This window comes from Nostoc spongiaeforme FACHB-130, assembly GCF_014698475.1.
Taxonomy (GTDB): domain Bacteria; phylum Cyanobacteriota; class Cyanobacteriia; order Cyanobacteriales; family Nostocaceae; genus Nostoc_B; species Nostoc_B spongiaeforme.
Map to the genome: position 1 here is coordinate 1 of NZ_JACJTB010000052.1, position 45223 is coordinate 45223.

36 protein-coding genes, 3 pseudogenes and 1 riboswitch are annotated in these 45223 nt (G+C 39.4%); of the genes and pseudogenes, 21 read left to right on the plus strand and 18 right to left on the minus strand.

Translation table 11 applies throughout. The features are described 5' to 3' along the window. The first annotated feature begins 66 nt into the window (after positions 1-66). On the plus strand, positions 67-594 hold the full coding sequence (locus H6G74_RS26395; protein ID WP_190970469.1) for a Uma2 family endonuclease: 528 nt from the start codon (positions 67-69) through the stop codon (positions 592-594). On the opposite strand, the gene H6G74_RS26400 is transcribed toward H6G74_RS26395, so the two are convergent. From H6G74_RS26400 to H6G74_RS26415, 4 genes are all read right to left on the minus strand, one after another. Further along, the gene (locus H6G74_RS26400; RefSeq protein ID WP_190970470.1) at positions 591-1541 is read right to left on the minus strand and encodes an aldo/keto reductase; all 951 of its coding nucleotides are present in this window, start codon (positions 1539-1541) and stop codon (positions 591-593) included. The genes H6G74_RS26395 and H6G74_RS26400 overlap by 4 nt on opposite strands. A 108-nt stretch (positions 1542-1649) precedes the next feature. Then, positions 1650-2078, minus strand: coding sequence for a type II toxin-antitoxin system VapC family toxin (locus tag H6G74_RS26405; protein WP_190970471.1), 429 nt, complete (start codon positions 2076-2078; stop codon positions 1650-1652). A 36-nt stretch (positions 2079-2114) separates the two neighbouring features. Then, on the minus strand, positions 2115-2456 hold the full coding sequence (locus tag H6G74_RS26410; RefSeq protein WP_190970472.1) for a hypothetical protein: 342 nt from the start codon (positions 2454-2456) through the stop codon (positions 2115-2117). A 273-nt stretch (positions 2457-2729) separates the two neighbouring features. After that, positions 2730-4529, minus strand: a complete 1800-nt coding sequence (locus H6G74_RS26415) for a GmrSD restriction endonuclease domain-containing protein (protein WP_190970473.1) — start codon at positions 4527-4529, stop codon at positions 2730-2732. 496 nt (positions 4530-5025) lie between these two features. Between H6G74_RS26415 and H6G74_RS26420 the strand changes: the two genes are divergently transcribed. From H6G74_RS26420 to H6G74_RS26435, 4 genes are all read left to right on the plus strand, one after another. Next, entirely contained in the window at positions 5026-6459 is a 1434-nt protein-coding gene (locus H6G74_RS26420) for a BCD family MFS transporter (protein WP_190970474.1), read from the plus strand. A 118-nt stretch (positions 6460-6577) separates the two neighbouring features. Further along, on the plus strand, positions 6578-7384 hold the full coding sequence (locus tag H6G74_RS26425) for an inositol monophosphatase family protein (protein WP_190970475.1): 807 nt from the start codon (positions 6578-6580) through the stop codon (positions 7382-7384). A 173-nt stretch (positions 7385-7557) separates the two neighbouring features. Then, complete coding sequence (locus H6G74_RS26430) at positions 7558-8157, plus strand: hypothetical protein (protein WP_190970476.1); 600 nt, start codon at positions 7558-7560, stop codon at positions 8155-8157. Positions 8158-8288: 131 nt separating this feature from the next. Beyond that, the gene (locus H6G74_RS26435) at positions 8289-9248 is read left to right on the plus strand and encodes an MDR/zinc-dependent alcohol dehydrogenase-like family protein (RefSeq protein WP_190970477.1); all 960 of its coding nucleotides are present in this window, start codon (positions 8289-8291) and stop codon (positions 9246-9248) included. A gap of 82 nt (positions 9249-9330) precedes the next feature. Here H6G74_RS26435 and H6G74_RS26440 read toward each other — a convergent pair whose 3' ends face one another. The 5 genes and pseudogenes from H6G74_RS26440 to H6G74_RS26460 form a co-directional block, all read right to left on the minus strand. After that, positions 9331-9618 carry a hypothetical protein gene (locus H6G74_RS26440; protein WP_190970478.1) on the minus strand — a complete coding sequence of 96 codons (288 nt, stop codon included), beginning with the start codon at positions 9616-9618 and terminating at the stop codon, positions 9331-9333. Positions 9619-9751: 133 nt separating this feature from the next. Further along, positions 9752-10166 (minus strand): annotated as a pseudogene (locus tag H6G74_RS26445) (SDR family oxidoreductase); the annotation flags it as partial. Between the two features lie 2 nt (positions 10167-10168). Next, positions 10169-12283, minus strand: coding sequence for an O-linked N-acetylglucosamine transferase, SPINDLY family protein (locus H6G74_RS26450; RefSeq protein ID WP_199341130.1), 2115 nt, complete (start codon positions 12281-12283; stop codon positions 10169-10171). Positions 12284-12375: 92 nt separating this feature from the next. After that, entirely contained in the window at positions 12376-16380 is a 4005-nt protein-coding gene (locus tag H6G74_RS26455; protein WP_190970479.1) for a methyltransferase domain-containing protein, read from the minus strand. Positions 16381-16432: 52 nt separating this feature from the next. Beyond that, positions 16433-16819, minus strand: a complete 387-nt coding sequence (locus H6G74_RS26460; RefSeq protein ID WP_190970480.1) for a tetratricopeptide repeat protein — start codon at positions 16817-16819, stop codon at positions 16433-16435. A 771-nt stretch (positions 16820-17590) separates the two neighbouring features. On the opposite strand from H6G74_RS26460, the gene H6G74_RS26465 reads away from it, so the two are divergent. Further along, positions 17591-17809 carry a DUF4327 family protein gene (locus H6G74_RS26465; protein ID WP_062291811.1) on the plus strand — a complete coding sequence of 73 codons (219 nt, stop codon included), beginning with the start codon at positions 17591-17593 and terminating at the stop codon, positions 17807-17809. 70 nt (positions 17810-17879) lie between these two features. On the opposite strand, the gene H6G74_RS26470 is transcribed toward H6G74_RS26465, so the two are convergent. The 4 genes from H6G74_RS26470 to H6G74_RS26485 all read right to left on the minus strand — a co-directional run bounded on the left by H6G74_RS26470 (position 17880) and on the right by H6G74_RS26485 (position 23561). Continuing rightward, positions 17880-19139 (minus strand): protein kinase domain-containing protein, encoded by a 1260-nt coding sequence (locus H6G74_RS26470; RefSeq protein ID WP_190970481.1) that lies wholly within the window; start codon positions 19137-19139, stop codon positions 17880-17882. A gap of 88 nt (positions 19140-19227) precedes the next feature. After that, positions 19228-21216, minus strand: a complete 1989-nt coding sequence (locus H6G74_RS26475) for a serine/threonine phosphatase (RefSeq protein ID WP_190970482.1) — start codon at positions 21214-21216, stop codon at positions 19228-19230. A gap of 243 nt (positions 21217-21459) precedes the next feature. Beyond that, a complete protein-coding gene (locus H6G74_RS26480) occupies positions 21460-22752 on the minus strand; it encodes a PAS domain-containing sensor histidine kinase (RefSeq protein ID WP_190970499.1) in 1293 nt (430 codons plus the stop codon). A 191-nt stretch (positions 22753-22943) separates the two neighbouring features. After that, positions 22944-23561 carry an rRNA large subunit pseudouridine synthase E gene (locus H6G74_RS26485; RefSeq protein WP_190970483.1) on the minus strand — a complete coding sequence of 206 codons (618 nt, stop codon included), beginning with the start codon at positions 23559-23561 and terminating at the stop codon, positions 22944-22946. A 120-nt stretch (positions 23562-23681) separates the two neighbouring features. Here H6G74_RS26485 and H6G74_RS26490 point away from each other — a divergent pair, with 120 nt between their 5' ends. The 4 genes from H6G74_RS26490 (at position 23682) to H6G74_RS26505 (ending at position 27958) form a co-directional block, all read left to right on the plus strand. Beyond that, positions 23682-24554 carry a phosphodiester glycosidase family protein gene (locus tag H6G74_RS26490; RefSeq protein ID WP_190970500.1) on the plus strand — a complete coding sequence of 291 codons (873 nt, stop codon included), beginning with the start codon at positions 23682-23684 and terminating at the stop codon, positions 24552-24554. A 122-nt stretch (positions 24555-24676) separates the two neighbouring features. After that, positions 24677-24773: riboswitch (TPP riboswitch) on the plus strand. A 7-nt stretch (positions 24774-24780) separates the two neighbouring features. Further along, a complete protein-coding gene (gene thiC / locus H6G74_RS26495; protein ID WP_190970484.1) occupies positions 24781-26154 on the plus strand; it encodes a phosphomethylpyrimidine synthase in 1374 nt (457 codons plus the stop codon). 145 nt (positions 26155-26299) lie between these two features. Continuing rightward, positions 26300-27193 carry a hypothetical protein gene (locus tag H6G74_RS26500; protein ID WP_190970485.1) on the plus strand — a complete coding sequence of 298 codons (894 nt, stop codon included), beginning with the start codon at positions 26300-26302 and terminating at the stop codon, positions 27191-27193. Positions 27194-27253: 60 nt separating this feature from the next. After that, positions 27254-27958, plus strand: coding sequence for a DUF4058 family protein (locus tag H6G74_RS26505; RefSeq protein WP_190970486.1), 705 nt, complete (start codon positions 27254-27256; stop codon positions 27956-27958). A 121-nt stretch (positions 27959-28079) separates the two neighbouring features. On the opposite strand, the gene H6G74_RS26510 is transcribed toward H6G74_RS26505, so the two are convergent. Beyond that, positions 28080-28358 carry a DUF5615 family PIN-like protein gene (locus tag H6G74_RS26510; RefSeq protein ID WP_190970487.1) on the minus strand — a complete coding sequence of 93 codons (279 nt, stop codon included), beginning with the start codon at positions 28356-28358 and terminating at the stop codon, positions 28080-28082. Then, complete coding sequence (locus H6G74_RS26515; RefSeq protein WP_190970488.1) at positions 28355-28579, minus strand: DUF433 domain-containing protein; 225 nt, start codon at positions 28577-28579, stop codon at positions 28355-28357. Before H6G74_RS26515 ends, H6G74_RS26510 begins: the two co-directional genes overlap by 4 nt. Before the next feature lie 538 nt (positions 28580-29117). On the opposite strand from H6G74_RS26515, the gene H6G74_RS26520 reads away from it, so the two are divergent. The 7 genes and pseudogenes from H6G74_RS26520 to H6G74_RS31400 all read left to right on the plus strand — a co-directional run bounded on the left by H6G74_RS26520 (position 29118) and on the right by H6G74_RS31400 (position 36597). Continuing rightward, positions 29118-29492: an NINE protein gene (locus tag H6G74_RS26520; RefSeq protein WP_062291837.1), complete on the plus strand. Its 375-nt coding sequence runs from the start codon at positions 29118-29120 to the stop codon at positions 29490-29492. Positions 29493-29651: 159 nt separating this feature from the next. After that, on the plus strand, positions 29652-30185 hold the full coding sequence (locus H6G74_RS26525) for a helix-hairpin-helix domain-containing protein (protein ID WP_190970501.1): 534 nt from the start codon (positions 29652-29654) through the stop codon (positions 30183-30185). 860 nt (positions 30186-31045) lie between these two features. Beyond that, positions 31046-31921 (plus strand): SDR family NAD(P)-dependent oxidoreductase, encoded by an 876-nt coding sequence (locus H6G74_RS26530; protein WP_190970489.1) that lies wholly within the window; start codon positions 31046-31048, stop codon positions 31919-31921. 77 nt (positions 31922-31998) lie between these two features. After that, entirely contained in the window at positions 31999-33492 is a 1494-nt protein-coding gene (locus H6G74_RS26535; RefSeq protein WP_190970490.1) for a glycosyl hydrolase family 57, read from the plus strand. A 200-nt stretch (positions 33493-33692) separates the two neighbouring features. Beyond that, positions 33693-34466, plus strand: a pseudogene (locus H6G74_RS31390) (caspase family protein); the annotation flags it as partial. Positions 34467-34610: 144 nt separating this feature from the next. Further along, positions 34611-35060, plus strand: a pseudogene (locus tag H6G74_RS31395) (DUF2808 domain-containing protein); the annotation flags it as partial. A gap of 163 nt (positions 35061-35223) precedes the next feature. After that, positions 35224-36597, plus strand: a complete 1374-nt coding sequence (locus tag H6G74_RS31400; RefSeq protein WP_242051354.1) for a DUF2808 domain-containing protein — start codon at positions 35224-35226, stop codon at positions 36595-36597. Positions 36598-36740: 143 nt separating this feature from the next. Here H6G74_RS31400 and H6G74_RS26555 read toward each other — a convergent pair whose 3' ends face one another. Then, the gene (locus H6G74_RS26555) at positions 36741-38099 is read right to left on the minus strand and encodes a sensor histidine kinase (RefSeq protein WP_190970491.1); all 1359 of its coding nucleotides are present in this window, start codon (positions 38097-38099) and stop codon (positions 36741-36743) included. Between the two features lie 835 nt (positions 38100-38934). Between H6G74_RS26555 and H6G74_RS26560 the strand changes: the two genes are divergently transcribed. From H6G74_RS26560 to H6G74_RS26570, 3 genes are all read left to right on the plus strand, one after another. Then, complete coding sequence (locus H6G74_RS26560) at positions 38935-39981, plus strand: permease (protein ID WP_190970492.1); 1047 nt, start codon at positions 38935-38937, stop codon at positions 39979-39981. Between the two features lie 133 nt (positions 39982-40114). Continuing rightward, positions 40115-40876 (plus strand): TIGR03943 family putative permease subunit, encoded by a 762-nt coding sequence (locus H6G74_RS26565; protein ID WP_190970493.1) that lies wholly within the window; start codon positions 40115-40117, stop codon positions 40874-40876. A 108-nt stretch (positions 40877-40984) separates the two neighbouring features. Beyond that, a complete protein-coding gene (locus tag H6G74_RS26570; RefSeq protein WP_190970494.1) occupies positions 40985-42478 on the plus strand; it encodes a hypothetical protein in 1494 nt (497 codons plus the stop codon). A 220-nt stretch (positions 42479-42698) separates the two neighbouring features. Here the strand turns inward: H6G74_RS26570 and H6G74_RS26575 are convergent, their stop codons facing one another. Then, the gene (locus H6G74_RS26575) at positions 42699-42977 is read right to left on the minus strand and encodes a hypothetical protein (RefSeq protein ID WP_190970495.1); all 279 of its coding nucleotides are present in this window, start codon (positions 42975-42977) and stop codon (positions 42699-42701) included. Positions 42978-43439: 462 nt separating this feature from the next. Beyond that, a complete protein-coding gene (locus H6G74_RS26580; RefSeq protein WP_190970496.1) occupies positions 43440-43829 on the minus strand; it encodes a hypothetical protein in 390 nt (129 codons plus the stop codon). A gap of 694 nt (positions 43830-44523) precedes the next feature. Here H6G74_RS26580 and H6G74_RS26585 point away from each other — a divergent pair. After that, entirely contained in the window at positions 44524-44922 is a 399-nt protein-coding gene (locus tag H6G74_RS26585; RefSeq protein WP_190970497.1) for a hypothetical protein, read from the plus strand. Positions 44923-45223 lie beyond the last annotated feature (301 nt).

A 45223-nucleotide genomic window follows, 5' to 3' on the forward strand; every position in this document is an offset into this window, starting at 1 on the left:
CAGCACTTTCTTGAACTTCTAGATTGAAAGGGCGTGCCATTGCTTCCTCATGAGTCTTTTTCTTCCATGTTCTTTATTCTACAGTTCTATGCACGCTCATTTAGACTTGGTATTACAGGCTTTTTATCTATACAGTTAGCTGTTCAGTGTTATCAATCACGCCTGCCTTATTTGATACCTAAAACAGCACTAGTTAAGCCAATTGATAGCGAATCTGCCTATTCACCAGATGTATTAATATTAAACCAAACTAATTTGATGAACGAGCCTTTATGGCAACAAGAATCAACTGTGAGCTATGCAGAATCTATTCCCCTAGTTATTGAGGTCGTAAGTAGTAATTGGCGCGATGATTACTACAAAAAATATGGTGAATATGAGGGAATTGGCATTCGTGAATATTGGATTGTAGATTATTTAGGATTAGCTGCTAAAAAGTTTGTTGGCGACCCGAAACAACCGACTATTTCTATTTACTCGTTGGTTGATGATGAGTACCAAGTTAGACAATTTAAAGGTGATGATTACATCCAGTCGCCAACATTCCCAGAGTTAAATTTAACTGCAAAACAAATTTTTCAAGCAGGTAGTTAATTCAACCAAGGACGAGTAATTTTTTCTATTTCTGCGATTTCATCATTATTTAATGTCCAACCTAAGGCACCAGCATTTTGTTTGACTTGTTCGGCTGTTTTTACGCCAGCGATGGGAATCACATTACCTTGGGCAATTAACCAGTTTAGTGCGACTTGCGCCGGGGTGCGATCGCGTTTTTCTCCAATCTCACGTAATAAAGATATCACTGGGGCAATTTTTTCCAAGCCTTCTTTACCAAATTTTGGGTCTATCTTTCTAGCACCGCTTAATTTTTCGAGATTTTCCGGCGTGTATTTACCTGTGAGTAATCCTTGGGCTAGAGGACTGTAAGCTAAAATTGTCACACCAAGCTCACGGGCAGTTGCAATAATACCGCTACTTTCTACTTGGCGCGTAAGTAGAGAATAACGTACTTGGTTGACTGCTAAAGGAACGCCCCTCACTGCTAATATTTGATGGGCTTCTCGCATTTGGGCGGCTGAGTAATTACTAACACCGACTGCGGCAATTCTGCCTCGCTGCACTTCATCGGCTAAGGTGTTCATCAGTGTTTCTTGACTCAAAAAGAAAGCAAACGGCCAATGCACTTGATACAGTTCAATTCTCTCTAGTTGCAGACGCTTGAGGCTTTCTGTTAAGGCATCACTCACAGATTGTCCGGTAAATCGCCAAGGCAGAGGGCCGAATTTTGTGGCAACTTGCACAGGTTGGGTCGTTTGTTTAATGAATTGCCCTAAAAATTTTTCTGACAGTCCCATTCCATAAACTTCGGCGGTATCAAAAAAAGTAACACCCGCTTCTAACGCTGCTGTAAAGGCTGCTTGTAATTGTTCGGGGCCGTAGTCACTGCCATAATTCCAAAACAGTTTATCGCCCCAAGCCCAAGTTCCTATACATAAGGGTGGAACAGTCGGGACATTTTTGCCTAATGTGATAGTTTCCACGATCGCAATATCTACACGTTTACATTTCTTTACTTTTTTAGTGTAGCGTTAAGGACAAAAAGGCGAATAGGGCATTAGATATAGTTAATTAGGCAAAATTTTTCTGTTTTACTGAGTCCAATCCTCTAATACCAAGTCGGGAATTTGAGAAAAATCCTTATGGTTACGACTCACCATCACTGCATTTGTCGAAAGAGCAATCGCAGCTATTCGTAAATCTTTTTGTAGTCTTTTCTTATTTAATTGTTGGTTTTCTCTGAGTAACTTTTCATAGCAACTGTAGGCAGAATTGTCAAAGTTAAGTATTCTCACTCCTTTGAAATACTCTTGAGTAGTCCAAAGTTTTGTATAAAGGTTTACTAAATTTTTAGATTCAGTCCGGTCATTAATTTTGACTACCCAACCGTTAAAAATTTCTTGGACTGTGACAATTGTGATAGCCAAATTAGGATAAACTTGAGCAACTTTAGATATGACAGCTTGGTTTCCTTGAAGTAACAGCGAAACATGGTCTGTATCGAGTATATAAAGACTCATCCTACATTTCTCTAGTTAAATGGCACCCTCAGCTATTTAATCTTCATCTACTGCGTTACGTTCTGCTCTAAGACTATCGGCAATTTCAGTAAAATCTGTATCATCTTTAAATACACCTGCAAATTTCATCCAGGAATTTTCTACTTCGCTTTGATTTAACGAAATTTCTACTGGAATAATTTCTGTCTTTTCCAGACGAGTTGACAAAAGTTTTTTTAATTCTTGTACAGCTTGTTCTTGAGTCGGTGCTTCAATCCGAGTGTTGGGAAATTCCAAGACAGAAGCTAAGAAATTTCCTGCATCACTACGTTCTAGTAAAATGTGTAAATTTAAATTTCCTGATTGAGATAAATATGCGGAAGATAAATTGATAAGCATATATTTGCATAGAGGAATATTGAAAAATAACTTATTCTTCTACAAAGACTAGTTTAACTGAAATTAAGCTGTGTCAGTCTTTTGATGAAGTCAGCTATATATAAAGCTTCACTGCACTGCTACATTGCTATTTTAAGCCGTTCAATTACCACATCAAGGTCAGGCGATCACTTGATTGCAACTACCGCAATTTACCACCAGTTGACTTTAGCTACCGCCGATAACAAAAAATTTACGTTTGATTGTTATAGCCGGAGTGCGATCGCTCTTTACCTATGTATACTTGGAAAAACGTTGGAAAAGGTCTGTATATTCTTCAATTTTAATTTCATCGATATTTGACCCTAGACGTTGATAAAATTTTCCATCATACGGTACAGGTTCTCCAGCCTTTAAGCAAAATATAACTACACATTTATCATAATAACGAACTATTCTAATTTCTCTACCTATAGCGTCTTTAATTGCTTGAGGAATAGGTTCTGATTTAATTTGTTGAATTATCCAGCGATAAAAGTTATCAAGATTTCCTTGTAATCTGTTTGCTTCATGTTCTATTCCTGTTATCTTAAAATTTTTATAATCAACTGGCTCAATATTATGTAATTCTTTTATCCTTTGTGCTGTCTGATCGTTATCTGCTACTCCAACACAAATATAACCAGTTGCATTAGGAGAATGATTCGCCATTGCAGTTAGAGTTTGAATTATTTTGCTAAAACTTCTTTGGTCAAATGCTCCTGTTCGATTAAGTTGTGTAAAACCTTGTTTAAAATCATATAAAGCTTGTTCAGTTTTTGATTGAGTTAGTAAAGTTTCAAACTCTGTCAACCATGAATCTTTAGCAGGATCGTTATTATCTCTTTTTTTAAAAAATTTTCTAATAATACCTTTAACTTTGTCAATATTACGCCTTTTATTTTGATAGCTCCATGTCGGCCCGCTTGTAGTATTTATATCATTATTGATATTTTTTAAAGATTTTACTAATCCATCATAATCAGTTATTTCCATTTTTTCTGTAACTACTAAATCATAAAAACTTAAAAATATTATTTGAAAAGGGCGAGGCATATAATTAAGATTATTCAAACTAATTAATTCACAAAAGTTTTTATTAGATTCTTTTAATACTTCTCGAATATGGTTATAAATAATCATAAACTGTTTTTTGATAAAATCAGGCTGTTTTAACACTAGTAAAGTTTCTATCTTTTCCTGATTTTCACCATTTTTAAAACCATAATATTCATCTAACACAGAAGCACTACTTTTGGGTATTTCAGGGTAAAATATAATATAGGCAACAATATTAGCAACAATTTGTTCATCTTCTGACTGCCTAAGCATTTGTTTAGTTAATATTTTATTTCTTACCCAAAAAATATTATCAATCTTAATCCCATATTCGAGTTGTTTATTTGTAATACTAATTTTTTTCATCTCGTTAAGAAGAACAATATCTGAAGCTGATGCGTCTGATCTTATTTCACTTGAAATTACTCTTACTAAATTAGCAAATTTAGAAGTCGCTCCTGCTGAACGCAACTCCTGTTTTGATAGATGTTTACCATTAGAGTTTATTCTTCTAAAGATTTCGTCAACTTTATCATTATCATCGAATGAATAAACTGAGATAGGAAGAATATAACTGCCTATTATTTCACAGTATTCTCTTTCAAGAACAGGATTTTTTTGTACCAGTTTTTCTTGATCTAATCTGGATTTTGATTCCACCATTGTTTGCAGGTCAAAATATTTACCATCAATATCAAATTCTCCTTCGATAAAGGCAGTAATAGCATTTAATCTTTGCATCCCATCAATGATTTCAAATACGGATTTTTTGTCTTTTTCTGTTTCTGCTAATAAGATAATAGGGACAGGAAACCCTTGCAAAATTGAATCTATAAAAGCTCTTTTTTCTTCTATAGTCCAAACCAACTTTCTTTGATATCTTCTGTTAGCGTAAAAAAGATTATTTACATAAAAATTGTAAATTCTTTGTATACTTTCGCTTCTAATTGAAAGCTCTCTTTGAACAGGAGATGATTGAATATTTGTTGTACTCATAACTATTATTTTTCTCTGGATAAAAATTATTTTTGCGAAAAATTCAAAAAAATTAAAATACCCATCCGTGATACAACCACCTGCTAAATATAATTTCTGAATCAACTAAGAGGTGCGAACAATCACAATTGTTTGTAGCTTGGATGGAATACAGTTTAACCCAACAAACAATATTGGGAAACATCAAGTTTCTCAACCACAATATCTCACAAGAGTGTTCTTGCTTTGCTTTTTTAGCTATTGCGTATTATGTAAATAATTTTACTTAAGCCCTTTAGATTTTTGCAAGTGGCTAACAAAGTAGGGCTGCCATAAATCCTTCAAAAAGTATCTGGAGTACCCTGCTACCTAGTCCTGACTCCATTCAAGCGATGAAAGCACCTCTACCACCAAACCCAGAAATTACTGCGCCGAAATAGCTGGGTTTTTGGAATATCGAACAGTTTATCTTTAATTAAAGAGAGACTATTTTGGTAAACCATCAGAAAAAACAGTTATGGCAAGCGGTGAAGTGTTTGATAGTGAAACAAAATACCCAGTTGCGCCAAGGGTCAATTTACCGACTATGTTTCGGCTTGGCTTGTTTCAAATGGGGCTGAGTATGATGTCGATTTTGACTCTGGGAGTACTCAACAGGGTCATGATTCAAGAAATAGCGATTCCGGCGACGTTGGTAGCGTTGGTGCTGGCTTTACCTGCGTTTGTGTCGCCTTCGCGGATTTGGTTTGGTCAGATATCGGATGCGAAGCCTTTGTGGGGTTATCACCGGACAGCTTATGTATGGGTAGGGGCGGCGATATTTGCGATCGCGGCTTTTTTAGCGGTACAAGTAATGTGGCAGTTAAATAATGCTGCAAGTATTTCTGGTGGCTGGACTTGGACAACTGACACTATCAGCTGGACTGCGCTGCTATCTTTAATTTTTGCAATTTACGGTTTGGCAATTTGCGCTAGTGGTACAGCTTTCGCGGCTTTATTGGTGGATGTGTCGGAAGAAGATAACCGTTCTAAAGTCGTGGGTGTAGTTTGGTCAATGCTGATGGTGGGAATCATTGTCGGCGCAATTATTAGTTCTAGCTTACTCAGGCAATTAACTCCAGAAGCAACTCCAGAAACATTACAGGCATCAATCAACCGATTATTTACAATTGTGCCAGCGATTGTCTTTGGATTGGCGATCGCAGCCACATTCGGTGTTGAAAAAAAATACTCCCAATACGCCAACCGTTCTACATTAGTCAACCGCGAAGACAGCATCACTCTAAATGCAGCGTGGAAAATCTTAACCGCCAGTCCCCAAACAGGTTTGTTTTTCACCTTTTTGGTGGTGATGACGCTGTGCTTGTTTATGCAAGACCCAATTTTAGAACCTTATGCGGGTCAGGTGTTTAAAATGCCTTTGGCGGAAAGCACCAAATTGAATATTTATTACGGTATGGGTTTGCTAGTTGCTTACGCTGTGGCTGGATTTTTGATTGTGCCACGTTTGGGTAAACGCCGCAGCGCCAGGTTAGGTTGTATGTTGGTGGCTTTATGTGCCGCATTGCTAGGAATTTCGGGATTTACAGCCAATGTAGCTTTCTTAAAATTTGGGTTGGTGTTGTTTGGTTTAGCGACTGGTTTCTTAACTACAGCAGCAATTAGCTTGATGTTGGATTTAACCGCCGCCGAAGCCGCCGGGACGTTTATTGGTGCGTGGGGACTGGCGCAGTCGATTTCTAGGGGTCTTGCCGTGGTAATTGGCGGTACACTTTTGGATATTGGTCGCAGAACTTTGCCCAGTTTGGAACTAGCTTATGGGCTGGTTTTTGCCTTAGAAGCAGTGGGAATGGTACTTTCAATTGGTTTCCTCAACCGCGTCAACATTACAGAATTTCAAACTAGTACCAAGCAAGCGATCGCATCTGTCTTAGAAAGCGATCTAGACTAATTAAAATTTGGTGTATTGGTATGAGGGTAAGGCAAAAGGAAAAAGGCAAAAGTAAAAAAAATCTTTTACCTTTTTACTTTTAACTTTTTCCTTAATTAATTCATTCCCGCGTATTCAAATGAATGATTTTTGGTTAACGGTGCTTGATTTTGCCCAGACTACAACTACCAGGGTGGGCAAACAACTAATGCAAGATTTTGGACAGGTGCAGGCTTTACAAAAAGCTGATGGTAGTTTGGTAACACGCGCTGATAAATGGGCAGATCAAGAAATTCGGGATGCGATCGCCGCTAATTTTTCTGGTTATGGTATTCTCAGCGAAGAAGCTGACAAGACCTTTCCGGGTACAGAATGGTGTTGGGTAATTGACCCCTTGGATGGGACAACGAATTTTACCCGTGGTATTCCGATTTGGTCGATTTCTTTGGCTTTGCTGTATCAAGGTACGCCTGTTTTTGGTTATATCCACGTACCGCCATTAGGGCAAACTTTCCACGGTTTTTGGCAAGGTACATCTGGTTTAGCCACACCCACTGGCGCATTTCTCAACAATCATCCCATACATACCAGTGCGGATGCTCCCAGCAGTAATCACTTTTTTAACCTTTGTTCCCGCAGTACAGCAGTTATCCAACCAAAATTTCCTTGCAAAATTCGGATGTTGGGAGTGGCGAGTTATAACTTTCTCACCGTTGCGACTGGCGCAGTGTTGGGTGGAATTGAAGCGACACCAAAAGTTTGGGACTTAGCCGGCGCTTGGGTAATTGTGCAAGCGGCTGGTGGGAGTTGGAAGTCTCTCAAGTCTGAGCCATTTCCGTTGATTGCAGGCGAAGATTATAGCGATCGCTCTTATCCTACTTTAGTTCTCAGCCGTTTAGAATTGGCTCCTGTGTTTGAACCATTTCTCAAAGAGTTGAAAATTTGACATTCATCAAAACACTGATAGAACAAGCCTAGACCCATCTTTTGGGTTTAGGCTTTTTTGCTTTAGTTCACGAAATTATGAATCTAACTCTAATAATCCTGATTGGGTTGAAGACCTAGTGAAACTTATAAGTTACATAATCTAACCCTGACTCAGTAATCAAACATAGGTGTATGTTATCCAATCTAGAGCTAATCCGTGAGTTCGTAGACAAAAGCATCCAAAAAAAAGACATTTTATTATCTAACTCTGCTTTAACAGCACAAACCGTCTATAAAACTAATCAACTAACAGCAAAATCTCAAGGTGTAATTGCTACCGCCAATTTAAATCATCCAGCTTCGGAGTTTTTAGTTCAGCCAAATTCATCTCATTGGGAATCGATAAATCAGACATTATTAGATTATAGTTATCTGATCAAAGGCGAGATAGACAATCGCGGTTTTTATCATTATCAATATTGCAAAGTGCCGAAGGGATACCAGATGCACTGTACTCAATCTGTATTGCTATGGCGTGCTTGGTGGAAATACCGTAAACAGGTTTTAAGAAGTACTATTCCTTTAGATTTGCTCATTCAAAATCGTGATTCTTGGTATCCCATCCGAGATTTGATTATTAGTGATGGTTTGCTTTATATCAAAACTTTAGGCAGTGAAATCGCCGTTCATTCCGAAGATTTGATAATTTGGTTAAGTAAATTTGAAATTAATTTCTCTCAAGAGAAGACTGAATTTGCTCAGGTTGAGAAAAATTTGGCAATGCAGAGTTAAACACAAAGTAATTAGAACAGTCTAAACACCTCCCTTCCCTTGTCTACCTTGTCTCCCTTGTCCTCCTTGTCCCCCTTCCCCAATCAGACTGCTATACTACCGGTGAGTACAGTATCTACCAGTGAAGTAGTATGAAAGGACTCTGGCTTGAAAACCAACAACTGCAACTACGCACAGATATTCCAGTTCCAGAACCGCAATTAGGGGAAGCGTTGGTACGGGTTGTGCGAGCGGGAATTTGTAATACTGACCTGGAATTGCAGCGTGGTTACTATCCATATACTGGGATTTTGGGACATGAATTTGTTGGTGTTGTGGAACAAGGCCCAGAGAACTTAATTAATCAACGGGTAGTAGGCGAAATTAACGCCGCCTGTGGTCATTGTCGCTTCTGTCTTCGAGGACAGCCGACGCACTGCGAAAATCGTACAGTACTGGGTATTGTGAACCGTCACGGGGCTTTTGCAGATTATCTGTGTTTACCCGTAAAAAACTTACATCCTGTACCGGATAATGTGCCTACAGATGTTGCAACTTTTACTGAGCCTCTAGCAGCCGCTTTGGAAATTCAACAGCAAGTGGTTGTTTGTCCCGATGACCGCGTGTTAGTGGTGGGAGATGGTAAACTTGGTCAACTGGTAGCGCAAACACTGGCGTTAACTAATTGTCAGTTGTTGGTGGTGGGTCGTCATCTTGAAAAACTGGCGAACTTAGCCGCGAGAGGAATTAAAACGGGTTTAGTTGATGCAGTTCAAGATAAAGCTTTTGATATTTCTGTAGATTGTACAGGGAATCCCGAAGGATTTGCGATCGCTCGTCGTGCTTTACGCCCCCGTGGTACTCTAGTCATGAAAAGTACCTACGCAGGCAACCTGAGTTTAGATGCTTCGTCTTTGGTGGTAGACGAAATCACCCTCATTGGTTCCCGTTGTGGCCCGTTCCCGGCAGCACTAGAATTATTAGCAGCAGAAAAAGTAGACGTAAAACCTTTAATTCATGCCCATTATTCCCTGACAGAAGGTCTTACAGCTTTTACAGAAGCTCAACGTCGGGGCGTGTTAAAAGTGTTGTTGGAGATTGGTAAAGTATGAAGTGTGAAGTGTGAAGTATGAAATTGAGAACACCCTCATACCCATAAACCCCTACACCCATACACCCGCACACCCCCACACCCTAATACAAATAAGGATTCGTCTTTGGCTGATAGTCCATACAGTTGATTGCGTCTTCAGTATTGGCGACAGAAGGGTGTACAGTACATTTGAGGCGATAGTCATCGGTAAAAAACTGGCACCCAGGACAGGGAATTTGGTGCATTTGTTTAGCTGTAGCGACACTATCTCGTGCTGTACTCCACAAACTCCACGCCACGAGAATCATTAAACCCCATGCTACAACAAAACAAATAGGTACTAAAAATTTTTGCATCCCGTGAATGAGAAATATTATTGCTTCCAACACGGCTAGTCCTGAATAAAAATCAACGCTTAGAAGTTATGTTATCGCAGTGCTGAGGGCTAAGTGCTAAGTCATAAGTAGGATTTAGCGTCATTTCAATCACTGTGAGTTAGCCCATTTTAGAATAAAATCCGACTTAAAAACCAAACGCCAGAAATCCACCATCAACAGCAATACATTGTCCTGTAATGTTAAGATGCGGTGGGCATACAGAGAAAAGCTGTAATGCTTGCGACTTCTTCCGGTTGACCTACCCGCTTCATTGGGGTACGAGAAAGGACTGTATTTAAAGTTTCAGGGTTTTCCAGTAGAGGTTCAGTGAGGGGAGTTTGAATAAACCAGGGTGCGATCGCATTAACACGAATGTGATCACTTGCCCATTCTACAGCCAGCGATCGCGTTAACTGCACAAGTGCGGCTTTGGTCATGCCATAAGGTGCGCCAGTGCGAACACAAATCAGTCCAGCCACAGAACTGATGTTGACAATACTGCTGTTTTCACTGGTTTTTAGTAAGGGATAAAACAGTCGAGAAAGTTCAATGAATTGAGTTTTTAATGAAAATGCGCTTCCACAATTTGTCGATAAAAATTTTCTAACCCCGTAACACAAGCCTGGTCATCAAATAGTAAATGATGACGCTGGCTAATTTTTTCAGCGATGTGGTTTCGCCAAGTTGAATCTAGCCCCAACTTAACGGCGATATCAATATATTCTGCTTCATTGGCGGCGATGGTTTCAGTTACTCCCAGCATTTTGAAAAAGCTATCTGAGTGACGACCACGCATAAATTCTCCTGGACAAGTAACAACAGGAAGATTACACGCGATCGCTTCTAAGGTAGTATTACCACCAGACCAAGTAAAAGTATCCAAATAAACATCTGATAATAAGTTAATCATCAGATAATCTAGGCGTTCGGGAATATTCAAAAATACGCAATAATCTTCACTAATTAAACCTATCGCTGCAAAAGCTCGTTCTAGGCGCGACCGAAGTAAAGTTCCTCTCAAAAATACAAATTTAGCTTGCGGCACACGACTGGCTATTTCTGCCAAAATAAAATCATATTGGGGTAAATATTTAAACGGTGCTTGGCAACATAAATAAATCACCGCATCATCTGGAAGGTGAAAATCTGAACGAGTTTTGATGATTGGTGGAATATAAGGTTTAGGATAAGATACACCAATATTAGGTAAACGAATTAGTTTTTCCGAATAATGTTCTTGGGCATTTTCCGGTTCCATTAACTCACTTGATAAGAAATAATCAATTGTTGGTAAACCAGTTGTTACCGGATGTCCCCAAGCTACACACTGCACAGGCGCAAGTCTGAGTGCAGCAATTTGCATCGTTTGTGGGTTCATGCCAATTTCTGGAAACACTAAAATATGTAAATTATCAGCAATTACTTGTTCACAAACTCCCGGCAAGTTATAAGGAATATGATGAAAAATATCACTATATTCTTGAAATTGTTCTGTAACTGGATCTGGGTCATTACCTGTATAGTAACAATAAATTTCAAAGTCTTGATGATTACAATAACGTAGCCAACCAGTTAACCATAATGTGCCACTATAAGAATGTAAATAATGTGAAAGATAGCCAATGCGAATTTTTTGCTGTGGCTGGAGTTTTGGCATAGATAAAGGCGCAACCCATTGGGGATAATTAGCCGCCATAATGTCATGCACTAACTGTCCATATTGACGTTGCAAATCTCGGTCATTTTGGGCTTGATAAGATAAATAAAAGTTAGTCAGGCGACCTATACCATTGAAAGCATTAGTTTTTTCTTCTAAAGTGTTTAAGCTTGTTTGTGCAATTAAGTCTTGCAAGCCTTGGGTATAACGCTGACGATAAAAGTCTATTTCATCCACATAATTATAAATGCTAGGTACTGTTAAATACTTTAGAAGTTTAAAAGTATAATCATCTGGTAAGCATATACAAGCATGTTCCGCACTAACAATTGCTTCCTGTGTTCGACCATCACGCCGCAAATCGATAATTAAAGAAAAATGCAAACTCCCTTCTGTGGGATAGAGTGCGATCGCCTGATGTAGTGTTGTATAATAAGCCTCAGTTTGCTGAGAACTTCTGTAACAATGAATTAAATTCCTGTAAATTTCTAAGTTATTGATTTGCAATTCTAGCAGTTTTTGATATTGTGCGATCACCCCTTGCCAATTTCTTATTTGAAATAATCTATTTGCTAAATCATAAATCAGTTGCACTATTGAGATATTACCAAATTCATCAATTGCATATTCGGGAATATTAGCGACTGATTCTTGATTAATATTATCTAAAATAATTCGTGCATTAACTTGATGAAATATCATCTCCCATTGCTGAAAATCCGAACTATCAACTAAGGAAATTTCACAGCCTGTACTAATATCAGCATCATCCATCATCAGCAGATTCATTAATACACCAGACAATACTAAATTAGCAACATCTTCCGCAACATCGCTAATATCAATCATTAAATTTATCTGACTACTAGCAGGATGATTATTGACTGCCTGAATTACGTTTTCTAAATCTTGACAAAGATTATCTTCTGCCTGTGACCAGTCAAGAAAAACAATTATATTAATATTATTAGTATTTAGGAAATTGAAATCATTACTCAATTCTTCTGTGGTGCTAATCAAGTTATCTTCTCCTTCTTTTTAAACTAGAGTGAGTGCCTTAATACTAAAGCACTCACTATTAACTAAAATTATTCAAACTGTTAGTTCACACTTTATAAAACACAAAGTTGATTAATAAAATTTTCTAGTTCACAAGCTAGTATTGTCTGTATTGGAAGTTCTGCCAAAACTGCCTTATCTTCATGTTCTAAAATAATTCGGCTGCTGAGGCGAGGTAATAAAGCTTGCCATTGAATATCTGCTAAACTGCCAACCAAAGCAATTTCTAATCCCTCGCTGATATCCAAATCTTCTTCCATCAGCAGATTCATAGTAATGCCAGAAAGTAACAGTTCTGCATCCCCAGTAGAACTATTACTTGTGTAAATTAATAAAGTAGTTTTTTGACTATCAGGATAAGTTGCGATCGCCTTAATTACAGATTCCAATTCTAAACCAAGCAACTCTTCCGATTGCGACCAATCAGGGAAAACAATAACATTAATTTCCTTCAACTTCAAAGACAACAGACTAGCATTAATCAAACTAGAACTGACAATATCAGCCATTTTAGTCCAAGAAAACTTTTGCGCTTGCGCCAAACCAGCCTCAATCAATGCTTGACGAATCCTCGGCTTTTGGACATCACATAAAGCATTTACCATTCCATCTACATCATTATCCTTCACATATATTGCCGCCTCTCCTGCTACTTCTGGAATTGAAGCATTAGGACAAGTAATGACAGGACAACCACAAGCCATTGCTTCAACAATTGGCATCCCAAAACCTTCATATTTAGAAGGATAAACCAACGCCACTGCACCAGAATAAGCCGTTGCTAACTCCTCATCACTAAGTTGCAACATATAAACAGAACTACCTGATGTACAAGCTCTAAATTCTGATGCTAATATCCCACCACTACCTGTACAAATAATATCGAATCCATAGCTATTAGCAAGCTGAGAAAACGCTTGGAAGAACAGCATCCCATTCTTATAACCATTACCAGCTCCAACTAAAATAAAGTAAGGTTTTGTAATGCCATACTTCGATTTAAAACTATTAACATCTTCAGATTGTGCTGGCGAAAAGGTGCTACTAACTCCACAATGAGCAACAGTAATAGACTCTACAGATATCTCAGGAAAGCAGTTTGATAAATCACGCGCTGTATATGCTGAAATGGCAATGTAAGCAGATGCGTGCTGAATAGCTTCATGTTTGACTTGCCACATAGGATTATCCATATTCCATCCCATAACTTCTGGAATCATGTCATAAGCCATAAATACAGAAGGTGTTATTAATGGTGTTGTATAGTAAGAAGAAATAAATAAATCTACCCCTTCTTCATCACATATATGCTGTAGTATTTCCCTGTCATTATCAGTCTTATCATAATCGTAACTTGTGATATTTAAATATCTAATACCGGGAAATTTAGGCGCAGTTCCAGCACGATCAAGAACAATCAAATGTTGAGCAAAGCTGTTCTTAGTCCATTCTTCTAGTAAAGATTTCCAGACACGAGCTATTCCAGTTTGATAGAGTTGAAAGAACACCCCATCTACTAATATTTTTGGATTTTTAGTACTATATTCATTGCTTTCATTAACCGAGATAAAATTGTTATGATGTCTACTGATGAGTGAAAAGACTGCTTTTGAGTAATCATTTTGAAGTAGAGACTGTTTATTGAATGGTTCTATAGGTGAATGGCACAGACTATTAAACAACTCTGGAGGTAAAGTTTGTTCAGTTAATAGATGTAAAGATGAGCCATCTGAGTACAAATTTAAATTATATTTCTCCGCAATTTTTGACAAACTTTTAACGGTATATATAGAGATATGCTGTCCGTCATGAGGTGAATAATACCACCACTCATTAGGCTTAGGATTATTTTGAGGTAGAATTTCTGTACTAAATAAAATATTTTTGGAAATTTTCAAAATATTTTCAATTTCTTCTATTGGGTTACTAAAATGCTCAAAAACTTCAAAAGCAGTTACTAATTCATAAGTGGTATGTTTATCTAAATCAAATTCAAAACCTTTAGCAAATAAGTTAGTGCAGAATTTATCATCCCAATAAAAATCAAATCCCAAATCTCTCATCATTCTGACGAATAGACCATAGCCACCTCCATAGTCTAAAAACTTTGCTTCATGATTAAAGAGATTTACTATAATATGAGCAGTTCTACGTGATAAATTGTTGTTGCGGAACACCAAACCAACATCGGTACGAGCTATAGCATCCGAGTAAGCTTCATCTAACCAATAAGGTTCTTCTGTTTGCACAAATCCACAATCAGAACATTGAAAATAATCAACATCATACTGACCGAGTATAATACTTTTAGCAAAGATATGTGTATCAGATTCGCACACTTTGCATTTCATAGGTATAGCTTGAATTAAGCTTTGTACTACAGGTAATATTTGATTAAAATTCCATACTTGTTTCTGCACATTTTTTAAGTTTGGTAAATAAAAATGTGGCATTCCATCTTGCGGTGTGATTTCAGAATATTTCAGAACTTTTTGTTTTCGCTTTGATTCACTATTCACCAATAAATCTAGATGATATATACTCAGACTATGTAAACCTTTAGCTGGAGAATTAAATCCTTGAGGAAGTTCATGAATACGACCTTTATAGGTAACATGCTTAGAATGTTTAAATAGACGACCTTGCCAATCTGGATAGTGTGGAGAACTAGAAATATAATGTTTTAGGCTAAATGGAGTAATCCATTTTCTTGGAAGCCAAAAATTATCTGTCTCCTTGCTGGAGGTTGTTTTAATATATTGCAAGAAATCTAAAGTTACCTTGTCAATGAATTCATCTGCATCTAGAATAAACACCCAATCAGATGTTACATAAGATAAAGATATATTTCTCTGTAACGCAAAATCTCCTTGCCATTTTGAATGTATGAGTTTTGCTCCATAACGTAAAGCTATTTCGCAAGTAGAGTCAGTACTGCCACCATCAACAATTATTAACTCATCATAAACATTTTGCAGAGATTCTAGAGCAATAGCTAATGTATTTTCTACATTCTGCACAATCATACACACAGCAAGACTAGCGCCCACAGAATCACTTTCTTTATGAACCTTTTCTAATGATTTTTCTGTTTTATCTTGAGTGGATTCTGTATCTACACAGAGATGGCTTTGATTAGAAGAAGTTTTTGTATCAAACTGTGATTGAATTTGTTCTTCTGAATCTTGAAGTTTTTCTAAGACTACTAAAATTCCATTATTAGCAAAGTACTTTCTTCCTGGATATAAAGTTTCAAGTTGCTGCTGAATTTCTTCAGGGATTGAACATAAACCTATAGGATCAAATCTTTTAATTGTAAAAGAGCTTTGATTTATAAAGTCTAGATAATCCTCGGTAAAAAAGCGATTAATATGTCCAGAATTATAAACATGGTACATCATTAAATCTACAGCTTCTTTATCTGTAAATTGATAAAGATGATGACAAAGCTCTGGAGGACGCATTAGCAGATGTCCCCAAGGAGGAATAGGAGAGTTTTGAAAATCAAAACTTTTTCCTTTGGAGTCTGTAATTGTAGGTAAATGATGTCCATCATGAGCAGACCAAATAGGAGAAAAAACTGAAAAAAGCTGACCTCCTGGTTTTAAGGATAAAAACATTTTCTCTAAGGACGTGGGAAACTTATGAATGTGTTCAAATGCAGCTATAGAAAAAACTAAATCATATTTATTGTAATATTCAGGGGGTAATTCTTCTATATTTGCTGCATAAAAGGCGTACTTTTCACCATTTATATTCTTATTCTCAGTAAAATCTACTTTTTCTTCATTCGATAGATGACGCAATATCGAAGCTTGTGAAATATTACTAACTCCTTTAAGAGCATCTTCATATTCGGGAGACTCAACAGCAGTCCAAGTTTTAGCGTGTAAATAATCGAAGACAAATTCTCTGGGCAAACTTCCACCAACTTCTAAAACATTCTTATCTGCAAACCCCACTAATTCTTCACACCATAAAGCAAAATTTACATGATAAGAAAGATTAAATTGTTCTTGGCACTCTGATATATTAGATTGAGTAAGTTTTTTTGTCATATATTTTGTCTACCTAAATAATTACTATTTTTTTTTAAATAGAGATTCTCTCTTACTTACCTTGCTGCTTTTTTACCTGCTCCAAAACAGTTTTATAATCTTGTCTGTCAGGATGCAGTTTAACTAGCTTTTCCATAATCTCTATCGCTCCTTTGGGATCTTTTAAATGCACTCTAGCTATGGCTAATTTCTCTAAAGCTGCTTGGTTGTTTGGTTCTCGTTGCAAAACTAGTTCATAACCCCGTGCTTGTTCCTGTAAAGAAGACTCAACAGATACACTCTTAGTCTGAGCCTGTTGATGAGCTTGTGGTATTCCACTAATCACACCAAATACCGTAGAACCAACGAAAGAGGCTAAACCTACTACCGTTAAAATCCTTTTCTTTCGATCTATTTTCCTTTGGCGGGAAATAATGTAATCATCCCCAGAACTAGACATGTCTCAATAGTTGCTGTTAAAAATACTGAGATACCAGCAAGCCTCCAGTTATCAGATTACCCAGCACCCCAGGGGAACTAACATTATGGTTGTAAAGTTTTGAAAATTATTCAGGAGGTACGTAAGGATTATTTGAATGGGGACTTGCAATCATTTGGGATGAGGAAAGGGAGACAAGGGGGACAAGGCTTCGCCGTGAGCTTCAACCGAACGGTGTAGGTGTTCAAAACCTTTACACCCTCATATCCTCAAGCCCTTACACCCATTATTCAAGACAAGTTTTGTGTGCTATTTTAATCTCTGCTAAAGAATTAATTTTCTATAAATTTTTGTAATAAATCTATCTAACGTCAGATGTTTGCGATATTGTATATTACGTCTAAATATACGCGGTAAACTCTCCTTAGCCGTGTCTTAAATGACTTCAAACCAGCCTAAAATCCTTGTTTTTCAACAAGTACTCACATACTCATGGCTGATGTAGATAAAATTCTGCAAATTCAACTTGTGTTATCAATGCAACTTTCAAAACAGTTAATTTTTTCGTGACGCATAGACGATCGCTTGTGAGTAAAAATGTCAGTTTTGTGGTGGTAATTACCGTACAAAACCGAATTTATGCCAAAACAAGCAGGGTTTGTTATGGTATAGTTAGAAAGTTAAGACTAGCTTTACCAATTCCAACGCTCTACGCATCGATAATAATTGCCTAGCGGAAAGCAGTTTTGATTAAGCATTTACCTAAACGAAATCTGAACTTAATCATAGGTTATGACTCAGCAAGTAATTCACCCAATGGTGAAATTGCAGCGTAACGTGCAATCACTCGTAGAATCAAATATCATCAAACCCACTGATAGCATTTGGAAGATTGCCTTTCTCTATGGCAATGACTGGCAGCACTGGAAACAGGAACTGTTGGATTTTGGCTTCAGTATGCAAGACCCAATCAGTGAACTGTTGGCAGTGGAAGCGTGGGATGAAGAGTAGGGAATAGGGAATAGGAAGTAGGGACTAAGAAAAATCACGACTCCCTACTCACGACTCCCCACTCCCAAATTTATACCTTGCAAGCTGTTAAAGCATTGGCTAATTCCCTAGCGGTTTGATAGCGATCGCGTGGTAACGGCTCTGTTACACGTTCAATCACCTCTCTGATTTGGGGTGTAATCGTGGGAGAGTTAGCCACATCAAACCGAAAATTTCGTCCTTTTTGGCGGAAAAATTTAAAGGGATTTTCCCCAGTCAGCAGAAAAATTAGTGTCGGCCCAATGGCATATAAATCTGATTGAATCAGAGGTTGTCCCCGTTCTTGTTCAGGGGCGCAATAACCTTCTGCACCAATTCGTGTACCTGGTGTTGTGCCAATTTCTTTCACAGCACCAAAATCTAGCACCACAATGTGATTGTTGGCATTTCGCACCATCAGGTTAGCGGGTTTAATATCACGATGAATCAGTGGTGGTTCTTGGCTATGCAAATAGTCTATAATTTCGCAGGTTTGAATCATCCAGGCGATCGCTTGGCTAGGCGTTACAGGCCCAGTCATCTGGACTCGTTTTTCTAAATCTTGCCCATGTACTAATTCCATAGCCAAGTATTTTTTACCACCGTCAACAAAAAAGTCATAATACTTGGGGATACCTGGATGATGGAGAGATTTCAGCGTATTGGCTTCTCGCTCAAATAATTCTTGGGCTTTGGCAATTTTTGCCATATCAGCATTCATTTGCTTTAAGACCAAAAGTTGGGGATTTCCACTCATCCAGCCCTTTGTATCCCAAGCTAAATATGTGGTTCCCATACCTCCTTGTCCTAAAGTTCGCAACACCTGATACTGACGAATCGTCTGTTGCACTGAAAGAGGTTGACCACAATGAATACAAAATAAATTTTGTGGAGAATTACCTTCATGGGTGCAAGTGTAAGCAGCCCTAGCAGGGTCTTGATTTGCAGACACAAATCCAGCCAGTTTTTCTGACTCTGCATTAGTCGCTGGTAATATCTCCTGAATTTGAAATTGCAGTATTGGCCCTCCCTGCGCCAGTTGTAAAACTGCATTGTGCGGTAGAGGACTTTGAATTACCAAAATGCCATTGAGAAACGTACCATTTGTACCTTGGCTATATATCTGCCAAGATTCTTCATTATTATCAGTACTGACTTGCCTGAGTTCTAGATGATGTCGGGAAACCAAACTATCGGATAAAACCACATGATTGTCCGCCGCTCGACCAATGCGAATAACGGCGGAGTTATCAAAGCACCACTGTTTCAAGGGTGTTTTGTGTTGCGGTTCTAACAGTGTCACAATAACCACAATCAAACCTGCATAAAAGATAGGGAGTAGCAATTAACAAGTTAAAAATTAAAAGTAAAAAGGTAAAAGTCTTTTTACTTTTTACTTTTTACTTTTGACTTTCCATGTTTGGTCGGACTTTAGCCCGCACAAGTATTGCAGTAATGTTGTCATGACCATTTTTTTGGTTTGCCAATTCAATTAATTCGTTGACACCCCGTTCTAAGCTAGCACCAGAACTTAATAAAGGAAGCAAATGAGTCTTCCAGTGGGTTTCTAGTAAATCATTATCTGACAAACCGTCAGAGGCGAGAATTAGCAAACTATCTTCATTAATGTCAAAAAATTCTACATCAGGATAGATGGCGCTTTCGTCACGCGGCCCTAGAGCTTGGGTTAATTGGTAAGCATCAGGACGGGCATACGCTATGCTGGGTTCTACTCCCCGCGCAATTTCCCGTTGTCCAACTTCATGGTCTATGGTGATTTGTTCGAGTCCGCGTTTGCGAGTTAAACGGTAGAGACGACTATCGCCTACATGAGCTACTACAGCTTCAGTATCTTGAATTACTAAGATGACCAGAGTTGTACCCATCCGCCCAATGCCCGATCGCGCATCTTGTTGATTTAGCTGATAAATTGCTTGATTAGCTAAATAAACAGCTTCGCGCATATTTGCTTCGGTTGGGCGCTGGTTATTTTGCCAAAATTCTTGGAAGTATTGTTTGACAGTGTTAACAGCCAATTCACTAGCTATTTCCCCACCAGCATGACCACCCATCCCATCACAGAGAATATATAAACCACGGGCTTGGTAGACTCGGTTTCTGGGAAGTTCTAGCTTCTCAATTTTGGTGTCGATACCAAAGTAGTCTTCGTTGTGTTGACGCTGACGACCTACATCGGTGCATCCGACATCTTCGAGACTGCTTAATTGCATTGACAGCACAATGGTGGGTAAGTCGTCGCTTCTTCCAGAACTGTCTTTATCTGGATCATCTTCTAGCTGAATGACTGTGGGTGCAGTGGGATGTTGGTGAGCAGTTGGCGAAAAACTAGGAATTGCCGAGGTTTCCAGGTCTGAGGCGATCGCTTCTAGGCGCGATCGCAACTGGGCAATCATTTGAATTTTCCCTAGTTTTAAATCCTCCAAAATCTGCAATACAGCACCAAACTGCGTACGTTGGGACTGTCTAAATAATTCCTGCCAAATTTCCCCCAAAACTTTTACACTAAACGGCTGTTCTGTTAGTGATAATGTTTCGTCTTCGGCTATGTCATCGGCCTCTGCTTCACTTTCCCTATACAATCTTGCCAAAGCCAATGTTTGGTCTTCATCCAAGCGCAGATTCGACAAATCCAACAAACTTTGGCGACATTTCACAGGTTCCAACACTGCCCACAGTTGAGTCATTTGATAGAACCAATGTAAAATTTGTAACGAGCTTGTTGTCTCTTCTTTCCACAAGTCGATTAACAGGGTCCAATCAGAACGGTCTTCAATTAAGACAACCTGGGTGTTTCCTTCCAGCCAAGCATCGTGAATTGCTGGTATTTCTATTTGACATTTTGACTGTAATTGTACGTAAGCCTTAGCCAATTTAGGAATACTAATTTCTGGATCTGTTGCAGTGAACAATCCTTGGTTTTGATTATCTAAAATTGCTTCAATCGGTGATATTTGATACGGCTGACAATCTAAAACTCGTACACAAACTTCAGTTTGCTGGGTATTGTCATCAAAGATTGCTAGGGGTTCTAGGAGTTGATAGCGTTGTTCTTTATCTATGTAAGAACCAGCTTTCAACACAGGTCTAGCAGCAAGCGGTACAGTATGTTCCGTGGAAAGAGGTAAAGTTGGTAAATCATCCTGATCATCTTGCCAACTGCCTAATTCCCAGTCCCCGCTTTCTTCTTTTGTCACAATTGCCCACCAAACTGTCCCACATTCAGCACCGCAGTTATGGCAACTTTGGGCATTTAATGGCACTTCAATACCACATTCATGACAAGCATGATGAGTCAGAGAGGTGCCACAGTTTTGGCAAAATTTATTAGCATTGGGGTTTTCAAATTTACACTGAGGGCAAATCAGCATAGTGGAAGTTCCTTTATTCCCGTTCCAAGGTGCTTCTAGCCACTAATATCCAAAGTGCCACAATTAACTGCCCCTGCCTACAGTAGACCTACAAGAGATTGTGGTTTCACCAGTGAATGTTGGTGGCAGTATTAATTGTGACGCATCTTAGCTAAATATTTCAGATACCTGCAAATAAATTTTGCGCTTGTCTAAGGGGAGTAGTAATTTTTCAGTGAGAAACTGGTATAATTATACTCCCTTTTATATCTGACGATGCAATGGTAATTGCACCATAAAACAAGTACGATTTGACCCGCTCTCTACTTCGATTGTTCCTTCTAATTGCTTAATTAATTTCTGCACTAATGCCAATCCTAAGCCTGTCCCGCCTTGCTTCCACGGGTCATTACTGGGAATGCGGTAGAATTTGTCAAAAATGTGGGGTAATTCCGAACTAGGGATTTCTACACCCGAATTAATCACTTGAAACTGCATATTTTGGCAATTTAATGCCACAGAAACAGTGATTTCAGACTCTGGAGGGCTAAATTTGCAGGCATTGGTTAGAAGTTCGATGAAGATGCGCTCTAGGCTAAAAGGATCACAAACCAGTGATGGGAGATGCGGAGCTATACTTAGGTGGATTTTTTGCTTGCAGATACCTCGGTTACGGGCATGAAATAGCTCTACAACTCGCCGCAGCCATTGTGGGACTTGAATAGTTTCCAGCACCCAAGGTTGAGCGTTGCTATCTAAGCGTTGCAAATCCAGAAAGTTATTAATCAGGTTGATTTCCCGTTCACACTCGTTATCTAAAATGGCAAAATAGCGGGCGGCTTTTGAGCGTTCGGCTGGCGGTTTAGCCATTTCCTGCAAAAAGTTTTGTTCTGGCTGTAGTGCAATTCCTAACATTTGAATTGCCATTTTCATGTTTGTCAGTGGTGTGCGGAGTTCATGAGAAACTGTGCTGAGAAATTCTTCCTTAAGGTGAGTCAGACTTTCCATTTCTGCCAACTGTACCTGCATTGCAGTTTGGTTAGTTGGTTGGCTGACTTGTTCACACACCATCAAAATTACCGGACTTTTCTCAGGATATTCACCATCAGGTAAAATTTTGAGAGTTGTTTTCACCTGGGTAATTTCACTATCAGGACAGTAGAGACGATATTCCGCCTTGATCGAGTGGTTGGGGTGAACAGCACTGAACAATTCAATGAATGTTTCCGATAATCTTTGTCTGTCTGATAATTCCAGCAAATTAAATACAGAGGTTTTGATTAATTCTTCTGGTTTGTAACCCAGCAAGTTAGCGCCGAATTGGTTGACAGAAAGAATTATCCCGGCTGCATTCACACTCAAGTAAATTGCTGGAGTCTGTTCATACAGGCTACGATACCACTGGAGTTCTGCTTGTGTACGCCGCAGCATATCTGCTGTGTACAGTTCTAAATCCGAGGTGCGTTCAGGCACAAGTTCCAAGCGAGCCGGAGAAGCTGACAAGGTATCTTGTTGTGTGTGTGTTTGATGCCAGAGCGATCGCTGATTTAAGCTCATAAGACCTAAACTTGTACTCACAGGCTAACGTTCATTAATAGGGAAAGGGAAGAAAAAAAGTTTATTATAATTTTTTTTGGCAAAATTTAGCCAATTACAGGCAAAAAATATCTTTCCCAGTTTTTAATGCTTTCCTTGAATAGCTGACATTCACAGATTAATTCTCACGTTTATTTACATCTATTTATTAATTAAGAGAATTGAGACTTTTTAGTTTTAGATTCAGAAGACTTGTTTAGTAGTAATTTAAGTTCCGATGCACTCAAGTCACGCCACTGACCGAGTTGTAGTCCGTCTAAATTAAGATGGGCTATGCTCACCCTAATCAGTCGCAAAGTGGGAAACCCCACAGCCGCCGTCATTCGCCGTACCTGACGATTTTTGCCCTCTGTTAAAGTCATCTCTAACCAAGCCGTTGGTACATTTTTGCGAAATCTGATCGGTGGATTGCGATCGCCCACTGGTGGATCTACGGTTAACAGCCTCACTTGGGCAGGGCGAGTGCGGTAATCTTTAATTTCTACACCCCTTTGCAATTTGGTTATAGCATCTGGATCGGGAATCCGCTCTACCTGTACCCAGTAAGTTCGCTGATGGCCAAAACGCGGATCAGCAAGCCGATGTTGCAATTTACCATCGTTTGTCAACAGTAATAACCCCTCACTATCCCAATCCAAACGCCCCACCGGATAGACATCAGGCACATCAATATAATCTTTGAGGGTACTATGGTTTGGTGTTTCCTGCGTAAATTGACTGAGAACACCATAAGGTTTGTGAAAGATTAAATACCGAAAGCTATTGCTCATTAGATATTACAGATTTTTGCTACTCCTAGAAGTCTCAATTTAGACTTAACAGGGTTGATTGAGTGAAATTATCCAAAGATTTGGGAACTTTAATAAAAACCAGATAAAGATGAGTTGATGATGCTGAACTCTAAGATTTGTAGGCGTTCTTTCTTGTTCCTAGGCGGTGCTTCTCTAGTTCAAGGATTAACATGGGATCTCCCCGCCACGGCTCAAACCGTCCAAATTAAAAAAGCCAAGATAAACGGTATTTCTTTTTACCAAACAATTATTGACCTGACTGACCCCCAAACTTTCATCACCATTGGTTTAGCCAAGAATGCCTCTTTTGCTAATACACAGCAGAAAAGTAGCGGAGATGAAGAATTTAGCAAAATCGTATCTCGTTATCGAGCAGCCGTGATTGCCAACGGGACTTTTTTCGCCAAAAATGCCCAAAAAACAGTGATGGGTAATATGGTAGCAGGCGGTAGATTTTTAAAATACAGCCAATGGGAAAATTTTGGTACTACCTTGGGTTTGCGAGTTGGCAATCAACCGGAAATGATTACAGCACGGGCGGATGGTAAACCAGAATGGCATCAACATTGGTTTTCTCTTACCTGCGGCCCCCGATTGTTAAGACAGGGACAAATTTGGCTCAACCCAGGACTAGAAGGATTTAAAGATCCTCATGTTTTAGGTAAAGGCGCACGTACAGCCATTGGTTTTCCCGCCGATCGCAAAAAGTTATTTTTGGTGAATTTTGACAGTAGCTTAAGTTTGCAGCAAACAGCACAAGCCATGAAAACAATCGGCTGTCACGAAGCCATGAATTTAGATGGTGGTGCTTCCAAAGCTTTAGCAGCAAACAATAAAATTTTAGTCCCGGCTGGCAGACCCCTAACAAATGTGATTGTTGTCTATGATGCCAAGAATCCGGCTCCAGCAGCTTTAAAACAAGATTGGATGAGATTTCAACAAGGCGATCGCCCGAAAATATCTGGTGTTTAGCAAGGCGAGGTGCGATCGCTCTCAGCATAAATACACATATTGTAGAAGGCGATCGCACTCCCCCACACCTCATAAATTGTTAACCTCCTTGTCCTCAACCGTAAGCAAAATGGTACAATCTACATCCATGCTAGGGGTGCCTGAGATTTCAGGCTGAGATCACACCCTTAACACCTGAGTCTGGGTAATACCAGCGGAGGGAAGCTGTTTATTGAGGATTTCAATCATGCGGAAAGAATGGGTTGCCAAGCGGCGTGGGCAGAGCAATGTAACTCAAATGCACTACGCACGTCAGGGTGTTATCACCGAAGAAATGCACTACGTTGCTCAACGGGAAAATCTTCCTGCTGACCTGATTCGTGAGGAAGTAGCACGGGGGCGGATGATTATCCCAGCGAACATTAATCACACCAATCTAGAGCCGATGGCTATTGGCATTGCTTCTAAATGTAAGGTCAATGCCAACATCGGTGCTTCACCCAACTCCTCTAACCTTCAAGAAGAAGTAGACAAATTAAAGCTGGCGGTGAAATATGGCGCTGACACCGTGATGGACTTGTCCACAGGTGGCGGTAACTTAGATGAAATTCGTACCGCGATTATTAACGCTTCACCCGTTCCCATTGGTACAGTTCCAGTCTACCAAGCATTAGAAAGCGTCCACGGCAGAATTGAAAACCTCACTGCCGACGACTTCCTCCATGTCATCGAAAAACACGCCCAGCAAGGGGTAGACTATCAAACCATCCATGCTGGCATCTTAATGGAACATTTACCTTTGGTTAGAAGCCGCATCACAGGAATAGTTTCTCGTGGTGGTGGTATTTTGGCACGGTGGATGTTGCATCACCACAAACAAAACCCGCTTTACACCCACTTCCACGACATCATTGAAATTTTCAAGAAATATGATGTTTCCTTCAGCTTAGGTGATTCTCTGCGCCCTGGCTGTACCCATGATGCTTCCGACGCTGCACAATTGGCAGAATTAAAAACCCTCGGACAGTTAACGCGCAAAGCCTGGGAACACAATGTACAGGTGATGGTAGAAGGGCCTGGACACGTCCCAATGGATCAAATTGAATTTAATGTCCGCAAGCAAATGGAAGAGTGTTCCGAAGCACCATTCTATGTGTTGGGGCCATTGGTAACAGATATTGCTCCTGGCTATGACCACATCACCTCTGCTATTGGCGCAGCAATGGCTGGCTGGTATGGTACAGCAATGCTGTGCTACGTCACACCCAAAGAACATTTAGGTTTACCGAATGCAGAAGATGTTCGTAATGGGTTAATTGCTTACAAAATAGCAGCCCACGCCGCCGATATCGCCAGACATCGCCCAGGTGCAAGAGACAGAGACGACGAACTCTCCAAAGCTCGTTACAACTTCGACTGGAACCGTCAGTTTGAATTATCCCTCGACCCCGAAAGAGCGAAGGAATATCACGACGAGACTTTACCCGCAGACATCTATAAAACTGCTGAGTTTTGTTCAATGTGTGGGCCGAAGTTCTGTCCTATGCAAACCAAAGTTGATGCTGATGCGTTGACTGAACTAGAGAAGTTTCTGGCTAAAGAAGCTGTAGTACAAGGTTAAGATAATTTTCGTGAAACATCGTTATTGGGTTGAACCTAGTAACGATGTTTTCCAAGGGTTTCAAGCCCACATCCAGAATTTATTGGAGTTGCCAAGCGATCGCTTTTAGAACTACATACTTAATATAAAAATATTATTTACTTCAATGACTCGTCAAGTTCATGACCAATTTGCTAAAGAATATTTAGAAGAATTATTAACAGGTCTAGGAACAATTAAAAACAGCGAAAAAGTTAAAAGTGAAGTTCAGGAAATTGATGTTTGGTTTGAGCCATTTTCTCATTCACCCAAAAACAATTTACCTTTGGGTTTATTAGGAAAAATGGCAACAACTCAGTGTTTATTTGAACCTTTTCGCAACCCACCATCTGAAGTAGAAATTCGTAGTTGTTTACTAAAATTATATGCTGTTCATGGTGATGTAATCAGAAAAGCAAAACGAGAAAGCAGAAATATTGTTGAATTAGAGTTACCAATTTTATGGATTTTAACACCAACGTTTTCATCTCGGATGATTGCCGGATTAGGTGCGACTGAAATTTTAGAAAATTGGGTGAAAGGTGTTTATTTTCTGCCAAATATTCTAAAAACCGCAATAGTTGTTATTCATCAATTACCAGAAAATGCAGATACCTTATGGTTGAGGGTTTTGGGGAAAGGAGGAACACAAAAAAGAGCAGTAGAAGAGTTAACGGAGTTACCAGAACAGAACCCTTTTAGAGAGAATTTGTTAGAAATTTTAGCAGACTGGCGTAAAAACTTAGAGTTGAGAGATAATTTAACTAGAGAAGAACAGGAAGTGATTATGAACTTATCACCAGCTTATTTACAACAACGGGAAGAGTGGAAGCAAGAAGAACGATTTTCAATGATAGCTTCTCTTCTAGAAGCACGCTTTGGTACTTTAGATTCTGAATTATCTGTTTTGGTAGGAAAGATTGCCCAAATTCCGGTTGCAGAACGGACTCAGTTACTTCTTTCTTTGAGTAATTTATCGCGTGAGGAATTGTTGCAAAGACTGAGTAAAGAGGAAATTTAGACATATATCATAAGTAATTTGTTTGGAGTTTATAGCCCTCAAATTAGTAATCTATAAACAATGATTCTGCAAGATCATTTTCGTCCACCACTGTCTGTCCGCCGTCACTGGCACGCATTTCATAACGCTTGGGCAACTTATATTGCTTCTGATTTGAACTCTAAATTACCAGAAGGCTACTTTGCGGAACCAAATGTACAATTTGGGATTGAAATTGATATAGCTGCGTTTGAAGAGTCATGGCAGGAATCAAGAGATTCAGCTAATATTTGGATGCCTCCGCCACCAAGTAAAACAATAGCATTTATACCAACAGATGAAACAGTCGAAATAAATATATTTAATACTGAGGCTGGCCCTGTTTTAGCAGGCGCAATAGAATTAGTCAGTCCTGCGAATAAAGACCGTGCTACTCATCGTAACGCTTTTATTTCTAAGTGTGAAAGTTATTTACGGCAGGGAATTGGTTTAGTTATTGTTGATGTTGTGACTGAACGTAAGACCAATCTCCACAATGAATTATTAACACGTATTACAGAAAGCAATGTATCTCTGTTCAATGCTGAACTTTACGCTACAGCTTATCGACCTATCCAGCTAAATGAACAGTATAAAATTGATATTTGGGAGGAAAAATTGACTGTGGGTTGTCGGCTACCGACTTTGCCGTTGTGGTTACATGGTGAAATCTGCTTACCCGTAGAATTAGATAACATTTATGAGCGTACTTGTCGAGAACAGCGAATTACCATTTACACTGCTTAGGATTTGTAGATATAGCGTTTCTTACTCTAGTGAGATACAGAGAAGAATAATTAACCGCAGATGAACGCAGATGGACGCAGATAAATTTGTACTTCAGCAGACTAGGAAAGGCTGTAATTGTTTACTGACTATTGCTTATTTCCACAATTATTTCGCCCTGGCGTAATTTTTCCAGTGCATCAGGTAAGGTAATTGTCAAAATTTGACGCAAATTACGGTTAGTGACATTTCCGCAAGTCAGCCAAAGAATTTGTGGAGCGATTCTTGCAGCTTCAAAAATATCGATATCTTTAGCGTCACGTAGCCCTATATCTCTTAAAGATAAAACTTCAATAGCAAACGTATTTGTTATCCAACTTGCTAATGCTGGCGGTAACTGAGCATCAAGCCAAATTTTCATGCTGTTAACCGCACAAAATCAGTACGCCGTGCAGCAAACAAAAGGCAAGCTTGAATATCTTCTGTTTCTAAATCGGGAAAATCTTCTAAAATCTCACTAATGGTAACATTTTCCGCTAACATTTCTAAAATGTCACTGACTCTAATCCTCATACCTCGAATGCAAGGACGACCCCCACATTGACCTGGAATTTGTGTAATACGAGTCAATAATTCATTCATTAAGTTAATTTTGTTTAAGTAGGTCGGTGTAAATAATTATTGTTGGAATAAGGCAGGGGGCAGGGAGCAGGGGGAGAAAGCGTTTGAGCTTTATTTACTTTTCTTTACATAGTTTGGTTTTATTGCATCGACTTACTTAATCATTAGAAAATATCTTATCATAATTTGTTTATAAGCTCTTCAGAATGTCTAATTTTGATTACTTCGCTAGTTTCAATAATTTGATGACAAAGATTTTATAAATCTCTAGCACCTTATTCTAATGAAATCTCGATGAGCATAATAATTATGAACTCCAGGCTGATTTTTAACACTTAGTATTCCAAGTATGCTAAAAATTTTGGCTGAAATACAGCTTCACGATCGCCTTTACTCTCACCCTCAACACCCATACAGCCGAAATATCCTAATATAGCATCAGGATAGGGCTGGATTTTGCTTATCTCTAAAGACGATATGATACTGAATTTATGTAGGTATTTTGCTACGATCGCTGTTTAATTGACCTAACTGTGATAGTGGTAACTTTATAATAAATATGTTGGTAAAACGCAAAAGCCGCAGTATCGCTGCTATTCTCGCTTTTTCTGGTACGCTCACCGTCTCAGGATTACACAAGTTCTATTTAGGTCAGCCGTTGTGGGGGATTTTATATGTGCTGCTTTCTTGGACACCAATCCCCAAAGTGGCTAGTGCAATTGAAGGTGTGTGGTATTTAGCCTTAGATGAGGAAGCTTTTGACCGGAATTTTAATCAGGGTAAGTCGGCTGTCAAGTTTTCGCAATCAGCCAGTAATCAGGTAGAAACGGTGGCGAATGCTTTGCGCGAACTTGATGCACTGCGTCAAGATGGTTTGATTTCGGAATATGAATTTGAGCAAAAGCGTCGTCAGCTACTAGACCAAATTTCTTGATACAAAAGAATTGAGAATTCAGGAGTCAGAATTCAGAATAATTTGGGCGCTTTTACAAGAAAATAGAAATAACAAGCGTCTGAAAGTTGTAAAACCTTTGTGTAGCCATTCTGATTACTGATTTCTGGCTTCGGGATACTGTTTACGTAAGCAAACATGATGCACAACTGGCTACCTCTAAACTTTAAGTTACAAAAACTCCGCGCCAAATTGCTGAATGATCCTTACTATCGGTTGCAGTCTGGTGAAGAAATTCAAATAGCGGCGCAATTGGGTATTCGGATTGATGTGAATCAAGCAACGGTGGATGATTGGTTGCGCTTACCGGGTTTGTCGATTCACCAAGCGCGATCGCTTGTCGAACTTTCTCGTTCTGGGGTTAAATTTTACTGTATCGAAGATATTGCCGCAGCTTTGAGTTTACCTGTGCAGCGTCTCAAGCCATTAGAACCACTGCTGCATTTCGTTTATTACGACAATGAATCTTTGGTGCATACAAATCATTTGGTTAATCCCAACACCGCTACAGTCGAGATGTTGGCGCAAACGCCATTGATTGATTTGTCCCTGGCTCAAGCAGTGGTGGAAAATCGCCAAGCTTATGGACTATATCGTAATATTGCTGATTTTCAACAAAGGTTGCAGTTATCTGCGGAAGCGATCGCGCAATTAATGTATTTTTTGCGGTTTTAATTCATCGTGGGTTGCTCTTGGTCATCTGCTATTTCTGGACTAAATTCAGTAAGCATACACAGCTTTATCAAATTATTTATTAATTAAAAGATCCCTTTTAGGAAATCATTGATCCCTGTTTTATTCTATGAGGCAGGGATAATAATTTTAATAGCCATTGCCAGCTAGATTAAGATAAAACTAATCATCAAACACTTATACCAAGAGACTTTTGAGCTTATCTCCTATTTTCTAGTATATGACTTTTTTGTGTCTTTATTATGTCTGTTTACCCATATCAGCTTCTTCTATATTGCTAACAATTGGTGATTTATTTTCTTGACTCTAGGGACTTTATCACTAATTGTCAAGAAATGATGATATTTATCTAGGATGATTCATAAAAACTTATTTCCCAAAATATTTGATATATATATCATCTTGGTTACAAAGTGTTAAGAAATTCTTATTAAAAAATATTGCTGATACTTGATTTTGTTGTTAACGTGTGTTTAGCAACGCTGCTGATCAATGCTCTGAATCGAAAAGAGGTAAAAATTATGAGCCATATCCATTCAGCCAATTGCTGGAAGTATTGATGAAGTTTTGAAGCCTTGCATAGAAAAGGGACTAGTACAACAAGGCAAAAGTTAAAAGGAAAAAGAAAGATAGGTACTAAGATTTTTACTCAGCACTTTCAAGTCAGAAGATTTCTGCAATGCGGATTAAACCAAAAATCTCCATTGCAAATAGCTGAGTTTTCTTCTGAAGTCAACAAGGATAGATGATTTGTCTTACCTGCGGAAAATTAGGAACCGTAATTGCGTCTATTTACAAACACAAAACGCAGGATAAGACTTAAATTCTGGAGATAAAAACCGATGAAGATTCAAGGTAATGTTGCTCTAATTACGGGGGCTTCTCGCGGTATTGGCAAAGCGATCGCCCTTGCCCTGGCACAACAAGGGATGAAAAAATTAATTTTAGTAGCACGCGATCGCCAAAAGTTAACCCAAGTCGCCCAAGAAATTACGGCGATGGGAACAGAAGCCGTCGTTATCCCGTTAGATTTAACCCGCGCTACAGATGTAAATATTGCTGTAGCTCAATTGTGGCGCAATCATGGCCCGATTCATCTGCTAGTGAATTGTGCTGGTGTTGCTTATCAAACCTCATTCTTGCGTTCCAAACTTCCCCAACTCCAAGAAGAACTCTCGGTGAATTTGTTGGGAATGTACACCCTCACCAGTTTGATAGCCCGACGCATGGCCAGCCAAAAACAGGGGACAATTGTTAACGTCTCTAGTTTAATGGGGAAAGTCGCTGCACCAACAATGGCAACATATTCAGCTACAAAATTTGCCATCTTAGGATTTACCCAAGCCTTGCGTCAAGAATTAGCCGAGTACAATATTCAAGTCAAAGCCTTATTACCTTCTCTCACCGACACAGATATGGTGCGTGACTTGCAACTATTCCGTTGGGTAGTTCCCATGACACCCCAACAAGTAGCGCAAGCATTGATAGTCGGATTGCAGAATGATGCACCAGAAATTTTAGTCGGATGGCAAAGTCATTTAGCTGTGTGGTGTCAACGCCTCGCCCCTTGGCTGTTAGAGTTGATTTTAAAAATTGCCACACCGCCAAAACAGCAGCCAATTGCAGAAAGACCCAACTTATTGACCAGAATCAATCGTTTCTGTGATGTTTTGCTATCTAGAAACGTGACTCCCTTAGCATCTGCACGTAAGTCTTAAAAGATTCTGGGACGCGATCGCCTACTGCAACAATAAAGATACAGTATGAGGGATGAAAAGTTTTATTCCTCACACTTATGATTTCCTTTCCTACGACTCTCCCGCCAGAAATCGTTGATGGCTTACCAAATATTTCTGGTTGGGAGAAAGAAGTTCTTGCGGTTGTGAACCACAACGAACCTGTTTTTTTATCTTCAACCAATCTCAGGTTAGAGGATGTTAATGCGGTATTTGCGATCGCTTTGCACATGCACCAGCCGACTATCCCCGCAGGATACAACGGCGGACTGATCAGCAATCTGCAATATATGTTTGAACATCCCCACGAAGGCGACAACCACAACGCCGCGCCTTTTGCTTATTGCTATAGCCGGATGGGTGATTTCATTCCTGAACTTGTCAGCCAAGGTTGCAATCCCCGCGTCATGTTAGATTATTCTGGCAATTTGTTGTGGGGATTACATCAAATGGGACGCAACGACATCCTCGACAACCTCAAAAAAATTACTTGCGATTCCAAATATCAACCTTATGTTGAATGGTTAGGAACAATGTGGAGTCATGCTGTTGTTCCTTCCACACCAATACCCGATATTAAATTGCATATTTTAGCTTGGCAACAACATTTTGCTGCTATTTTTGGCTGGGAAGCATTGGCAAGAGTCAAAGGATTTTCACCGCCAGAAATGCACTTACCAAATCACCCTGATACTTTATTTGAATTTGTTAAATCTCTCAAAGAGTGTGGCTATCGTTGGTTATTAGTCCAAGAACATTCTGTAGAAACAATCAACGGTGAACCTCTAAGATATAAACACTTACCACACCGTTTAATAGCGCGTAATTCTCAAGGTGAAACAATTAGTATTACAGCCTTAATTAAAACTCAAGGTTCTGATACAAAATTAGTTGCTCAAATGCAGCCCTACTACGAAGCTAAAACACTCTCCAAACAACAAATAGGTAATGTATTAGTACCACCGATAGTCAGTCAAATTGGTGATGGTGAAAATGGCGGCGTGATGATGAATGAATTTCCCAGTGCTTTCAAACAAGCTTGGTGGGATATGGTTAATCATGGCGGTGGTAAATCTGGCGTTGTCGGAGTGTGCGGTACAGAATATTTAGAGTTAATTACAGCCGCAGGTTGTAACCCCGAAGATTATCCAACTTGTCAGCCAGTAGGACAGCATCTCATTTGGCAAAGAGTTGCATCCGATAATTATCACCCCGAAGCTGTGGAAAATGCCATCCAAGAATTAAAGCAAAGTAATCCTCACTTTCATGTAGATGGTGCTTCTTGGACAAATCATATTAGTTGGGTAAAAGGATATGAAAATGTATTATCTCCTATGAATAAACTCAGCAGTTTATTTCATGAAAAGACAGATAAATTTTTAGTCAACGATGAGTCTGGTGTAATTACTAAACAATCCCAATATCGGCAGGCATTACTCTATAACTTATTGCTGCAAACTAGCTGTTTTCGCTATTGGGGACAAGGTGCTTGGACAGATTATGCTAAAGCAATTTATCAACAAGGAGAAGCTTTACTGCACACAAATTTTTAAACTCTGGAACTTACGCACAAGTGCTGTAATATCGTAGACGCGCAAGCGGTGAAGCAGTGCGTCTACGTTTTTATAGCCGCGAATTCCATTCGTCGGGGCTTGTAAATTTAATTAAATGTTATTCAAATGATTATTTAAGGTGAATTAAAATTAGTGCAAATAATTTAATTTGAATTTAGATAAAAATATTGAGTAACAAAATGTTGTGGCACAAATGGCAACTATTATTAGGAACTGCGGTATTAGTATTGCCATTAACGTTTAGTGTCGCTCACCCAAGGATAGAGATAAAGCAAGCGATCGCTCAAAATTCTATTCCAGTACAACGCCAACATCGTACAGCACTCATTATTGGTAATTCCAATTATAAATCAGCCGATACATTAGTTAATCCTGTCAACGATGCGACAGATATTGCTAATTCTCTACGCCAATTAGGCTTTGATGTGACTCTCCTCAAAGATGCAGATTTAAGACAGATGGAAGAAGCCATCGGAAAGTTTAATCGCCAATTACGTCAAGGAGGAGTAGGATTATTTTACTTTGCTGGTCATGGAGTGCAAGTAGATGGAGAAAACTATTTAATACCAGTCAATGCGCGACTAGAAAGAGAACAAGATGTGCGTTATGAAGCAATGGCGATGGGTAAAGTTCTGAATGTGATGGAAGATGCAAATAACGATGTCAATTTTATTATTTTAGATGCTTGTAGAAATAATCCCTTCGCGCGGCAATGGCGATCGCTCCAACGTGGGTTAGCAGCACCAATACAATCTGTTAAAGGCACACTCATTGCTTATTCCACTGCACCAGGAACAGTTGCTTTTGATGGCGATGGACGCAATAGCCCCTACACTACAGCTTTGTTACGCAATATGAAGGTTCCAAATTTAGATGTGGAGCAAATGTTTAAACAAGTAAGGGCGGATGTTCTCAATACAACTAATGGCAAACAAACACCTTGGGAATCTTCTTCTTTAATTGGTTCTTTTGCTTTTAATTTAACCAATGATAGTAACAGAAATAATATGACATCTTCTGTTACAACACCTCAATCACCGCGCAATCAAGAAATCATCACCACCCCGCCGACTCCGCAGCCTTTGACTTCACCCAAAACAACATATTTTGCTCAACAGCCGAGTTTAGTAGAAGTCACAACAGACGACAATCAAGCCAAAGCTTTAGGCGCAACTTATTACTTTACAGTTAATCTACCAGAAGGTGCGGGGACATCTCTCCAAAAAATTACAATTAACCAGCGAGAAGGTTCAGAATATATCCGTTTTCATCTCAAAGAAACTTCCACCTTTAAAGGGGGGCGTTCTCAAAAAGGTGAAAAACTGCAACTAAAAGATATTAGCAGCGATCGCAAAACCCAAACAGTATCTTTTACTTTTGATCCGCCAGTTTCACCTGGGACAAAAATTACCATTGGTTTAAAAGCCCAACAAAATCCCCAAAGAGGTGGTGTTTATCTCTTTGGTGTGACCGCATTGCCAATGGGAGAAAAACCTCACGGTCAATTTTTAGGTTTTGGCAGATTACAGTTTTATCAACATATTTAATTTAAGGAGAAATAATCAAATATTGTTTGTGTAGGTATGTTCAGCTTACCTTAAAGGTTTACTTGTAAACTTAATTAAATCTTCTTCAAATAATTACTTAATTTGAATTAAAATTGTTACAAATAATTTAATTTGAATTTAAATAAAAATACTGAGTAATAAAATGTTGTGGCACAAATGGCAACTATTGTTAGGAACTGCGGCATTAGTATTACCATTAACGTCTAGTTTAGCTCACCCAAGGATAAAGATAAACGGAGCGATCGCAGCCAAAGCCATTGCCCAAAATCCTATCCTTGCACAACGTCAACACCGCACTGCACTGATTATTGGCAATTCCAATTACACATCAGCAGACACATTAGCTAATCCTGTCAACGATGCGACAGATATTGCTAACTCCTTACAGCAATTGGGATTTGATGTCATATTCCTCAAAGATGCAGATTTGCGACAAATGGAAGAAGCACTTGAAAGCTTTAATCGCCGTTTGCGTCAGGGAGGAATCGGACTCTTTTACTATGCAGGTCACGGACTACAGGTAGACGGAGAAAATTATTTAATACCAGTCAATGCGCGGCTAGAACGGGAACAAGATGTACGTTACGAAGCGATGGCGATGGGTAGAGTTCTGAATGTGATGGAAGATGCAGCTAACGATGCTAATTTTATTATTTTAGATGCCTGTCGAAATAATCCCTTTTCTCGTCAATGGCGTTCTCTACAACGCGGTTTAGCAGCACCAATACAATCTGTTAAAGGTACACTCATTGCTTATTCTACTGCACCTGGAAAAGTTGCCTTAGATGGAGATGGGCGCAACAGCCCCTACACTACAGCTTTGTTACGCAGCCTGAAAGCTCCTAATCTAGATGTGGAGCAAATGTTTAAACAAGTGCGGGCTGATGTACTCCAAACAACTGACGGCAAACAAACACCTTGGGAATCTTCGTCTTTGGTTGGTTCTTTTGCTTTCAATCGGACAAATGATGATAGTAAAAGAGACAATTTACCACCTCCTACACCTCCAGCATCTCCTCCGACTCCACCAATTTCACCAGGAACAACAGCTTTTGTCCAACCACCGAGTCTAGTTGAAGTAACTATTAGTTATAGTCGAATTAAAAACTTGGGAGCCACCTATTACTTTACAGTTCACTTGCCAAAAAATGCTGGAACCACATTGCAACAAATTACAATTAACCAGCCTGAAGGTGCAGAATATATTCGCTTCAATCTCAACGAGAGTGTTGCTTTTAAAGGGACACGTTCTCAGCAAGGAGAAAAACTAGAATTAAAAGATATTAGCAGCGACGAAAAAAACCAAAAAGTATCATTTACTTTTGAGCCTGCTGTGTCTCCTGGTACGGAAATTACTATTGCTTTAAAAGCTATGCAGAATCCTCAAAAAAGTGGTGTTTATAGTTTTGGAGTTACAGCATTTCCAATGGGAGAAACAGGCAATGGTCAATTTCTTGGCTTTGGTAAATTCAATTTTATCACTAAATCTAATACCATTTTGGATTTTAGATTTTAGATTTTGGATTGAGAAACGGTTTACTGGTAAGCTTTTGAGCAATCCATTTGTCGCAATCATTCTTCAATTTGGTATAATACTAATTCGTGGATTTTGATTAATAATTTTCTCTATGTTTTTTATTTCATTCTGATCAATATACTCTACACCAACGGCAAAAGTATTTTAAATTCTGAACCTACACCTTCTTGGGAACGAAAATCTAATTTACCGCCATGTCTGGCGGTAATAATTCGGTAACTAACGCCTAAACTAGTTTCCACATCAGCCCGTTTTTCCGTTGAAAAAGAATCGAGAATTTGTTTTTGCGATTCTTCCGACATTCCGGGGCTATTATCAACGATGCTAATACAAACCCAACGAGAATCCGGGGCGTTTGGGTGAGTTGGTGCTTGAGAAACAACGGCTGTAGTAATAATAATTTGGGGTTGATTTTTGTCAGGGCAAGATGCTTGTTGAAATTGTTGGCGTACAGCTTCATCTAATAAGCCGTTTACAGTTTGACTAAAAATATTCATTAATACTTGGTGCAGTTGTCCCATAAAACAAGGAACGGGTGGAATTTTGCCATATTTCTTGACTATTTCAACTTCGCCTTTTAAACGACTTTTTAACAGCAAAACAATCCCATCTATACAAGCATTAATATCTACTGGTTTGGGATAAATTTCATCAATATGGCAGAAATTTTGTAAACTAGTGACGAGTTTTTTTAATCTTTCTGCACCGGTGTGGGCGCTGGCTAAAGCTTTGGATAAATCTTCTTCTAAAAAATCAAATTCAATTTCGTCTTTGAGATAATTAATAGCTGCTGAACCTTCAGGTAAAGCTTCGGCGTAAGCAGCTATCAGCTTAAGCAAGTCTTGACTATATTTTGAGATGTAAGTTAAATTACCCCAAATAAAACCTACGGGATCTAAAATTTCATGGGCTACGCCGTCCACTAAACGCCCTAGACGCGCCATTTTATCATTTTGAATCATTTGGGCTTGACTACGTTCGTAGCGTACTTGAGTTTCAATACCACGAATTTGCCAAGCTGCTAAATTTAAGTCATGAATATCTAATAATTTATAAGTATTTGTTTCTGTTTTGACAACAATAGGTTCAGTAAAAAGTTCAGGCGATCGCTTGAGCGTATGCTGCATTGCTGTTAAAATCGTTGTCGTCTCTGGTAGCAGCAAAATTTCTGTACGTGCATAGCTATAAAGCTCGTTGAGATTGGCTTTGGCAAATAACTCTTGCCCAAAAGGGCGAATGAGAAATTCTAGGATACGTCGCCGCGAAATCATCCCCAAGAATTTTCCCCGTTCTAGTAAGACTACTCCTGGTAAGCGCGGGTATTTTTCTAAAAAATTAGCTACTTCAGTGCAGGTACAACTAATATCTACAGCAAAGTGGTACGTAGATAATTCTTGGAGATTTGACTCTAAACTGAGATAGTTATTACTGGCAATAGATAAAATTGGTGGTGAAATTAAAGCAGTTAATTCTGATGACACTGGCAACCCTGAGATATATGAATTTTAACAACTAATTAATAAGTAAAAAGCTGAGATTTTAAAGTCTATTCAGTAAGTATGCAGCTATCAATAATAACGATGTGACGCAAGTTAAACATATCGAAAACCCTAATTAATAGGAACTTAGCGAACTTCGTGCGTTAGCTTTGTTTGTCTTAACTGACTTAGATCCTTATTTTATTAACAGAAGGATAATTTAAACAACTTAATTCATCAAAATATTAAATAATAATAACAAAAATGAGAATTTGCCAGATTTTAGGTACCAGTAGCCGTGAAAATACTTGGAGTCTTTGGGAAAATTAGCGCCATACATAATGTTTACTGAAATAATTCCATTTTGGTATTGCAGATTGCTGATTTTTGTAGTAGAAATCAACCACAGACACTCTTGAGTTGAGCAAAATTCAGTTAAAACACGCATATCAGCAACTAAGAGTGATCCCCAAATGTTTAAAGACTGTGAATCCTTGATGAAAATGCGTGGAAGATAACACACTAATCAGCTAATTTACAGTAAGTATAAACATTAGGTAATTAAACGTCACCTAATCTTATGCCTGTGAACCGATAATTCAGAACTATTTCGGAAATCAGGCAATCTCAACCAGAACAATCATCCGTAAATGCACTCATGTAAAATGGCTATACTAAAACTCACAGGCGCTAGTTGGCGCTTAAGCAAGACTACGAATTAAAGATGGTCTGGTTGTGTCAATGATGTTTAACGATCCGTACATGATTTTGATCCCCATTTCGATAGAATGACTAGACATAACCTCAAAACTTTCAACCGCTTTTGACTGCGACACCCATGAATCAACTGAACAATGGTTTCACGATATTTCTGAGTCTGCTAGTCGAAGCGATGCCGTTTTTGCTTCTAGGGGTTTTATTCTCTAGTTTGCTGCTATTTTTTGTTGATGAGCGCAAATTAGTGGAAAAAATGCCCAAAAATCCCCTATTGGGCGCTTTAGTTGGCAGTATGGTGGGTTTTTTATTTCCGGTGTGTGAGTGTGGCAATGTGCCGGTAGCGCGGCGCTTGTTGATTCAGGGCGTACCCACACCTGTAGCGATTGGTTTTTTACTAGCAGCGCCAACAATTAACCCGATTGTGATTTGGGCAACTTGGACGGCGTTTCGAGATCAGCCAGAAATAGTGGTTTTACGGGTAGTATTTTCTTTATTGATTGCCACAACTGTTGGCTTTGTGTTTAGTTTTCAAAAGGACTTGACTCCCATAGTCCAGCCTGCGATCGCCCGTTATATGAAGTTTAATCCCCCAGCGAAAGTCGAAACTCAACGTCGGGGCAAACGTTACCAACTTCCCCCAGAATCAACAGCACCAACTTTGTTGCAATCTGGGACATATATTTTGGGTGGGAAAGCAGGTACACCCAACCGCATGGATGGCACAGCAGATGACCCTCTAGCAAGCCCAAATAAACCACTGGCGGCAAAACTCCGGTTGATGATGGATAACAGCATTCAAGAATTGCGCGAACTGGGCGGAGTTATGGTGATTGGTAGTGCGATCGCAGCTGCTATCCAAGTCTTTGCACCCCGCGATTTAATCCTGAGCCTCGGTGCTGGCCCGGTTAGTTCCATCATCGTGATGCTAATTTTGGCAGCCGTTGTCTCCATTTGTTCCACAGTCGATTCCTTCTTTGCCCTATCCTTTGCATCAGCATTTAGTAGCGGTTCCTTGCTGGCATTTTTGGTCTTTGGGCCAATGATCGACATTAAAAGCGTTGGGTTAATGTTATCCATTTTCAAGCCGAGAGCAATTTTCTACCTCTTTGCCTTAGCCGGACAATTGACATTTTTATTCACGCTGTTTATTAACTTGCATGTTCTTTAAAGTGCTGAGTGCTGAGTGCTGAGTGCTGAGTTAAAAGATGGATACGTCTGATAACCAATGACAAAGGAAGAATCGCAAAGTCTGATTGGAGGCTTCGTCCATTCAGAACTTTGCAAGAGTGGAGAAATTAACAATGACACCTAAAGCTCAACGCCTGAATTTATTACTCTCTTGGTTGGATGTCCTAGCCATCACAGCTTGGGGAATTTTAATGTTGAAATACTGGCTGACTGGCAAGCTGAATTTGCTGATTCATCCCAATTATTTTGGTTTGGTGTTAGTGGCTGGTATTGCTTTAATTATTGTTGGCTTATTCAAAATGCAAGAACTTTGGCAACGTCATCGCCGCGATGTTTTGCCAAATGTCCAGCATATAACTTTATTTCCGCCTGGTTGGGGTGGTGCGTTGCTGTTAACGGCGGCAATTTTAGGTTTCATTATTACACCGCAAGTTTTTGCCAGCGACAAAGCCCTCAACCGTGGCGTGAGTGATTTACTCGGAACTTCCCGGATTAAACCCCAAGCCTTCCGGGCTTCGGTTCGTCCAGAGGAGCGATCGCTAGTAGACTGGGTACGGACACTCAACGTTTATCCCGAACCAGACGCATACACAGGACAAAAAGCCAAAGTCCAAGGCTTTGTAATTCGTCCCCCAGATTTAAGTAAAGAATATATATTTCTCGCCCGATTTGTTCTCTCATGCTGTGCGGCGGATGCTTACCCTGTTGGTTTACCCGTGAAATTACCAGCAAATCCCGAACAATACACCCCTGATACTTGGTTAGAAGTCGAAGGACAAATGGCTACAGACAACCTCAACGAGAAACGCCAACTTACCATTGTGGCGAACTCTGTCAAAAAAATTCCCCAACCCCAAAATCCCTATAGTTATTAGTCATTTGTCATTTGTTCTTTGTCATTTGTTCTTTGTTAATGACCAATGACCAATGACCAATGACTCATGACCAATGACTCATGACCAATGACTAATGACCAATAACCAATGACTAGCAAAACCCTCATCCAACCACTAGATCGTGTAGCGATCGCCTTGATGCTGCTGCTGAGTTTGTTGATTGGCTTTATCATCTTTCAAGGTGATGTTGTGTCTCCCCGCGTCCGCACCTTTACTTGGCAAAATCAGCAAATTGGGGCAGAAGATATTGCCTTTAGCCTCACCTTTAGCCGTCCAATGGATATTAAAAGTGTGGAGGATAATTTAAAAATTGAGCCGCCCTTAGCCGGAAAATTCAGTTGGGCAGGTAGGCGGATGGTTTATACGCTGTTAACACCTGCTCCTTACGGTACAAACTATAAAGTTCAGCTACAACAAGCAAAAGATAAATTTGCCCAAAAAGGAACTAATAGCAAAGTCATTCAGCCTTTTGTGGGCAATTTTCGCACCCGCGATCGCGTGATTGTTTACATAGGTGCTAACCCAGAAGAACAAGGGCAATTAATTCTCTACAACTTAACCCAAGAGCAGAAAAAAGTCTTGACTCCCAAAGACCTGACGGTAATGGATTTTAAACCATTTCCTGACGGAGAGAAAATCTTATTTTCGGCTCGCACAGCCAACAACCAAGATTTACTTTCTGCCCAGTTATATACCGTCACCACCGGAATTGCTGGCGAGTCTGACACAAAACCAGAAGCAGCCGCGAAAGTTGATTTAATTTTAGATAACAAGGATTATCAAAACTTAAAATTTGATTTATCACCAGACGGAGAAACGATCGTCGTCCAACGTGGGAATAAAAATAATCCCGGTGACTTTGGGTTGTGGTATCTACCAACCACTGTGGATAAATCCAGCCCCAAACCCACTCCCCAACGCCTGCAAAGTCAACCAGGGGGAGATTTTATGATTACTCCCGATAGCAAAGCCGTAGCCGTTGCCCAAGGTCAAGGGGCTGCGATATTACCACTACAAAAAGATGCGAGTAAACCCTTAGATTTTTTGCCGCAATTTGGCTTAGTGCAAGCTTTTGCTAAAGATGGTTCTCAAGCGGCGATGGTCAAATTTAATACAGATTACACCCGTGACTTATTTTTAGTCACCAACCAAGGTGTGCAGAAACCTTTGGTAAAAACTACAGGCTCAATAATCGATTGTCAATTTGACCCAGCTTCACCCACTTTATATTGCTTGTTAACTCAGTTAATCACCCAAGCAGAATATGTAGAACAACCTTATTTAGTCGCCATCGATTTGAAAACTGGACAACAAAGACCATTATTAGTTTTGCCAGTTGATCAGCGAAATGTAGAAATGAGTTTATCACCGGATGGGCTGGGTTTATTGTTTGACCAAGTAGTCCCACAAGCCGATAACGCACCCGCACCTGCCAATAGTTTAAAGACAGATGACGGTGAAGCGATCGCTACTAGTAGTTTGTGGTTAATGCCATTGTTACCCATTGCCGATGCCGCCGTGACCACCATTAAACCAGAAAAGCTACCGTTAATTGGCTTTCATCCCCGTTGGCTACCTTAATTTAGTGCTGAGTGCTGAGTGCTGAGTGCTGAGTGCTGAGTGCTGAGTTAAAAAGACGTTGCAATGCAACGTCTTTAAATTTATAGCAGTTCTCGATTGGATGAGGTACATTTCAACCCCACCCCCAACCCCTCTCCGCAAGCGGGGAGGGGAGCGTTTGCGTAAGCAAATGCGGGGTAGGGTTCCGACTGTATTACAAGCAAGTAAGAACCGCTATAAATTACTGTATCGAGATTTGGCGAGTTAAAATGCTCATCACTTCATCGGGATTACCTGTTGGTTGCAGTGGACTCCAGTCTCCCACACTGGCGTAGCCAATAACTTGCAAATAGTGAATTGTACTAGTCACAGCTTTGGGTGAACCGATTAGCAAATGTTTAATTGGTTCCCGGAAAGGAAATGGTTGTTGGGGAATTTGCTTGGGTGTGGGGATGGGGAAGTTTTGTTTTAAGAACAGGGCGATTTGAGATTGGGCGAAGTTGAGTAATTGTGCCATCATTATGTTGAAACTCCTGTATTTGAGTTTTATAAAAGCGATCGCTCTTTTCTTGCCAGAACCAGACGATCGCTTTTATCCTTTATTTGAGTTTAGATAAGGGCGGTTGCTTTATTCTTTGGGGAACTGGGCGATCGCCTTTATCATGTCTTTTATATTAAAGTATAAATTTATACCTGTCAACCACTAATGCAAAAATTTTTATTAAGAAATTTCCAATTTTTACAGAGAAGAATGATTTAGAAGTCAGGTAATTTTCAGAAGACTAACTAACAGCATTATCGTTAATTGTGGAATATTCTAAAATCACAAAGAATTGAGATTTTGTCCTACAAAAAATTAAATCCCCGACTTCTCAAGAAAATCGGGGATATTGTTGTCAACAAAAAAATAACGCACCATCTTTAATTTTTGTTGCATGACAACTAACGTTTAACACACCCTAATGGGCTAGATTTATGGGCTTTAAATTTTATCATCAGCAGCAGTTTCTTGCGTGTCGGCTTTTAAACGACTGACTGAACTTCTGCGGATACGTTCACTTTTGCGAACACCACCAGCCTTTTCATATTCAGTGCTGTTTTTGCCATATTTAAAAGCAACACCAATCAGCATTTGATCATTTAATTCACCTAAAACTTTTTCCAATTGTTCCATTTCTGTTTTAGAAGAATCAATCACAGCTAAAGCAGTATTATAAGCATCAATTTTACTACGGTATTGCTCAATTAGTTGTGTCATATATTGTAAACTGCGATTGTCACCAAAATCTATGTTTGGATCAATTGCTTTGAGTCCAGATACTCTTAACTCAGCTTTTTCTAAAACGCGGGATGTACGTCTTTTACGAGACATAAATTATATTGATCTTCAAAACTTCTAAAACTAGTTTGTCTCAATCCAATTGCATTCCGCTTCAGCAAAGCACACATATTGTCATATTTCTTATGCTAACTTTGGTGATAGATTTTAGTATTTTTCCTTAAAATGGCAGCAATTATTTTTACTGCGTAGCTTTGGGCTTTCTGTGCAAGTTTGTGTATTTACGACAGAAGTTTGTGTCCTTACAACAGAAGTTTGTGTCCTTACGACAGAAGTTTGTGTCCTTACGACAGAAGTTTGTGTCCTTACGACAGAAGTTTGTGTCCTTACGACAGAAGTTTGTGTCCTTACGACAGAAGTTTGTGTCCTTACAACAGAAGTTTGTGTCCTTACGACAATAACTTTTTTACATATAAATACCTGTGCAGAATTAATTACATACTATAAAAGTCATTGCGAGGCTTCCGAAGCAATCTCAAACCTTTGCGATTGCGTCATTTCGCTTCGCTCCATTCGCAATGACTGTGTGTAATTAATTATGTTTAACTACTTATAGCAGTAAATGTAGGTTGAGTGGAATGAAATGGAACCCAACATTGCCAATCTTGGTATCAGACAAGTAATTGAGTGAGCGTCAAAATCTAAATTATTTAAGTTAAATTGCGTAATTTAACGCTAAAACCCTGTATTCCTAAATAAATAGGATGCACCTAAATTAAAGTAGCACATGGAACCATTAACTACTGCGGCGATCGCACTTGGCTCTGTAGTCGCCACTAAAGCGTTAGAAAGAACAGGTGAAATGGTTGGCGAAACTCTGTGGAATAAAACTGGCGAATTGCTTGTCAAGCTGAGAAAACACTCACCGAATGTTGTCGCCGCGATTGAAAAAGCACCAACCACACCATTAGATTATGGCAATGCTGTATTAGAAGTGGAAGCTGCGGCTAAGGCTGATCCTGAAATCGCGCAAGCTGTACAAGAAGTAGCAACAGCAGCACAAGCAGAGACAAATCCCAAGTTTGTAGAAATTCTGGCTACGCCTAATTTAACAAAATTGGCAGACAAGATTGGTATGGTTGTGATGTCGGGTGGGACAGGTAATATTGGAACAATGTCTTTTTAAAGATCCCCCTAAATCCCCCTTAAAAAGCTACCGTGTATACATAAATCATCTGATCCCCCTAAATCCCCCTTAAAAAGGGGGACTTTGATTCTAATTCCCCCCTTTTTAAGCTACGGTGTACACACAAGTGGTAGCTGCAAGGATTTCAGGCATAACAGACCAGTTAAATTAAGTTGTACACATAAATAGATGTCTATTAGTAAGACAAGGAAAGTGAGGAGAAAAAACAGATGGAAAACCCAATTTTAATTCATGCACAAGAGTCTCAGGGGAAAACATTCGGCGACCCCAGGCTGGTAAA

Coding starts and splice junctions, on each gene's coding strand:
- H6G74_RS26395 (WP_190970469.1), top strand. CDS start 67: ATGTTCTTTATTCTACAGTTCTATGCACGCTCATTTAGACTTGGTATT.
- H6G74_RS26405 (WP_190970471.1), bottom strand. CDS start 2,078: ATGAGTCTTTATATACTCGATACAGACCATGTTTCGCTGTTACTTCAA.
- H6G74_RS26410 (WP_190970472.1), bottom strand. CDS start 2,456: ATGCTTATCAATTTATCTTCCGCATATTTATCTCAATCAGGAAATTTA.
- H6G74_RS26415 (WP_190970473.1), bottom strand. CDS start 4,529: ATGAGTACAACAAATATTCAATCATCTCCTGTTCAAAGAGAGCTTTCA.
- H6G74_RS26420 (WP_190970474.1), top strand. CDS start 5,026: ATGGCAAGCGGTGAAGTGTTTGATAGTGAAACAAAATACCCAGTTGCG.
- H6G74_RS26425 (WP_190970475.1), top strand. CDS start 6,578: ATGAATGATTTTTGGTTAACGGTGCTTGATTTTGCCCAGACTACAACT.
- H6G74_RS26430 (WP_190970476.1), top strand. CDS start 7,558: ATGTTATCCAATCTAGAGCTAATCCGTGAGTTCGTAGACAAAAGCATC.
- H6G74_RS26435 (WP_190970477.1), top strand. CDS start 8,289: ATGAAAGGACTCTGGCTTGAAAACCAACAACTGCAACTACGCACAGAT.
- H6G74_RS26455 (WP_190970479.1), bottom strand. CDS start 16,380: ATGACAAAAAAACTTACTCAATCTAATATATCAGAGTGCCAAGAACAA.
- H6G74_RS26460 (WP_190970480.1), bottom strand. CDS start 16,819: ATGTCTAGTTCTGGGGATGATTACATTATTTCCCGCCAAAGGAAAATA.
- H6G74_RS26465 (WP_062291811.1), top strand. CDS start 17,591: ATGACTCAGCAAGTAATTCACCCAATGGTGAAATTGCAGCGTAACGTG.
- H6G74_RS26475 (WP_190970482.1), bottom strand. CDS start 21,216: ATGCTGATTTGCCCTCAGTGTAAATTTGAAAACCCCAATGCTAATAAA.
- H6G74_RS26480 (WP_190970499.1), bottom strand. CDS start 22,752: ATGAGCTTAAATCAGCGATCGCTCTGGCATCAAACACACACACAACAA.
- H6G74_RS26485 (WP_190970483.1), bottom strand. CDS start 23,561: ATGAGCAATAGCTTTCGGTATTTAATCTTTCACAAACCTTATGGTGTT.
- H6G74_RS26490 (WP_190970500.1), top strand. CDS start 23,682: ATGCTGAACTCTAAGATTTGTAGGCGTTCTTTCTTGTTCCTAGGCGGT.
- thiC (WP_190970484.1), top strand. CDS start 24,781: ATGCGGAAAGAATGGGTTGCCAAGCGGCGTGGGCAGAGCAATGTAACT.
- H6G74_RS26500 (WP_190970485.1), top strand. CDS start 26,300: ATGACTCGTCAAGTTCATGACCAATTTGCTAAAGAATATTTAGAAGAA.
- H6G74_RS26505 (WP_190970486.1), top strand. CDS start 27,254: ATGATTCTGCAAGATCATTTTCGTCCACCACTGTCTGTCCGCCGTCAC.
- H6G74_RS26510 (WP_190970487.1), bottom strand. CDS start 28,358: ATGAAAATTTGGCTTGATGCTCAGTTACCGCCAGCATTAGCAAGTTGG.
- H6G74_RS26515 (WP_190970488.1), bottom strand. CDS start 28,579: ATGAATGAATTATTGACTCGTATTACACAAATTCCAGGTCAATGTGGG.
- H6G74_RS26520 (WP_062291837.1), top strand. CDS start 29,118: ATGTTGGTAAAACGCAAAAGCCGCAGTATCGCTGCTATTCTCGCTTTT.
- H6G74_RS26525 (WP_190970501.1), top strand. CDS start 29,652: ATGCACAACTGGCTACCTCTAAACTTTAAGTTACAAAAACTCCGCGCC.
- H6G74_RS26530 (WP_190970489.1), top strand. CDS start 31,046: ATGAAGATTCAAGGTAATGTTGCTCTAATTACGGGGGCTTCTCGCGGT.
- H6G74_RS26535 (WP_190970490.1), top strand. CDS start 31,999: ATGATTTCCTTTCCTACGACTCTCCCGCCAGAAATCGTTGATGGCTTA.
- H6G74_RS31400 (WP_242051354.1), top strand. CDS start 35,224: ATGTTGTGGCACAAATGGCAACTATTGTTAGGAACTGCGGCATTAGTA.
- H6G74_RS26560 (WP_190970492.1), top strand. CDS start 38,935: ATGAATCAACTGAACAATGGTTTCACGATATTTCTGAGTCTGCTAGTC.
- H6G74_RS26565 (WP_190970493.1), top strand. CDS start 40,115: ATGACACCTAAAGCTCAACGCCTGAATTTATTACTCTCTTGGTTGGAT.
- H6G74_RS26570 (WP_190970494.1), top strand. CDS start 40,985: ATGACTAGCAAAACCCTCATCCAACCACTAGATCGTGTAGCGATCGCC.
- H6G74_RS26575 (WP_190970495.1), bottom strand. CDS start 42,977: ATGATGGCACAATTACTCAACTTCGCCCAATCTCAAATCGCCCTGTTC.
- H6G74_RS26580 (WP_190970496.1), bottom strand. CDS start 43,829: ATGTCTCGTAAAAGACGTACATCCCGCGTTTTAGAAAAAGCTGAGTTA.
- H6G74_RS26585 (WP_190970497.1), top strand. CDS start 44,524: ATGGAACCATTAACTACTGCGGCGATCGCACTTGGCTCTGTAGTCGCC.